This window comes from Pedobacter indicus (assembly GCF_003449035.1).
In the GTDB taxonomy this organism is placed as follows: Bacteria; Bacteroidota; Bacteroidia; order Sphingobacteriales; family Sphingobacteriaceae; genus Albibacterium; species Albibacterium indicum.
The window spans coordinates 2,133,001-2,190,671 of the sequence record NZ_QRGB01000001.1 but is presented as its reverse complement, the minus strand read 5'-3'; the positions used below and the strand labels follow the sequence as shown (position 1 = coordinate 2,190,671).

At 41.6% G+C, this 57,671-nt stretch carries 35 protein-coding genes (2 of these 35 only partly in view); 8 read left to right on the top strand and 27 right to left on the bottom strand.

The window, feature by feature from the left end; genetic code table 11:
* The 15 genes from D3P12_RS09765 to D3P12_RS09695 all read right to left on the bottom strand — a co-directional run.
* Positions 1–72, bottom strand: the 5' portion of a protein-coding gene (locus D3P12_RS09765; RefSeq protein WP_118195033.1) for a PA14 domain-containing protein. The gene continues 1,359 nt to the left of window position 1, outside the view; 72 of the gene's 1,431 nt are visible here — the first part of the coding sequence; the start codon lies at positions 70–72; its stop codon lies off the left edge, out of view.
* 49 nt (positions 73–121) lie between these two features.
* Complete coding sequence (locus D3P12_RS09760; protein ID WP_118195031.1) at positions 122–1,840, bottom strand: alkaline phosphatase family protein; 1,719 nt, start codon at positions 1,838–1,840, stop codon at positions 122–124.
* Between the two features lie 19 nt (positions 1,841–1,859).
* The gene (locus tag D3P12_RS09755; protein ID WP_118195029.1) at positions 1,860–3,485 is read right to left on the bottom strand and encodes a DUF5008 domain-containing protein; all 1,626 of its coding nucleotides are present in this window, start codon (positions 3,483–3,485) and stop codon (positions 1,860–1,862) included.
* 51 nt (positions 3,486–3,536) lie between these two features.
* Complete coding sequence (locus D3P12_RS09750) at positions 3,537–4,268, bottom strand: fasciclin domain-containing protein (protein ID WP_157970310.1); 732 nt, start codon at positions 4,266–4,268, stop codon at positions 3,537–3,539.
* Between the two features lie 22 nt (positions 4,269–4,290).
* A complete protein-coding gene (locus D3P12_RS09745) occupies positions 4,291–5,856 on the bottom strand; it encodes a RagB/SusD family nutrient uptake outer membrane protein (RefSeq protein ID WP_118195024.1) in 1,566 nt (521 codons plus the stop codon).
* Positions 5,857–5,867: 11 nt separating this feature from the next.
* Complete coding sequence (locus tag D3P12_RS09740) at positions 5,868–9,002, bottom strand: SusC/RagA family TonB-linked outer membrane protein (RefSeq protein WP_245977425.1); 3,135 nt, start codon at positions 9,000–9,002, stop codon at positions 5,868–5,870.
* 19 nt (positions 9,003–9,021) lie between these two features.
* Positions 9,022–10,140, bottom strand: a complete 1,119-nt coding sequence (locus tag D3P12_RS09735; protein WP_118197060.1) for a DUF5007 domain-containing protein — start codon at positions 10,138–10,140, stop codon at positions 9,022–9,024.
* Between the two features lie 16 nt (positions 10,141–10,156).
* Positions 10,157–11,257 (bottom strand): discoidin domain-containing protein, encoded by a 1,101-nt coding sequence (locus D3P12_RS09730; protein WP_118195022.1) that lies wholly within the window; start codon positions 11,255–11,257, stop codon positions 10,157–10,159.
* Positions 11,258–11,267: 10 nt separating this feature from the next.
* A complete protein-coding gene (locus D3P12_RS09725) occupies positions 11,268–12,779 on the bottom strand; it encodes a RagB/SusD family nutrient uptake outer membrane protein (RefSeq protein ID WP_118195021.1) in 1,512 nt (503 codons plus the stop codon).
* A gap of 23 nt (positions 12,780–12,802) precedes the next feature.
* Entirely contained in the window at positions 12,803–15,769 is a 2,967-nt protein-coding gene (locus tag D3P12_RS09720; RefSeq protein WP_245977424.1) for a SusC/RagA family TonB-linked outer membrane protein, read from the bottom strand.
* A gap of 481 nt (positions 15,770–16,250) precedes the next feature.
* On the bottom strand, positions 16,251–18,707 hold the full coding sequence (locus tag D3P12_RS09715) for a glutaminase family protein (protein WP_118195018.1): 2,457 nt from the start codon (positions 18,705–18,707) through the stop codon (positions 16,251–16,253).
* A 154-nt stretch (positions 18,708–18,861) separates the two neighbouring features.
* The gene (locus D3P12_RS09710; RefSeq protein ID WP_205941088.1) at positions 18,862–20,490 is read right to left on the bottom strand and encodes a RagB/SusD family nutrient uptake outer membrane protein; all 1,629 of its coding nucleotides are present in this window, start codon (positions 20,488–20,490) and stop codon (positions 18,862–18,864) included.
* Positions 20,491–20,502: 12 nt separating this feature from the next.
* Complete coding sequence (locus D3P12_RS09705; protein ID WP_118195015.1) at positions 20,503–23,514, bottom strand: SusC/RagA family TonB-linked outer membrane protein; 3,012 nt, start codon at positions 23,512–23,514, stop codon at positions 20,503–20,505.
* Positions 23,515–23,675: 161 nt separating this feature from the next.
* Positions 23,676–24,143: an META domain-containing protein gene (locus D3P12_RS09700; RefSeq protein ID WP_118195013.1), complete on the bottom strand. Its 468-nt coding sequence runs from the start codon at positions 24,141–24,143 to the stop codon at positions 23,676–23,678.
* Between the two features lie 394 nt (positions 24,144–24,537).
* The gene (locus D3P12_RS09695) at positions 24,538–25,797 is read right to left on the bottom strand and encodes a YeiH family protein (RefSeq protein WP_118195012.1); all 1,260 of its coding nucleotides are present in this window, start codon (positions 25,795–25,797) and stop codon (positions 24,538–24,540) included.
* A gap of 113 nt (positions 25,798–25,910) precedes the next feature.
* Here D3P12_RS09695 and purL point away from each other — a divergent pair, with 113 nt between their 5' ends.
* A complete protein-coding gene (gene purL, locus D3P12_RS09690; protein ID WP_118195010.1) occupies positions 25,911–29,576 on the top strand; it encodes a phosphoribosylformylglycinamidine synthase in 3,666 nt (1,221 codons plus the stop codon).
* Positions 29,577–29,614: 38 nt separating this feature from the next.
* Here purL and D3P12_RS09685 read toward each other — a convergent pair whose 3' ends face one another.
* Positions 29,615–30,628, bottom strand: a complete 1,014-nt coding sequence (locus D3P12_RS09685; RefSeq protein ID WP_118195008.1) for a LacI family DNA-binding transcriptional regulator — start codon at positions 30,626–30,628, stop codon at positions 29,615–29,617.
* A gap of 133 nt (positions 30,629–30,761) precedes the next feature.
* Here D3P12_RS09685 and D3P12_RS09680 point away from each other — a divergent pair, with 133 nt between their 5' ends.
* The 4 genes from D3P12_RS09680 to D3P12_RS09665 all read left to right on the top strand — a co-directional run bounded on the left by D3P12_RS09680 (position 30,762) and on the right by D3P12_RS09665 (position 35,846).
* Positions 30,762–32,255: a xylulokinase gene (locus tag D3P12_RS09680; protein WP_118195006.1), complete on the top strand. Its 1,494-nt coding sequence runs from the start codon at positions 30,762–30,764 to the stop codon at positions 32,253–32,255.
* Positions 32,256–32,282: 27 nt separating this feature from the next.
* The gene (gene xylA, locus D3P12_RS09675) at positions 32,283–33,614 is read left to right on the top strand and encodes a xylose isomerase (RefSeq protein WP_118195004.1); all 1,332 of its coding nucleotides are present in this window, start codon (positions 32,283–32,285) and stop codon (positions 33,612–33,614) included.
* A gap of 61 nt (positions 33,615–33,675) precedes the next feature.
* Positions 33,676–34,572, top strand: a complete 897-nt coding sequence (locus D3P12_RS09670) for an AraC family transcriptional regulator (RefSeq protein ID WP_118195002.1) — start codon at positions 33,676–33,678, stop codon at positions 34,570–34,572.
* Between the two features lie 38 nt (positions 34,573–34,610).
* A complete protein-coding gene (locus tag D3P12_RS09665; protein WP_118195000.1) occupies positions 34,611–35,846 on the top strand; it encodes an MFS transporter in 1,236 nt (411 codons plus the stop codon).
* 104 nt (positions 35,847–35,950) lie between these two features.
* Here D3P12_RS09665 and D3P12_RS09660 read toward each other — a convergent pair whose 3' ends face one another.
* The 6 genes from D3P12_RS09660 to D3P12_RS09635 form a co-directional block, all read right to left on the bottom strand.
* On the bottom strand, positions 35,951–36,628 hold the full coding sequence (locus tag D3P12_RS09660; RefSeq protein ID WP_205941087.1) for a DUF3823 domain-containing protein: 678 nt from the start codon (positions 36,626–36,628) through the stop codon (positions 35,951–35,953).
* A gap of 10 nt (positions 36,629–36,638) precedes the next feature.
* A complete protein-coding gene (locus tag D3P12_RS09655; protein ID WP_118197058.1) occupies positions 36,639–38,498 on the bottom strand; it encodes a RagB/SusD family nutrient uptake outer membrane protein in 1,860 nt (619 codons plus the stop codon).
* A 10-nt stretch (positions 38,499–38,508) separates the two neighbouring features.
* The gene (locus tag D3P12_RS09650; protein ID WP_205941086.1) at positions 38,509–41,736 is read right to left on the bottom strand and encodes a SusC/RagA family TonB-linked outer membrane protein; all 3,228 of its coding nucleotides are present in this window, start codon (positions 41,734–41,736) and stop codon (positions 38,509–38,511) included.
* A gap of 298 nt (positions 41,737–42,034) precedes the next feature.
* Positions 42,035–44,965 (bottom strand): PVC-type heme-binding CxxCH protein, encoded by a 2,931-nt coding sequence (locus tag D3P12_RS09645; RefSeq protein ID WP_118194998.1) that lies wholly within the window; start codon positions 44,963–44,965, stop codon positions 42,035–42,037.
* A gap of 13 nt (positions 44,966–44,978) precedes the next feature.
* Positions 44,979–46,118: a Gfo/Idh/MocA family protein gene (locus tag D3P12_RS09640; protein WP_205941085.1), complete on the bottom strand. Its 1,140-nt coding sequence runs from the start codon at positions 46,116–46,118 to the stop codon at positions 44,979–44,981.
* A gap of 4 nt (positions 46,119–46,122) precedes the next feature.
* Positions 46,123–46,995: a sugar phosphate isomerase/epimerase family protein gene (locus D3P12_RS09635; RefSeq protein WP_118194996.1), complete on the bottom strand. Its 873-nt coding sequence runs from the start codon at positions 46,993–46,995 to the stop codon at positions 46,123–46,125.
* 196 nt (positions 46,996–47,191) lie between these two features.
* Here D3P12_RS09635 and D3P12_RS09630 point away from each other — a divergent pair, with 196 nt between their 5' ends.
* A complete protein-coding gene (locus tag D3P12_RS09630) occupies positions 47,192–48,091 on the top strand; it encodes a YncE family protein (protein ID WP_205941084.1) in 900 nt (299 codons plus the stop codon).
* A 93-nt stretch (positions 48,092–48,184) separates the two neighbouring features.
* On the opposite strand, the gene D3P12_RS09625 is transcribed toward D3P12_RS09630, so the two are convergent.
* The 3 genes from D3P12_RS09625 to D3P12_RS09615 form a co-directional block, all read right to left on the bottom strand.
* The gene (locus D3P12_RS09625) at positions 48,185–49,447 is read right to left on the bottom strand and encodes a PQQ-dependent sugar dehydrogenase (RefSeq protein ID WP_118194994.1); all 1,263 of its coding nucleotides are present in this window, start codon (positions 49,445–49,447) and stop codon (positions 48,185–48,187) included.
* A gap of 93 nt (positions 49,448–49,540) precedes the next feature.
* Positions 49,541–51,709, bottom strand: a complete 2,169-nt coding sequence (locus D3P12_RS09620; protein WP_118194992.1) for a GH92 family glycosyl hydrolase — start codon at positions 51,707–51,709, stop codon at positions 49,541–49,543.
* Positions 51,710–51,785: 76 nt separating this feature from the next.
* Positions 51,786–52,277: an SRPBCC family protein gene (locus D3P12_RS09615; protein WP_118194990.1), complete on the bottom strand. Its 492-nt coding sequence runs from the start codon at positions 52,275–52,277 to the stop codon at positions 51,786–51,788.
* A gap of 293 nt (positions 52,278–52,570) precedes the next feature.
* Here D3P12_RS09615 and D3P12_RS09610 point away from each other — a divergent pair, with 293 nt between their 5' ends.
* The gene (locus D3P12_RS09610; RefSeq protein ID WP_118194989.1) at positions 52,571–52,948 is read left to right on the top strand and encodes a hypothetical protein; all 378 of its coding nucleotides are present in this window, start codon (positions 52,571–52,573) and stop codon (positions 52,946–52,948) included.
* 180 nt (positions 52,949–53,128) lie between these two features.
* Here D3P12_RS09610 and D3P12_RS09605 read toward each other — a convergent pair whose 3' ends face one another.
* A complete protein-coding gene (locus D3P12_RS09605) occupies positions 53,129–54,442 on the bottom strand; it encodes a hypothetical protein (protein ID WP_118194987.1) in 1,314 nt (437 codons plus the stop codon).
* Positions 54,443–54,673: 231 nt separating this feature from the next.
* Entirely contained in the window at positions 54,674–57,055 is a 2,382-nt protein-coding gene (locus D3P12_RS09600) for a hypothetical protein (RefSeq protein WP_118194984.1), read from the bottom strand.
* A gap of 302 nt (positions 57,056–57,357) precedes the next feature.
* On the opposite strand from D3P12_RS09600, the gene D3P12_RS09595 reads away from it, so the two are divergent.
* A protein-coding gene (locus tag D3P12_RS09595) for a TM2 domain-containing protein (RefSeq protein WP_118194982.1) crosses the window boundary here: on the top strand, positions 57,358–57,671 show its 5' portion. Its footprint extends 25 nt past the window's final position; the window shows 314 of its 339 coding nt (coding positions 1–314); it begins with the start codon at positions 57,358–57,360; its stop codon lies beyond the right edge, outside the window.

Below are 57,671 nucleotides of genomic sequence, written 5' to 3'. Positions count from 1 at the left end.
CTGGCATGAATAAAGATGTGCTAAACAAAAGATGAGTATAGCCCCGGATATATAATAAGTAAGTCTTTTCATACTTGTTTATTTTTCTTATTAATTACTAAAAACCACTTTCAGCAAAACTTTATTGATCTAGCCAAACCCGACCATCTAATTGCCAACTTTCCTGTCGGGGTATTTTATACCAACTTATGATTTGCGCCGGGATATCCATATTTCGTGGCACCAATGAACCTAAATCCTCGATAGAGGGTGCGCAGATATACTCCGCCAAACGATCCCAAGTTGGATCGCCATTGTAGGTCATATGGCTACTAAATGGGCCTTCGTCTTTAATTATGTTCCCTTCTCCCTCTACTACTGGCCAGTAGCCTATTAAGTAGTCATAATACGGGTGACCTGGATCAACATACGTGTCACAAGAGAATCGATTGATGACAGAGTCTGGTAATGCGGCTTTCCAGATGCGGATATCACTTAAATAAGCATCAGGTTCTCGATGACCGTTTCCATTTATATATCCTAGCGTCAAATCGGCTGCATTGTCTAAATTGCCCCAATCGGTAATATCCCTCTCGTTATTAAAGTTACCATTCGTAAAAGTTCGTACATATCGTCTATTGTCCCTCTTGACACCCACAACGGCTAAGCTATTCCAAGTGGCATCTGACAAGGTACCACCCCTCACCTGTTCACCGCCACCAGTACCGCGCGCATTGAACATCCAAAAATTATCTTCCAAGAAAATCACCCATCCATTTGATGGCCAACCTGATGACCACTCAGGTCGCTTACCTAGGATTGACGGATAATAAAATTTATAATTATTGTTTGGACCCAGGTTTTTCTTGACTTTGATTTCAATCGTAAATTCGTCATTACCTAGGTTATAAATCGAATTATCGCCCTCGGTAACCTGCGCATTCACTTGGTTATTAAATTTTAAGAAACTACCCTGGTAGCGGTTACCCAAATATGGCTTTCCAATAAATCTTGTCGAATAACGGCTTGAATGAAAGATAGTAAATGTATTAGCATCTGTGTTGCTAAAAATGGTGTTATCATTTTCAGTATCCGGCAAAACATAGTGCCCTCCCCTGCTAGACGCTACAATGACTAGCCAATTTTCTGTGTCATAATTTGGTCGTGCTCTTAACCCTTCAATAATTTCACCTAAATAATCATCAAAATCTACAATAGCATTTTTATATTCTGGTACACTTATATCATAGCCATATTGTGCACCTGCTTGATCAACAGACGTGAAATGCCCCATAATAAAAGATGCTGACTCATCTCCTAAACTTGTTATTACGGCTTCTTTAACCTGAGTATCCGTCGTGAAGAACTCGCTAACGTCTGCTGAAGATGTCAAGTTATTTTTAAATATCTGTGAACTTGTATAAACATTGATTTCAGTGTTTGCATCGTACGCTTTCAATCGATCAAACACAAGCGGATAACTCTCTAAATTATTGTTAGAAAAATCGTTACCCAAGACCCCATGTTTGTCTTTATTTACGCCGGTCAACATATCGGCCCAATTGGTACCTTTGTCATTAGCGGTTTCGTCACTCAAAGAAACCCATGTATAGATAGATTTTGAGAGCAAAGCGGTTATGTTTTTTGTACGCGCATCGCGAACTGACTGCCCTCTCGCCCCGTCAACGACTAAATAGAGTACTTTCGGATTACCATAAGTCACCGAAACTGAATCATTATATTCCTCATCCGGAATGAGCCTTGAAAATTCCTGCTGACATGAAGAGACGATAAGCCCTCCTACGCAAAAGGCAAGCAAAGCCGTAAATGAGTTCCCCCTGAATCTAGAAAATATTTTCATAATTTATTTATTTACAATGCTATTGTTCATTAATCACCAAACGCAGTATATTATTTACTGGTTCACCATCAAAGCGGTTAAACCCACCGATTAGCAAAAGAGCTTTACGCCTGTCTTCTGTTTCCATTTCGATAACATCTGCTAGCCATCCATTAAATTCACCAGTAGAATTATATCCGGGAGCCAATTTTCCTGTACTATCCAAAATCATAAAACCATTTCTGGCGACCCCCTCATAGGTTTTGAAATTACCTGACGCGACTATGAGTCCGGTACTTAGTTGTTTCGCCTCATTAATTCCTCCACCTTCAACTTGCCCCGCTTTAAAGGTTTCATCTAATGTCCCATCGTCATTCAGTAACGCAAGCCATGCGACTGCTTTCCCGTTGTAGGATTTAAAATTTCCGACTATTAAATATTTATTGGTTAATGGATTATACGTGACATTATTAATTCGGTAATCTGCACCAGTTCCACCTACATTAAATGTCGGATCGATACTCCCGTCGGCCGTCAACCTGGTAATTCGCCCTGCAGTGGTATTGTCAAATGTGGTGAATTCGCCATAAACCAGTAGTTTATCCTTATGAACACCCTCAGTATGAAGTAAAGTATTGATCCGACCATTTCCCCCCGGCAAACCCGTATTGGTAGATGCATCAAACCGATAGGTCTTATCTAAAGTAGCGTCTTGGTTCAGGCGTGCGATTTGTCTAATCTCTGTACTATCTAAAATCACGGAGTCTCTCGTCTCATATTTATTAGGCTTATCATATTGGCGGCTTATATAATATCTAAAGTCACCCGCAATCAAGATTTTACCTTGATGTTCATAAAGTTGCCCAATACCTCCATTTACCCCACCATTAAATCTTGGGAAATATTTAATGGTATCGGTCTGGTCAGGCCTTCTGAATGTATTAATACCCATTGTATCAATACTTCCGTTACTATTCAGCATAGTTAAACTACTAATATTCTCAGTACGTTGATCATAACCATTAAAGAACCCCGCAATCAAGTATTTTCCCTGAAAGGGTAAAATCCGATTAAGATGGCCATTCGCCCCTCTGCCAGCCCTCAAACTGGCGTCGTAGGTACCATCTTTGAAAGTTCGCACAATCCGGTTTATAGGACGAATGATTGCTTTATTATCATAATCAGTGAAACCTCCAACAAAAAAGACTTTCCCATCCTCCGTTTCATATCTATAATGGATCGCACCATTTGAACCATTAACAGCTCGAAATGTTGGATCTACCGATAGCAAGCCATCTACCTTAAAAATGGGTCCAAATATAACTTGGTCACCAACCGATATTGAAGTTACCCCAGAACTGGCATAGTCTGGCACAATTGCCGTAATTTCATCATCTGTAACATTTTTTACGATAGCCTCTTCTCCATTGAACCGAAATATCAATTCATCTTTGTATTCAAGCAATCCCGTAGCCTTAATCGTAACTTCAATTCCTGGCAGTCCTCTCTCTGGAACTGGAACTTGCGTCGTATTAATTTTTATACCCAACGGACTTTTGCCTTCACCATACGGTTCATCAAAGTGTTGAACTTCTTTTGTGCATGCTGGAAAAAGCATGGCAGTCAATGCCAATATTGCAACTATCCTTATAATACTGATTCTCATAATTTAGATTCGCTTATTATTAAAAAACTAAAGAAGGTTGACTTGATACAATCATCGTTTACTTTCCGCAATTTCATTCTCGATTTCCCCTCGATCAAAACCAAGCTCACCACCATTGACATCCAGTACATGCACAATTCCATTATCAGCCTCAATATCGGATGAGGCTACTCTTACCGTCCGCCAACCAGCCGTTGGCCGGGATATATCTGGAATGTATGAGATATGCAGCTGTCTATAACCCATATACTTAACACCTCCGGCATCGTTGTACACCACACCAATATTACTAACAGAATTATTATAGGAATAGTAGGTTTGTCCAGGGTATATGGTTTGTTGTCCGAAATCAATTTGCGGATAATCCATCAATTTGTTCTTTCCCCTGAACATGTGGCGTTGTAGATACTTTCTCCATATTAACGAATCGACGTCACTTAATACTTTAACCGTATCTTTACCCTCGTTATATAATCGTCTATTTAAACCACCCCGATCGAGCGCACCAATCAACTCTTTGATATTTTCATCTCTTGGAGCAAAAAAAGTCAATTCATCAGTTGTCAGATAATCATCCAGGCCGGCTAATTTGACAATCTGAACAACAGAATCAAACTCGACAGGCTTTGACTCCAGATACTGCAAAACTGACCCATCAAACCTACCATTTGCTACACCGCCCTCTACATAATAATCATCTTTTGTGCAAGCAGACAATACCATAAGCATCAATACTAGCTTCCACACGCGATTTCTAAATTTATGTATCATTAATGTTTTCATAATATTCCTAATGAAGCCTCTTTTAATTTCCAATTGTTTCCCAGTACTCATTCAATGTCATCTTTGGGTTGTTGTTTAGAGCTGAACGATCAATCGGCCAAGTCCATGCACGCCTATTGTACTGGTCTCTATTTAATGTTCTTCTTGCCCATTGACTGTTCATGATTCGCCCCGTTCTAATCAAATCAAAATAACGATGGCCTTCTCCGATAAGCTCTCGACAACGTTCCAAATAGATGTAATCTTTCAGATGATCTCCTCCCGGTCCACTATAAGGTGTTGCTTTTGCACGATTTCGAACCATGTTAACCATCTCACTAGCTTCCTGATCTCGTCCTAGCTCTGCTAATGCTTCCGCACGTAAAAGAATTGCATCAGAATATCTAAATATTAGAAATGTATTATCAGGATTGATATTTTCATTACCTGCGTCGGGAATATTGTGTGCAAATTTTGCTAGTAAAAACTCCCCATCTCCTGAATAAACACCGCCTCCATAGACATCGCCAAACCAACCATTGTTATCGATTGTTTCTTTACGCTGGTCTGCATCGTTCTCCGGAAATATCTTGGTCATATACTCAGTCGTATAATATGTTAAGCTTACTTGATGATCATATCTCGGGTTCTTATACGGCCACCGCAGAAAATTGTTGGCAACTGGAGCAATGAGATTAACATTGTCACCGTAATTAATGCTCCTAAAAAATTCAAATAAGCTTTCGTCTGATTTTCCTTTTACTACCAATTCCCATTGCTCCAAGGGTAAAAGACGATATGCCTGACTATTGATTAATGCCTGCCCCAATTCTGCAGTTTCAGTATAATGTTGCGTACGATTACCTCCATCGAATCCCGCATTCCACATGTTCATATGCATCAGCAACGCAACTGCACTTCCCCGACTCCCTCTTGCGCCCTTTAAAGAAGGGTCTGTATAAGTCCACGGCAGATCGTTCATCCGGCTTTTCATATCTTCAATACACTTGTTAATGACCTCAACCATCGGTTCTCGTCCAAGTGGATCAGATTGATATGCATTCGTATAATAAGGTACATCACCATATAGCCTCACCATCCAGAAATAAGTAAAACAGCGAATAAAGGTAGCTTCGGCAATATAGCGTCGTGTTTCAGCATCAGTAAGATTGGGGATACCTTCTTCCAGCTTTTCAATCAGAATATTCGTACCCTGAATAACTTGGAAGTATCCAGTCCAGTTTGTAATATCCCACAGATGGTAATGATCACGCCAAGCGCCGTTGTTAATGGCGTCCAACAGATCATTCCTTCCTAACGCCTCCACCATCCGGCCTTCCTGATTATAGCGGAAGTGTTGTTCTGATGCCATGACTTCTCCCGAGCGATACTCTCCAATCGATCCTATAACATGCGTTTGATTTATTTTCTCAAAAAACTTACTATAAATGCTTACCAAATTAGCTTCGACGTCATTTTTATCTTTATAAAAATTATTTCCGGTGAGCCTGTCCTTAGGTACTACATTCAGAAAGTCACTACATGCCGACAAGCTCACGCCTATCATTGTCATGAGGAAAATAACTGTTATTAATCTCTTCTTTTTCATCGATCGACCTATTAAAATTCAATATTTAAACCAATATTATATTTACGTGGCACGGGGTAGCCACCAGAAGCATCTCTTCCCATACTCGTTACGTTTTCAGGATTTGGCCCGGTATACCTCGAAAAGGTATGAAGGTTCTCTGCCGATAAGTGTACCCGAATACTATTCAGTCCCACCAGGCGCGCCAACCTCTTATCAAACATGTAACTTAACGTAACACTATTCAGCTTTAAGTAACTGCCATCCTCTTGCCATAAAGTTTGATCCGCCCTAAAAGGTTGAATATTATCGAACCGTGTAAAATCATAGGCATAAGGATATTTGGCAACGTCTCCGGGTGCCATCCACATGTCCAAGTCATCCAATGGCACGACAGCACGATCACCAAAAGGGTCACGCATTAACTTCAACCGATCCGCTAAAGCATTATTTAAAATGGTACGTTTTGCAGTATAGGACATGTATACATCCAACCTAAAATTTTTGTATCCTACATTCGTCGCGATACCTCCGACAAATTTAGGCTGGGAATTACCTGTTATTTGATAATCTCTGCTATCTAAAACGTAATCACCATTTAAGTCTTTAAAAATGGGATCTCCGGCTTCAAAAAATCTGCCTCCCGTTAAATAGGGTAAACCTGTCACAGGGTCAACCGGCACATCTGCGTCAGTAGAATAAACCCCTTCGTTAATCCGTAAAAAATTGGAAAGCGTGTTGGTTCCAACCCTAAAGACAGTATGTTGTAAATAATTTTGGTCACCGTCCCACCGGATCATCTGTCCATTATATTCATCGGGCAGTTTGGTCAAAACGTCGTTATTAATGGCTCCATTAAAAGACAATTGCCAAGTGAAATCACCTTGTCGGATAGGATTGAATGTCAACGCCAATTCATGTCCGTAGTTTACAATACTCGCGTCGTTACTCTTCAGCACATTGAACCCTGAAACATTCGACAAGTAGCGATCGATTATCATATTTTCGACACTTTTGTAATAGGTATCATAGTTCAGATTAGCCAATCCATTAAAGAGTCCGATATCAAAACCAAAATTATACTGGGTAGTGGTTGTTGGCTTCAGGGTCGGGTTAGGAATCAAGTTAAAATCAATCCCGATACCTTGTCCACCATTATATCTCCCGTTTATATTATACTGTCCATAAATATCCACCAATGATGAATTGGGATTAATATTCATTCCCCAACTTAAACGAAAAGCTCCATAATCCAACCAATCGAACTTCTCTAGAAATTTTTCATGGTGAAAATTCCACCTCAATCCAACCGCTGGGTTTTTTGAATAAGGATTATCAATACCGCTACCCGAGGTTCCGTCTAGGCGATAGGACAAGTCGACCACGTATTTCTTTTTGTAATCGTAAGAAGCTGCAGCAGCATAAGACGCAGAACGAAAATCTCTAAAGTTTTGATGAATACCCCCGCCACGCGAATAATAGGCGTCAAAACCCAAAGGACCCTGAAATTGATCGTTAGGCGTTCTTTCTTGCCGCGTCATCGAATGTTGCCTGCTTTCGATATACACCTCATTAAAAGTGTTGATGAATAAATTATGATCTTCATTAAAGGTTTTCGCATAGGTGATTGCACTCCGATTGTATAGACGGTCATTCCGCCCATTGAACGAATACACCTTGGCGAATTGACCATTTGCCGCAGCCGGAGTAAAGGTGTCTTCCGTATCTGAATTAAAGTCATAACTTAGGTTTGTTGAAGCTCGCAACCCTGGAATAAACATATAACTTGCCTCCACATTGGTTCGAATGTCCCTTGCACTGTTCTGATTATCTGTTTCCAAAGCCGCAACCACCCCACCTGACGACTGAAAGAAGGAAGGACCGGGTAACAAAGTGGAAGCCATACCATTATTAGCAACACCGGTTTGAAACAGACCTACCCCTTCACCTTTATTCTGCTTACCTATACCTCCGAAGACTGATCCTACAATTTTAAATTTTTCGTTCGGTTGATATTCCATCCGCATCGTCAGATTATACCTATCGAAACCGGTATTCCGGATCACGCCTTTCTCAGAATAGTAATTCAGGTTGGCTTTGTAATTAAACTTCGGATCCCCACCATCAATAGCTAGGTTATGTGTTTGATTATAAGTGGTGCGGTAAAAAACATCCTGCCAATTCGTTGAATTATTAAAAAAGGCATTTAAACTGTCTGAAAGGAACGGAGTACTCGATATTCTACGGATTTCCTCATCTGTTAGTGCATTTTCCAGAATTTGCTTGATTTTCAAGCGTCTCTCTAAATTCCCACCTAGTGTTTCACGCAGCTTAGGAGGTCTTTGCATAAATGTGTTCTGTGTGTAGCGAATTCTTGGCACTTCTGAATTTCCACGTTTGGTAGTAATAATGATTACTCCATAAGCTGCTCTAGATCCATATAACGACGTAGCTTGTGCATCCTTTAAAATCTCAATGCTTTCAATATCCTCCTGAGGGATCATCGAAACCGGACTAACACCTGGTCCCTGTTGTTGGAACCCAAATTCAGAGGCTTGATCTGCGTCCATAGGCACTCCGTCAATCACATATAAAGGTGATGTTGGTTGTAAAAAAGAAGAACTCCCTTGCCCTGTAATCGACAATGAAGATAAGCCCCGTATTGATGTCGATCCTCTAAAACCCGGTGCTCCCGTATTAACCTGAATATTCAGCCCCGGTACTTTACCTTGCAATAATTGCTCGATATTCGCAACAGGGACGTCCTGCACTCTATCTCCACTAATACTATAAGAAGATCCGGTGCTTAATTCTTTAGAACGTGTAACATACCCTCTAACAACCACCGCTTCCATTTCGTTAACATCTTCGGCCATACGAACGGTCAATGTTGTCTGTCCACGTTTAAGGGTCACTCTTTTTTCAATAAAACCAATAAAGCGAAACACCAAGGTTGCATTATCTTCTACAGATACCCTAAACTCTCCATTATTATTTGTACTTGATATACTCTTTAGTGGGTTACCTGACAATATTGTCGCGCCGGGAATACTTAAGTTAGATTCATCTGTAACCACCCCTGACACCGTGACTCTTTCTTGCGCAAGGATCCCTATCGGGTCGATGGCTAGCAATAACATTATGATAACTAGGTATCTTTTCATCATAGAAAACTTTAAATGATAATTATTCATCCTCAAACTTTGGGTTATCGTTCTTAAAATGGAATACAATTTCCCAGTCGCCCGGACGGTAAATCCGAAAATCCACACCAAAAGCGCCCGTTGTCAAATCGCCTCCAAACCCTCTCCGTGAATAGCGAATATTAGCATGAGCATTTCCACCGCTAGCGTATTTTGTATTCAATGCAGACACCAAAGGAATTGGATAAGCCACATCATACTGGACATATTCGTCCGTAATCTCCATATTAAACCCATGAACCATTTCCTCCCACTTAGTTTCATTGAATAATGCTGGGTTCATTGGTACACTATCTGTATCCAATACCTTAAAGCGAAGGTTATGTCCGTTCCCCCCTTCAAAACGACGTATGTAAACAACGGCATCTTTTTTATCATCGTTGCTAACGAGTGACTTTAGTGTGTTTGCACCTATGACATTATCTAACCACGGTCTGATATAATCACGCCTATTCGGATTAAAAGGGTCTCTCGGATCGCGTCGAACTTCACCTGTATAGTGATTTATATCATTATCAGGATAGTATTCTCGCTCCCGCCAAGGTCTCAACTGAAAATCTTTCAAAATGATCTCGCCACCCGTATTACTTATCTTCAAGTCAAAAAAACGAGTGTCTTGTGCCAGGTTACTGCTATCTGAAGGACGCGGCTCAAGCAGTTCATTGGTAGCCGATGGCCACAGGATGAATTCTCCAGATTCTCTAACTTCGAAAATGGGATGATCTTCTATTTTTCGCTTAGCCTCAATCTCTTCGAGGCTCGTTTCAAGTCCATCATATGCGGCTATCCATACATAAGTAGGCCTTACTTGGAAAATGTCTGTTACGGGTCGCCCGTCGCCATAACGAGCGTTGACTATCTCAAATTTTAATGGCAAACTTGAATTATCGATGTTGATCCCACCATGCAAGTTCCATCTACCTATTACTGGCTCTATAATTTTATTACTATAGTCGATTTTTCCGCTCAAGTATTCCTTCTCATCCGGGAGGTTATAAAGTTTTTTGCATCCAGAGAAAAGCAATAAGCACATAGCAATCAAAAAAGTGAGTTTAAAAAGCGAACTCAACTTTTGTTTTATATTTCTATTTAATCTATACATAACATTAAACATTCAGCTATTTTCTAAAATTCACAGTCCAGTCAGCAAACTGCATCCCATCACTTCCATTATTTCTCGTAATGTTCAGTCTGTAGAACTTATAAGCAATCGTATTAGGGAAGAAGAAAACCTTTTGCTGGAAACGTTCTTCAAATGACTGATTACTCTTGCTATCCAAAGCAATCCACGTTTCGCCATCTACAGAGCCCTGTAAATTCCAGTCTGCAGGGTCTCTATCTGGAGCGTCATTTGCAGAAGTAATGGTATAAGCACCAGCGATAACTGCTTCCGACAACTCAAAGGTTAACGTGACATTACTTGGATTCCATCCCACCAAGAATTTAGTCTCCGGGTTCCCGTCAATCGAATTCATAGATCCCTCTACGCCATTGGGGCCGCCCCCACTTTCCCGTGACACCGTATAGGTGCCTCCATAGAGTTTAAATAGGTTAGGCGGTGGCGGATTGAATGTCAGACGCGTGATGAAGTCTTCGAAACCAAAAACGTGATCTGGACTAATCACATGGACAACTCCATTTCCAGTTTGAATATTAATAGACGCAGTTGAGGTACCAATCCAGTCGCGTGTAAACTGACTTCTTTTCGTATCACTCAATTGGATCAACTCTGGCCCACCTTCAATATAACCGGAAGAAGTAGATTTGATAACCTTCGCATGCATCGGATATTTATATTTCACCCCTTGAAGAGCCAAACCATCTTGATGGCGAAGGCTGTCTGCCGGATAACTTCCCTTAATGATATATTGAGTCACCATCGTATCCAACTGATCGTAATCCACCGTCCTGATATACTCTAATGGTTTTTCAGAAAGAGCGTAAAGGTTATTTAAATTGGTGACCGCCAATTGAAAACTCGGATTTGTAAGTGCAAATAATGTTACATTGCTATCTCTTAACGTAGACTCCAAACCCAATCTATCTACCGCTATCAACAATGAATCATAGACACCGGGTTTGCTCTTCAAATAATCATAAATACTCCCTTGGAAATCTTTATTCAGTATCGGCGGGTTATAATACCCCTTGTCCTTTGAACAGGAAGAGATACCGATCAAAATGCTGACGATTAAAAAATATAGATTCGTTCTTTTCATCTTATTACAATTAGTTCCAATATGGATTTTGCTCGATTAGCGAATTTTGTTGAATAATCGACTCCGATATCGGCCAGTAAATACCACCTTCTTCAATTAGTTTTGTAAAATTGGGATCTGTCTTCCTGATTTTATTATATCGAATCAAATCATACCATCGATGCCCCTCACCCATAAGTTCCCTCTGCCTTTCATTAAAAATCTCATCGATTAAATCGCCATTAACAATCTCATCATAGGGTTTCAGGTTTCGTAGTTCGCGGATGACGTTCAAATTTTCTATTGCCCCCTGCGTTTCACCAAGTACTGCTAAAGCTTCAGCACGCAACAGTGTAATATCCTCCAAGCGAGTAAAGACAATGGCACTTGAGAAAATCCGAAAGTTCGGATCGGAGCTCCCTCCCATAATCACCTTTATCTTGCTAAAAATTGGATACTTACCGTTAAAGTTGGTAAAGTACCTTTCGGTACCCGGCCTACCTAAGGTATCTAGGTTGAAGCGTTCATCGAACGATTCATTAAATATGGATAGAATAGAGTCTTTCGATAAATAAATATCGGGAAGAGTCTTGTTGACAACCGGTTGTGCTAAGGTTAACTCTTCTATATGACCGGTAAAAGAGCCATCCAAATGCCCCCAGTCGAAATTGAAGCCCAACAAATGATTGTGTCGCTTTAGATGGAAAAAGCCGTTCGCTGCGGTTAAGTGTTCGGTCGTGATGTATCCATTCGATCCTTTTCCATAGTTATCCAAGACAAACTTAGTATAGGTTGCAACGTCTGTATAATTCCCCTGCCATGCCGCAATATGCGAAAGTACTGCGTACGCGCTCAGTTTTCGCGCAAGAGCCCCCATCCATCTAGTCTCATTCTCATTATAATAGTTACCCGGTTGCTGAATATCACCTGCACTGTACTTATACGGGAGATCCTGTGCTGCATCAAACATCTCCTGTTCAGCCCAAGCTAATATCTTACGTTGGTCTTCACGAGGTTTATCTTCAAAGCTGCCATCATGAGATGTGATAACAAAAGGTACATCACCCCAAATACGCACCAGGCAGAAATAGGCAAATGCCCGCATGAAACGTGCTTGTGCAACATCCACAGTCATGTTGTTCTCCGTATATCGCGGATCCCTGTCTTTCACATCTTGGACACGCTCAAGGAAAAGGTTCGCTGAATTTACAACGGCAAACCATCTTCTCCAATTAGAGAGCGCTTCAATTGACGGATAAGAAGCATTCAGTTCGTTATTAATAATAGCACGCAGGTCTTGTCGCACCGGACTAGTAAACTCACCAGCTCGAACGTCCCCATAAAGCCAATGGGCATTATGATCGGCCATTGCCGATCGGGCATGCCCGTAAATGGCCATTAAACCTGCACGTGTATCCTCCATCTGATTCCACATGTTTTTCTCCGCCACCGTTCTTGTCGAGTCGACATCCAACACTTTTTTACAGCCTACACTAATAGCGATGCAGAATAATAAAATGGCAATTATGTGTTTCTCTTTCATATCTATGAACTCTTTCGATTAAACTAAAGATTAACCTTTACCCCCAAAGTATAGGTTCTGGGAATTGGCATCCCATATCCAGAATCATAACCCGTGTAATCCACTAACTCAGGATCCTGACCAGAATAAGAAGTAAGGGTAAAAAGGTTGTGTGCCGAAGCATAAAGGTATACGCGGTCAAACTTCATCCGCTTCGCAAATATTTCCGTTACATCATAGCTGACAGATACTGTCCTTAATTTTAGGAACGAAGCATCTTCCAGAAATAGATCTTGGTCTGAACGATAGGCGATAACCGGGCTCCAAGGATTGTAAATCGGATACTTTGTATAATCTCCCCGTTTTTCCCAGAACGTAATTTCCTTAACAGATGAAATTTCAGTTGTACCCTCGCGATTGATGAAGTTAAACCGGTTCGCAACGTCTTCATTAATTAGATAACGACCTAAATTATAGTAGAAATTTAATCCTAATGAAATCTTTTTATAAGAAAATTCATTTAGAAAACCACCAGCTATTCTCGGCATAATATTGCCTTGAAGAGTCTTATCTTTATAGTTGATAGCATGATTACCATCAACATCCCTCCATCGTGGATCCCCGCCACGTAGCTGAATACCGTTAAAAGCGAGCGCCTGTCCCTCGATAACAGGAACTTCGGCGTCTGACATATAGATACCTTCATTTTCTAATAACCAAAATTTATCTATAGGTTCCCCTACTCGCAAAAGCCGATCTCCAATGATGATTTGATCAGCACCACCAGGTAGCGCTGTCAGCCGATTCTCATTAAAACCAAAATTTAGAGTAGATGTCCAGCCTAGAGACTTACCGTCAGACTTCAACACATCGGCGCTGAACAACAATTCAGCACCAACATTCCTAACATTCATTCCTACCTCATACGCTTGGCTGTAGCCATATTCAGCGTAAGATGGCATGCCCAACAATTGATTTTTATCATGCTTAGTATACACATCCAAACTACCACGGAACCGATCATTGCGAAAACCAAAATCAACACCCAAATTAAGCTGTTCTGTATATGCCCAAGGAATTCCATATCCCACCCAACCGAAGGTGTAAGGACGAGACAGGATGGCGAAACCGTTGTACCCCGCCATCGTCAAGTTCCCCGTGAATCCAATATCAGCAGTATACTGCGGCCCCTGAGAGAAATTATCATAAGCATTTAATCGGCCAAGACGACCAACACTGGCACGTAAATGAAGACGTGACACCTGTTGATGGTCGGACAATAGATCGCTTTTGATATTCCACCCAAGAGAAAGCACTGGCGAGATAAACCATCTGCTCGTGGGTTGGGCATTCGATGAGCCGTCAGCTCTCAAGAGTAAAGAAAGAGAGTACTTATCTTCAAAAGCATAATCAGCTCGGCCATGAAAGGAAAATATATTCTGTCTGGTTCTGTCCAGGAATTTATAAACCAATTCCCGAGGGAAAGCTAAAGGATTTAAATAGTTTTCATTATTAGGGTCTGATTCAATTAAGTTTATTTTAATAAAATCATTGACCCCTTTATAGGCATATGCATTATTATATTTGAAAAAATCCCACTGAATTGATTGTCCCAGTTCAAGATTGACGTGGTGTTTCTCTTTTAAATTAATGTTATAGGAGGCAACGTTATCAAAAATCAACCGCTGATTAAACCCATAATAATTTGACGCATAACTATTATCCTCTAACAAAGTCCGTGCATAAAACAAATCCCGGTAACCTTCATTATAATCAACTGCAAGCCGCGACTTTAGACTAAAAGAACCTAGCGTGAAGGTCAGTATCCCATGTCCTTGAATCGTATTATTGAAATTATCGTCAAAGCCATCGCCAAATTTAGACAGATAACCTTTATAGACTTCGTTATTCGGAGCCAATGGTGAGCTTAGATCTGGAATATAATTCATTTGAGAAAATCGATCTCTCATACTTCTGTTCCGGTCGCGTTCAAGCCTATTACCATTAACCATCGCAGAAAACAACAACCATTTGAGTGGTTTAATATTAATATTAAACATGACACTATAGCGGTTTAATGCAGTTTCATCAGCTACCCCCTGACTCTTCATATTACCTGCCGAAAAGCGGAAGTTTGCCCGATCTGACCCGCCTGAAATATCTGCACTGATATTATGTACCAATGCATTTCTATAATAGCTATCAGTCCAGTTTGAGGGGCCGTAATATGAGCTATTCAGTGAGTCGCTCAGGTATAAAGGATACACGTCATTGTCTGTGTAGCGACCATTGCTCGTATACCGATCATAAAACTGCTTACGAAAATCATTTTCATATTCTCCGTTGATTGTTGTCACAGATGGTCTTTGAGCAAACCCTACATACGAATTAAAGCTAATCCGCTTTTTGTTACCCGCATTCTTTGATGTTAATATAATAACCCCATTAGCACCCATCGGCCCGTACATCGCAGCGCCCGATAGATCCTTAAGCACTTCAACACGAGCTATATTGTTCATATCAATATGAGATAACAAGTTCGTGGCTGTACCTACCCTGTTAAACGTGTAATTTTGGATATCAAAAGCAAAAGGATGCTCGTCACTAATAAGTGGGATCCCATCTAGAACAACCAATGGCTGAGTCTGATATATATCCCTTTTCGTCAACAGTGGCATTGCTGTTCCACGGATATACATTTGCTGTAACGCGCCCGGTTCGCCTGTTGATTCCTGTATATACACACCTGGTGCATTGGCTTTTAGAAACTGTTGCAAACCTACACCCGGGAACTCTGCAAGTTTAGAAGGATTTTGAGTAATCGATTGCGTTAGAGCTAAAACGAAAACGGAATCTAGTTGTGAATATTTCTTATCCAATACAAGCAAGGTATCATTATTCAATGTATCCTGAAGCGTGGTATCCTGCCTGATCACCGTGGTAGGCACCATTGCAAAACCATTGCTACAAAGCGCCAATAAGAGGGAAGCGGTCACTAATAATATACGCATACTCATTAAGTTATAACTGGGAAACTCTATCTTCGAAAAGGACATACCAATCACATGTCAACCTCAAAATACGAGGTAGAACCAAACATGATTTTATTGCAACCGGTGTTTATTTTACAAAACCGAATGCTTCATGGATGACCGTTGGAAAGTAGAAGTTTCTATTCATAATTTTTTGTTTACAATATCATAAAATATATTTCGATAAAATCGGGTTAATAAATACCGTCTCTTAAAAAGATATATTTTGTTGCCTTAGGTTTACTATTATTTTAGGTTATTAACAATGCTAATATAGTTAATAAAAACGATTTAGCAAATAATTTTAAAAATATTTTATATTTTTTTTAATTGTGTTTTATCGCTTTTTTTACTGCTATACACAAGCTGACAAATTAATAAAAACGTAACGCTTATGTGATGTTTTTACGTACACGATTTATATTTGACACTCTATTCCCGATCGAAATCGGATCATTATTTATTTTAATTTTTTTTCCAAAAGTTTCATAAAATATCCACCCACCACACTACGCGCTTGAAAGTTTTGCTTCTCAGCATTCTTGGTATCGTGCCAATCGGAAATCGGGACCCGGCTTGGAGTCTCAACCGCATAACGATACATAGGTGCTACCAACGTCTCAAAGTCACGATCGTTATCCGTCATTACCGCGGTCCATATCACCCAATCCGATTTGGTATAATCTCTACGGCTATCAAGAGGCAAACCATATTTGTTTTGTTTCGTCAGATAGAAAGCGATTTCCTTATCGGCCACTTCTTTTGGAAACAGATCCAATCCCAACAGCTCATCCCAGACCAGGTTGTATTTCTGGCTCCAGGTTCCCTTCCCATCAAAAGTCAAAGCATAATGATCTCCATCGTCAGCCAATTTCATCCATTTGGGCACCATTTCTTCCGCGCTTTTTCTGAAACGGGCGGCAGTTTCTTGATCGCCCAACATATCTGCCATCATCGCATAGGCACCGATGCCCATGATTGCTTTTATAGAAAGGTTTGCATTTCGGGCTAAGTGTCCGGCAAAATCATCCGTACACAACTGATCAGCGGGGTCGAAGCCCTCTTTTACCAGATATTCGGCCCAAGTCGTCAGCACATCCCAATGTTTCTTTGCATATTCGGCGTTGCCCTCTACTTTAGCGATGGCGGCGGTTGAGATAATCATATTTCCTGCTTCCTCAATTGGCATATCTTCACCATACGTCTGTCCGTTGGCTAAAGGGTAGGTACCTAAGTCGTGAGCTGGGAAAGGCTTCTTCCACTTACCGCTTTCGCTATAATAGAAGATACCATTTAGCATTCCTTTTAATAAGTCGGGATTGTAAATCAGATATAACGGCGAGGATGGATAGGTAATATCTACTGTATTGATCGACCCATTACTGTAATTTTCTTTTGACATGAAAAGGAGCTCCCCTTGCGGTGATTCCAGAAGTTTATGTGCCGCAACCGACTGACGATAAGCCATGATACACAACTCTGCATATTTATTCCCTCCTACTTCCGTCGTTTCCTTACGAAGTTTCTTATCGAAAGCCTGAACTCTGGAAATAATGGAAACATAATCATCCGAAGCCTTTTGAATTTCATCTTCGATAGTATTATTGCCAGATTTGTTCCACCATGGCTGAAGGTTTTCCCCAAAATATTGCACCGAATACAGATCATCATAAGCCAACATCACATACTGCTCTTTGCTACTCTTGCCCACTTTTCCATAATCGAGTACCGTATTCATCATGAGACTTCTACCTGTCATTTTATCAGCAGTGATCTGGGTATCGTTTTCCGACAAACCTCCGAATGGCATAGAACCGGCAGATAGGAACTGCTTACTATTTTGGGATGCTGGCACAGCAATATATACATAGCCCCAATCGATTCGCACACCGTCGCCCGATTTTTTCAGCAATGGTTGTTCTATAGTTCCAGCTTTCATCAGCTGCAGCCCATCCTCTGAGTATTTTTCCGTTACAACTTCTTGTGACGGAGTATGAACAGCGAGTGTACTCGACGCTCCAATCCAGATTTTAACCCGATGATCCTTATTGTCAGATGCATTCACTCTTGCAGTCACATAAGAAACAGGTCGGGCAATTAAGTCGAGATCATCCAATAGCAGCGGACTTGTAAAGGTGAGATCTAAATCCACAGGACCGGCCTTAAAGGAATAGCTTGTTTGCGTTGCTTCAAATTCCAAACCCGTTTGTTCGGCAACCAATATCTCTCGCCCCTTTTGCTTTTTTTCTTTAACAATCCCTGCGTCCAGATACGTTCCGCCGGCCGTATTAATAATGTGCATCGCCAAAACGTTCTTTCCCTTTTTTAGTCGCTTCTTTATTGAATCTTGAATCTCATGATATTTGAACTCTTCAGTCCATCCACTATGCTTGTAGATAATTTCTCCGTTCAAATAAACAATGATATTATCATCATGGTCGATTTTCAAAAAGAGATCATTCAAGTCGTTATTTGCTAAATCAAAGCTGCGCCTAACCCACAAATCGGGTCCATCCCAAGGCGTCTTGACCTGGCCATTTCGATTACCGAAAGGTGCAGATCCCGTCTTCCAATTACGATCGTCAAAATCGACTTCTATCCAGCCGCTTTGTGGCTCACTGAGACTGTAGCGAACCTCATAATTACCGTTATCGCTCGTCGGCAAAAGCTGATTATAAGCTTTCTCCAATTGCCCCATAAAACGGTATAGCGTACCATCCACTTCAACTACAGCAACCAGCGGGTGTTCGCTACCCGTCCAATGCCTGATAGATTCATCAGTTAGCCTATCGGTGAACGACCACATACTAAAATAAGGGTCATGTGTTATCAGCGGATACGCCGGTGCCTTTCTTTCTTGCGAAAAAGAAAAGGAACTGAGTACTGTACATACCAAAAGGATCAATATTCTTTTCATAGCAGATGGTTTTTTAGGCTTGGTAATCGATTACGTTACAATCCAAAGCTAAATTGTTTTAGCGATATTTCAAAATATTAGATCAATTTTTTATTAACAAAAAAAGCCACCCCAATTGGAGTGGCTTTTCGTTATCGTTAACGATAATCCTATACTAATAACCTGGGTTTTGTGTCAAATTCGGGTTAGCCCCTAATTGTATATATGGAATAGGGTAAAGTTCACGATTCGGATCACCTGTCGGCGTGTGATCCCACCAAGTACCATTTGTAAATTCACCAAAGCGAACAAGGTCAGTTCTTCTTTTTCCTTCGAAGATAAACTCACGACCTCTTTCTGCCAACAGCTCATCCATCGTTAAGGTTGCTGTTGTATACCTAGCAGAAGGCCAATCAGCTGCCGAGAAAGCACGCTCTCTGCTCGCATTGATTAAATCAACCGCTTCCTGCGTAGCGTTGCCACCGTTTTTGCGCATAATAGCTTCTGCTTTGTTGAAATAAATCTCAGTTAAGCGATAAATTACATAGTGATTCTCATGGTAATTAGGATCGTTGATCGTTCCACTTTTGTATTTGTGGAAACGAGCACCACTATTTTCTTCCCCTTCAGCCATGCTACCTTCACTTGTCAAATCGCCTTCGCTTTCACGACGAATACTGTTTACTAGGACAAAAGGTTTCCCATTGTATTCTTCGGTTCCAAGTACTGGCGTATTTGTCCCGTACAGATATTGGGGGCCGAAAAGGAACCACTCTTTTTTACGTAGGTCATTTTCCTCATAAGCGTCAAAAGCACTCGGAATCACAACAAAAGCATTCCATCCACCATAATCGACATTTAAGACATTTTTCAAGTTATCGTAACCCATAAAAAAGCCACCCCATCCCAAAGATTGATTTGCTTTTTGACTATAAGCCAACTGGAAAAGAATTTCTGGAGACGTCACATTCACATTACTGAAATTTAAATTCAGATCGTCTGCTAAAGTCGGACCACCATTAATACCACCAGCTTCCCCACTGATAATTTTATCGCAAGCAGCAATACACTCATCCCACATTGCTGTGCCTATCCAGTATTCTGCATTTAAGTAAAGTTCTGCCAACATCGCATAACCAGCAGTCTGCGATATCCTTCCCATCATCTCGTTTGAATTTTTCAGCAATAATGGCACATTAGCTTCTAATTCTGTTTTGATAAAATCAAATACTTCAGCTTTCGTTGATTGTTCCGGATTTAGTGGATCTCCGATCCATGTGACGATTGGTACATTTCCCCACATTTCCATTATTTTCATATAATGAAAAGCGCGGAGAACCTTTAGTTCCGCCAGAATTGCGGCCATTTCCGCATCAGATATCCCCAACGGAGCATAATCCACTTCCTGAAGATCAATCAATGCCGCATTGGTATAGCCTAATCCCGACCATAGTAATTTCCATGCATCGGCTAATCGGTTTTCGGTATCTGTCCAAGTATGGTAATGCTGACGAAAATGGTCTCCTCCATCATAACCATGTTTCCCTTTTTGTGGCCATGCCAATTGATCTGCAGATAATTCCGCATGATAGTAATAACCATTCTGTCCGGTTGGAGCAATCCAAGCTCTCATATGCGTAAACGGTCGTAACGCCGCTTGCATGACTTCTGTTTTATTATTGTAGAAATTATTTGAGTTAATTTCACTGTAAATTGTTTCATCCAGTTTTGTACAACCGTTGATGGTAAATACAAATAATCCGGAAATAAACAATGTTCCTATTTTTGTTATATATTTTCTCATGATCTCCAATTATTAAAATGCAACATTTAAGCCGATAGTCCAGGATTTAGTGCGCGGATAAAAGCCGCGACCGTCGACACCACCTTCAAAACCAGTATCTTGCAGTTCAGGATCGATACCATTATACCCAGTAATAGTCGCAATATTTCTTCCCGATACATAAACGCGGAGGTTTGAAATATAAGGAGTATTTAGATCGAAATTGTAGCCTAACGTAAGGTTATCCAATTTCACAAAATCACCTTTTTCTAAATAATAGTCAGAATATTGCGCTGCATCATCTAATTGATCATGCTCTTCAAATGCTGACTTCAAGACGTTATTAGATAACCAAACCTTGTTTCCAAAGTACATTTCTTTAGTATTTAATATATCAAAACCGAATTTACCTCGGAAGAATATGGTTAAATCGAAATTTTTGTACCGAAACGTGTTTGACAAGGCAGCTTGGTACTTTGGAACACCATTTCCTATAATAGTTAAATCATCGTTATTCATTTCGCTGGCAGTACCAGTCGTTCCATCAGCTTTATAGAATAACCATTTGCCATCGTCCGTAAATCCTGCAAAACGCTTTCCATAGAAGTTTCCTACTGCTCCTCCTTCTTCTAATCGGATCGCCGGACCTAAGTTACCTGGTGAAGGCAACCCATAAAATGTTAAATAATTGGACTTAAACACCTCATTAGAAAGCTCCGTCAGTTTATTAAATTGTGAGTTGGCAGTCAAATCCACCGTCCATTGAAAATCTTCTTTTTGAATTGGAATACCAGAAAGCAATAATTCGACCCCTTTGTTCTCAATCGATCCTACATTCACGAAAATCTTGTCTCGTACATATGGAGGCTGCTGAGCATCATATTCATAAAGTAAGTCTCTAGTTTCTCTCCTATAAACATCTAATGATCCGCTAATTCTATTTTGCAACAAACCAAAGTCCAAACCAAAGTTCCATTCAGCTTTACGCTCCCATTTCAAGTTCGGATTAGGGTTTCTTGATGGTCCATAGGTTTCATAATATACGCCATCCTGCGGATAAACACCTCCGGTACTCAAAGTTACCAAAGACTGGTAATCCGGTATACCCTGATTACCTGTAACACCATAACCAACCCTTAGTTTTAAGTTGTTAATCTCTTCGATATCCTGCATAAAATCTTCCTGAGAGATTGTCCAACCTACCGACGCAGCAGGGAAATTACCCCATTTATTATTAGCACCAAAACGGGATGAACCTTCACGACGTAAGATTACCTGAGCAAAATATTTATTGTCATAAGCATAATTTACACGACCGAAGAAAGCAACCAGAGTGTTATCGAACTTATTACTGCCCATTCCGGGTCTAGCCAATTGGGTGTCATTCAATCCATTTCCTGCACCGAGATTCCAATCTAGGAAAGCATCTGTTGTAAACCCGGTATTGCTTACATTAAAGGTTTCTTCCGTAGAATATTGGTAACTATAACCTAAAACACCTGACAAAGAGTGAACATCATTGAAAATAGTATTGTAATCAATCGTTGATTCGAAAGTTCTTGAGTAGTTCAAAAAATTTGATTTATAGGCATAACCCATACCACGATAAGAAGTTTCTTCGCGTTGATCCCAATCTAGCATTGAACGAAATTGGCGGTCATTCCAAGTATTGCGTACATAAGAACCAAAAGCTGATGCAGATAAACCGTCAATAATATCGACCGTTAACTTTGCATCGGCGGATAAAGTAGATTGATCGCGTTCATTTAGACGATGTGCTAAACGCGACAAAGGGTTGTAATTGTTATATTCCTGTGTTTGATAGAACGTACCGTCTTCATTATATAAAGGTGCGGTGGGATTTCTCTGCGCAGCTTGTTCAAAATCACCAGTTCCACCACCTAATAAGTCTGCTTTATTAAAATTGGCAGCTAGATTCACTTGCATGGTTAACCGGTCTTGCAAACCTGTTTGATTAACATTCAAACGACCACCCCACTGTTCTCTGCCATTTCGTCTAGCAATTCCGTTCGCATCATTAAAGAACATAGAAGCGCGGTAGTTAGTCTTCTCGGTACCACCTGATGCTGCAAGAGTATGATATTGACTCAAATTGCTTTTGTCAATCAGTTCATTAAATAGATCTGTAGAGGCTCCAAAGTCCTGAGTGGCATCAATTTCACCCTCAGAAATTTTCTGTCTCCATTCTGCTGCGTTTAATACATCAGGTCTTTTATCAACAAATTCACGTTGGAAATAAGTAGAATACTCAAATCGAGGATCACCTGCTTTACCTTTCTTGGTCGTGATCAATATAACACCCGCATTACCGCGTGTACCATAGATCGCAGCTGCAGAACCATCTTTCAATACGTCAAACGACTCGATATCCTCTTGTTGCAATAAATCTAAATTACCACCTGGTATTCCGTCAATTACAATCAAGGGACTTGTTGTACCTTTCAATGAAGTCACTCCACGCAACTGAATAGCTGCACTAGAATTGGGATTATTACCATTCGGACGAGTAATATTCAGACCGGCTACTTTACCTTGAATCAGATCCATCGGTGAACGCGAACCTCCTGAGTTGAAATCCTCGGCTCTCACCGTGGCTACCGAAGATGTTACCTCACTTCTTTTTTGTGTACCGTAACCAATAACCACCACCTCATCAATCACCTGACTGTCGTTCGACATCGTTACATTGATTGTGGCTTGACTGCCGACTGTTACCTCTTGCTCCGTAAAGCCAATAAAAGAGAAAACGAGTACGTCTCCAGCACTCGCTTGAATGGAATAAACCCCTTCTGCGTTTGTAACGGTACCGCGGTCAGTACCTTTCACGCGCACGGTTACACCCGGCAAGGTTTCTCCGTTATCGGAGCTGGTGACTGCACCTGTAACAGTCTGTTGCACCGCTTCAGCATAAACCGGTTCATTTGCCCGGGAAGCTGTTGTAGTAGAAAGAAGTACAAACGTGGAGAACAGCATGCTCGCTGCCCATGGTTTCCTCCTTCTAAAAATTAGTAATTGATTTGACATAATTCTTTACTTTTTAGGTTAATTAAACATGTTTTATATATGGTAAAAGGTTATAAAGGCGCTAAAAATAGATAAAACGTTTTAGCTTTCAATAAAAAAAGCAAATATAACGATCATGTTACACACATTAAAGTTACGTAAAATCATGTAATAACGATACGCTAGTTAAAATAAACAGCTTCAAATTTTGCCAGCGGTGCCATCCGCGCCTTATTAAGCGTCAACGTATCACCATGCAGCGAATAATTATCAACTTTACTCAGAACATCCATAAAAGCTTGTTCAACAGACATATCTGGGCAAGCCATTCTTGTAGAGAATAAATTCGAAAACGAGATGCGGCCTTTTTCCTCGTCGAGCGTATAACTTCCACCAAAACCATTGCAACTACCATTTCCGGTGACCCGGTTATCCTCTTTTTTAAGAATAAAATGAGGCTCTTTATTGAAGTCGCCTGAAACAGGCTGACCGTTGAGCTCGGTCAATTTCCAGTATTTCTCAGTTATCGTTTTATCGAAATTGCCTGAATGATCAGAGTTTTGATTCACCTGTTTTTTCTGAAAAATGGAACAAGCGGTGATGAGCGAAGCGCCAAAAATCAACGCGATAAATAAAAAGATTTTTTTCATGGTAATGTGTTTGATTTATAAAAAGAACGAAAAGAATAATTGTTTGCTACTTTTTTTTGCTCTTAAAACTTCCGCTTAGCTTGGCACAGGTTTCCTTAAAGTTAAATTCCAACTGCAACCTTGATGTTATTTACTTCTTATTTTTTCCAAGTATTCAATAAAATACGCTAGAATACTCCGTTTTTTACTCCAAATTTGGACTACTGTTATACGGACATTAGTCGGACTTTGTTCGGACATTATTCGGACATCAGTCGGATGGACACGACTAACATACGGTTAATCTACGACTAACTTCCGTTTATGATCCGGCTTATATAACAATTAATTAAAACGAAAGTCTGGAAAAGACCAGAAAGTCTCTTCTAGCAAAAAACTTAGTTGAGAAAAAAATTTAGTTGAACAGGATGTAGGCGATAATGAGGGTGACAATAACATTAAAGCCTTGTGCAATCATAAATGCATACAATGGCTTTTTACTGTTCTGCTTAAAGAGGTCATTAAAGTTGGTTTCTAAGCCAATGCTGGTGAATGCCAAGGCAAACCAAAGTCCTTGTACACTTTTTATGCTTCCCTTGACAGCGTTCACCGTCTCCGGCGAAATAAAAAAGGAGAATAACAACGATGCCGCCACGAAACCGATAACGAACTTAGGGAAGCGCTCCCAAATAACCCCTAAAGTTGGCTTTTCAGGGCGACTGCCGTCGGAGTTTGTGGTTTGGGTCAGGGTCCAATAAATACTGATGGCAAAAGCAGCTAAACCCAACATTACATTCTGAGAAAACTTAACAATGGTGCTAATTTTTAATGCTTCCTCTCCTACTAATGAGCCCGAGGCAACCACTGCTCCGGTCGTGTCAATACTACCGCCGAGCCACGCGCCAGTGACCTCTTGCGATAATCCCATGTAATGTGCTAAGTAAGGCATAAAGATCATCATCGGGATGGCAGTAATCAGTACCATGGAAATAACATAAGACAACTTTTTTGAGTCCCCTTGAATAGCACCGGAAGTCGCAATTGCTGCTGAAACACCGCAAATGGACACTGCACTGGATATCATCATGGTAAGCTCGCTGTCGATTTTCATTTTCTTACAAAGCCAAAATGCGAAATACCATACAGAAAGAACCACAGCGATGGCTTGTATCAGTCCTAATGCTCCAGCTTCTAAAATATTGGAAAAAATCACCTGAGTACCTAAAAGAACGAGACCTACCTTAACAAAAAGCTCTGTAGATAAGGTGTCTTTAAACCATTGGGGCAGAACAAAGAAGTTGCTAATAAATAAACCGATAGCCAAACTAAAGATAACGGCTTCGAGGTTCAGCGACACGACCACACTGTTTCCGGTAATCAGAAGTGCAAATAGGGTAAGCAAATAAACGATTGTGAAACCCTTGACAAATCCGAACATGCGTTTTCCAGTTAACCAAGCACCAAGAATCGCGATCACTAGCATAAACAGGTATTGGACACCTATATTTTGTAAATTGACAGTACTTAAAATAGTTGTTCCAATATCGCTAAGCGAAGTCCATTTAAATGTTGGCACCGGAACAACGAATCCAGACAAAATGATAGCGATACTGAGTAGTCCCAAGATTACAACTGCCCAGTCTTCATGGACAATAGCTTTAATTTTATTAGACATTTCTAGGTTTTAAAATTTCGAAGGGCTAAAAGTAGGAAAATGATCCGATAAAAAAAGCTGAAATAGGGAAATTAGCTTAATAATACTTAAATTTGAACTTTCTAAATAAGATCATGATTTATTTCTTTTTAAGTCCTACTAACTCCATTTTTGCCCTTCAAACAGAGCAAAATTTATCTCCCGAAGACATATCAAAACTGAACTGGCTTTTTGGCGGTTCGAAAGTGATCGAAGATGACAAACTCGAAGGAACTTTTGTTGGACCTCGTTCTACCATGGTTACGCCGTGGAGCACAAATGCTGTAGAAATCACTCAAAACATGGTGATTGAAGGTGTACAACGAATTGAAGAGTTTCGGGAAGTGGATTCTGATTTTACAGACTTCGATCCCATGTTGTCTCAAAAGTATTTGCAATTAAATCAGGATATTTTTACCATTGATCTGAAGCCTGAGGCTATTTTAGATATTGATGACATTGCGGCTTTTAATGAACAGGAAGGTCTTGCGCTGAGTGAAGAAGAAGTTGAGTACTTAAATGATCTCTCGACCCGGATTGGACGAAAGCTGACAGACTCAGAGGTGTTCGGGTTTTCTCAGGTAAACTCTGAACACTGCCGACATAAAATATTCAACGGAAAATTTGTAATCGACGGAGAAGAAAAACCCTTAAGCTTATTTAAGCTGATCCGCAAAACTTCTGAAACGAACCCTAATGATATCGTTTCAGCTTATAAGGATAACGTAGCCTTTTTAAAAGGCCCTTATGTACAACAGTTTGCTCCTAAGCGTGCTGATGTAGCAGACTACTATAAGTTAAGCGAATATGAATCTGTTTTCTCGTTGAAGGCTGAGACACATAACTTCCCAACTACGGTTGAACCATTCAACGGTGCGGCCACTGGGTCTGGAGGTGAGATCAGGGACCGGCTCTCCGGAGGTAAAGGATCGTTGCCTTTAGCGGGAACGGCTGTTTATATGACATCTTTCGCTAGACTGGAAAAGAACAGACCTTGGGAAAAAGCGGTTCAAGAGCGTGAGTGGCTGTACCAAACACCGATGGATATCCTGATCAAGGCTTCAAACGGGGCTTCTGATTTTGGTAATAAGTTTGGCCAACCATTAATTGCCGGTTCGGTACTAACCTTTGAACATGAAGAGGATGCCAGAATCTTAGGTTTTGACAAAGTAATTATGCTCGCGGGCGGTGTGGGTTACGCAAAAGCCGATCAAGCAAAAAAAGGCCAACCAAAAGAGGGTGATAAAATTGTCGTACTGGGTGGAGATAACTATCGTATTGGGATGGGCGGTGCAGCTGTTTCTTCGGCGAACACAGGAGTTTTTGGCTCTGGTATCGAATTGAACGCCATCCAACGCTCAAACCCCGAAATGCAAAAAAGAGCGGCCAACGCAGTTCGCGGCATGGTGGAAAGCGATCAAAATGATATTGTATCGATCCACGACCATGGTGCAGGCGGGCATCTCAATTGTTTATCAGAACTAGTGGAAGAGACCGGTGGCCATATTGATTTGGACAAGTTGCCGGTAGGTGACCCAACGCTATCTGCGAAGGAGATTATTGGCAATGAATCTCAGGAACGATTGGGCTTGGTAATCAGTGAAGAGCATATTGATAAACTACAAAAAATAGCGGATCGGGAGCGCTCACCGATGTATACGGTTGGGAATGTTAGCGATGATCATCGTTTTGTTTTTCAGTCGAAAACAACCAATGTGAAGCCAATGGACTTTATGTTGAGTGATATGTTTGGCAGTTCACCAAAAGTAGTCATGACAGATCGGACTGTCGACCGCAGCTATGCTCCACTCGAATATGAACAAGATAAATTGCCGACTTATTTAGAAGAAGTCTTGCAGCTAGAGGCAGTAGCTTCAAAAGACTGGTTAACGAATAAGGTGGACCGCTGTGTTGGCGGACGGGTGGCAAAGCAACAAAATGCCGGCCCACTGCATCTGCCGCTGAATAACTGTGGGGTGATGGCGTTCGACTTTCAGGGAAAAGAGGGAATCGCAACTTCGATCGGGCACTCCCCTCTCTCCGCATTGATCGACCCAGCTGCTGGTAGTCGAAACTCTATCGGAGAGTCTCTTTCTAATATCATCTGGGCTCCTCTTAAGGATGGTATCAAAAGTGTGTCACTCTCTGCCAACTGGATGTGGCCATGTAAAAACGAAGGTGAAGACGCGCGCTTATACCAGGCCGTTGAGGCTTGCTCTAATTTTGCAATTGAATTGGGGATTAACATACCGACCGGTAAGGATTCTCTTTCCATGAAGCAAAAATATCAGGACAAAGAAGTGATCTCTCCGGGAACGGTGATTATCTCAGCCGCCGGGAATTGTGTGGATGTGAGAAACGTAATTGAACCGGTTTTAAACAAAAATGGAGGGTCTCTTTATTATATTAACCTATCGAGCGACTCCTATAAATTGGGAGGGTCATCTTTCGCTCAGATCTTAAATAAAATCGGTAACGAAACGGCAGACATCAAAGATGCTGCTCAGTTCAAAAAAGCGTTTGATGTTATCCAGGATCTTATCAAAGCGAAAAAAATACAGGCGGGTCATGATGTTGGCAGCGGCGGCTTAATTACGACTTTATTGGAAATGTGCTTTGCCGACCGTGACTTGGGTGCTGATATTGACTTGAGCAGCATCGGAGAAGAGGATAGCATTAAGCTCTTGTTCTCGGAAAACATCTCGATTGTATTCCAGGCAGATGAATCTGTAGAGGGGGTATTAAAAGACAACGGTATTGAATTTCATAAAATCGGCAGCGTTACAAAAAAAGCAAACGTAACGATCAAGAACAATGGGAATGAGTGGAGTTTTGATATTGACCACCTTCGGGATGTTTGGTTTAAAACTTCCTACTTGCTTGATATTCAGCAAAGTGGAGAGAAAAAAGCTAAAGAACGCTTTGACAACTACAAAAACCATGTGCTGAACTTCAGGTTCCCGTCGCATTTCCGCGGCCGTGCACCACAGATCGATCCGAACAAACCACGACCGAAAGCGGCTATTATCCGTGAAAAAGGTAGTAACTCTGAACGGGAAATGGCCAATGCCATGTATATGGCGGGCTTTGATGTCAAAGATGTGCATATGACTGACTTGATTTCTGGCAGGGAAACGCTGGAGGACATCCAATTTATCGGCGCGGTAGGCGGATTTTCCAACTCGGATGTTCTGGGTTCAGCAAAAGGCTGGGCTGGTGCATTTCTTTACAACGAGAAAGCAAAAAAAGCATTGAATGATTTCTTTAACAGACCAGATACGCTGTCGATTGGTATCTGTAACGGCTGTCAGTTGTTTATCGAGCTGGGTCTGATTAATCCAAAACACGAGAAAAAGCCACGAATGTTGCATAATGACAGTGGCAAACATGAAAGTGGATTTACGACCCTGACTATTCAGGAGAATAACTCTATTATGCTATCTACCTTGGCGGGAAGTACACTCGGTGTTTGGATTTCAAACGGTGAAGGGAAATATGATCTGCCTTATGATGAAGGTCAGTATAACATCGTAGGGAAATATAGCTATCACACCTACCCTGCTAACCCCAATGGATCTGCCTACGACACAGCGATTATGTGTGATTCAACCGGTAGGCACTTAGTGACCATGCCGCACATTGAGCGCTCGCTCCTGCAATGGCAATGGCCAACATATCCGCAAGGAAGGAACGATGAAGTTTCGCCTTGGATGGAAGCTTTTGTGAACGCGAGAGAATGGATCGAAAATTATCAGGATTAGCCGAGAGCCCTCCGAGATTAGTTGAGAGCTCTGCAAGATTATTTGGAGCTCTCCCTGACTAATAGGCTTGGTTCAAATACGAGCTTTTCGGGTTTATGTTGATAGTAGTCCCCTTTTTTGAGCAATTTCAAAAACAGGCGGGCTACTTCCTCGCCCATGCCGATAGAGTTTTGGTCTACGGTCGATATAGAAGGTGTTACCAGGCTGGTAAAATCTTCGTTTGCAAAACCGACAACCGCTACGTCTTCCGGGATACGGATCGAATATTCCTTTAGCTGTTGTACGACGCCCATCGCTGTAAAATCTTCCAAAGTAAAAACAGCATCAAAGTCGATTTTCCTGGAAATGAGTTCGCGAACGCACTGCCGTCCAAAGTCCAACGAAAAATCGCCCTTGATAATCAGGTCGTCATCAACCGGCAACCCATAATGTTTAAGAGCATCCAGGTAACCTCGTAGCCGTTCGTTAAAGATGTTTACGTTACGGTATTGATTAATATGTACAATTCGTTTACAACCTTTTTTTATAAGATGTTCCGTGGCGATAAATCCTCCCTGATAATCGTTGATCGTTACCGAGGGAACCTCTAAGTCAGGTAGAACCCGATCAAAAAAAGCCAACGGCATGTTATGCTTTATAACCGCTCCGAAAGCATCGCTCGTATCGGTTTCCAATGAGATGGATGCAATAATCCCCTCAACCTGTGAGTTTAAAAAGGTGTCAATTCCCTGTTTTTCTTTGTTATATTGCTCTTGCGACTGATAAAGAAGAATGGAATAGCCGTTTTCATTCATAACCGCTTCAATACCGTGAACAACGGAACTGAAGAAGCTAACATCCAGACGAGGAACCAGTACACCTACTGTCTTACTTTTGCCCGACCTTAAGGACGATGCTATCTTATTTGGCTGATAACCCATTCGGTCTGCAGCTTCCCTTACAGCCTTTTTGGTCGGCTCGCTAATAGCCTTATGGTCATTGAGTGCTCTCGATACAGTCGAAAATGAAATATTAAGCTCCCGGGCGATGTCTAAAATGGTTGTTTTTTTCACTAATCTAAGGTGTCATGTAAAATATATTGGTAAGAGTATGCAACAAAAGTACTGATTGATTTTTAATTTCCTAATCAATAATTTAAATTTATGCCAACGTTTGCGTAACTTAGTAAGAAATTAAACCTAAAATATGCTTTTACTCGGAATCGATGTGGGAACATCGTCAATCAAAGTATCGGTCGTAGATGCACAGAGCCAACAGGCAATTGCCAGTGCCCAGTATCCTGAAGACACGGAAAACAAAGTGATATCTGTACGCGCGGGCTATGCTGAACAGGATCCGGACATGTGGTGGGAACATACGCAATTGGCTATTGCCAAAGTGCTGCAACATCGTGCTGTCCGACCTGAAGAGATTACGGCTATTGGAATTGCCTATCAGATGCACGGTTTGGTGGTGATCGACGAAGAAAGAAATCCCTTGCGGAACTCGATCATCTGGTGTGATAGCCGTGCGGTTGATCTAGGTGAAGAGGCCTTCCAACACATTGGGAATAAAAAATCATTAGACCGACTACTCAATTCTCCCGGAAACTTCACCGCAGCCAAATGGGCATGGGTAAAGCAGAATGAGCCAGCGGTTTATAAAAAGGCATATAAAATCATGCTACCAGGTGATTTTATAGCGCTGAAATTAACTGGTGATGCGACAACAAGTATCTCAGCGCTGTCTGAAGGTGTCTTTTGGGATTTCCGTTCCAACTCGCTGTCAACCGATATTATGGAGTATTTCGGGTTTGACGAAGGCGTATTCCCTGAATTAAGACCACTTTTTGGAGAGCATGGCTTCCTACAATCATCCGTGGCTCGGAAACTCAACCTAAAACCGGGGATACCGGTCACATATAAATCAGGTGATCAACCCAATAATGCGTTATCACTAAATGTTTTGCGCCCTGGCGAGGTAGCAGCTACGGCGGGGACTTCAGGTGTGATCTTCGCGGTAAGCGACCAGCTAATAAGCGACAAAGAATCACGTATAAACACCTTTGCCCACGTTAATTATACGAAAGAGGATATTCGTACCGGGGTGCTGTTGTGCATCAATGGCACCGGGATTTTAAACAGTTGGGTAAAACAAAATATGGGTCAGGGGCTTGGTTACGACGAAATCAACAAGATCGCCCAATCGGTTCCCCCGGGTAGCGAAGGACTGAGCATCCTGCCATTCGGTAACGGCGCTGAACGTATTTTCAATAACCGGATTATCGGCTCCCATTTTTTGAATCTCGACTTTAATCATCATCATCGTGCACATGTATTTCGTGCCGCGCAAGAGGGAATCGCATTTGCTTTTCGGTATGGTCTTGATATTCTCCGGGAAAACGGAATGAACCCATCGGTTATTCGAGCGGGTATCGCGAATATGTTTCAGAGTGAGCTATTTACGCAGATTTTCGCAAATGTGACGAACACGCCAGTGGAGCTTTACAATAACGATGGCAGTATCGGTGCTGCTCTTGGCGCTGGAATCGGAAATCATACGTTTGCTTCACCCGACGAAGCTTTCGAAAAGATGAAAGTACATAGCACCATTGTTCCGCAAACGGATCACCCTTATGAAGAATTTTACAGTACATGGCGTGAACTGCTGTTGGAAAAGTTCATGCAAATAAAAAAATAGCTAATAACAAATTTAAATCATCAAACTATGTCAAATGTATTAATCGGTAACCAGGAATTTTTTAAAGGAATCGGCAAAATCGCCTACGAAGGTCCCAAATCGGACAACCCCCTAGCCTATCGTTGGTATGACGAAAACCGCATCATCCAAGGGAAAACCATGAAAGAGCATTTACGCTTCGCTGTGGCCTACTGGCATTCATTCAACGCGAACGGGAGTGATCCGTTTGGGGGGCCAACTCTTTTCTTTCCCTGGGATAAGAGTGATGACGTGATTCAACGGGCGAAAGATAAAATGGATGCTGCGTTCGAGTTTTTCACTAAAATTGGCCTGCCTTACTATTGCTTCCACGACGTGGATGTCGTGGATTACGGAAATGATGTCGTAGAAAACGAAAAGCGACTGGCAACCTTGGTAGAATACGCTAAGGCAAAACAAAAGGCCTCGGGAATCAAGTTGCTGTGGGGAACGGCTAATCTTTTCAGTCACGAACGCTATATGAACGGAGCTGCTACTAATCCGGACTTCCATGTTTTAACACATGCAGCTGCACAGATTAAAGCAGCCTTGGATGCTACGATCGCGCTCGGTGGAGAAAATTATGTTTTCTGGGGTGGCCGAGAGGGCTATATGTCGCTTCTGAACACCAACATGAAGCGAGAAAAAGAAAATTTAGCAAAACTACTGCATTTGTCGAAAGATTATGCCCGAAGCCAAGGGTTTAAAGGGACATTCTTTATCGAGCCTAAACCTTGCGAGCCTACGAAGCATCAATATGATTATGACGCTTCAACCGTGCATGGTTTTCTACAGGAGTTTGATCTGCTAGGTGACTTTAAGTTGAATCTGGAAGTTAATCATGCGACACTTGCTGGCCATACGTTTCAGCATGAACTGCAAGTAGCGGCAGATGCTGGACTTTTGGGGTCGATCGATGCAAATCGCGGAGATTACCAAAATGGTTGGGATACAGATCAGTTCCCGAACAATATCAATGAAGTAGCTGAATGTATGTTAATCATTCTGGAAGCTGGTGGCTTTGCAGGAGGTGGAATTAACTTTGATGCCAAGATCAGACGTAATTCAACTGACCCGGCAGATTTGTTCTATGCGCATATCGGCGGCGCGGATACCTTTGCGCGGGCACTCACCGTTGCAGATGATATCTTACAGCATTCAGATTATAAGAAGATAAGGGCGGATCGCTATAGCAGCTACGACCATGGAAAAGGCAAAGAATTTCGTGACGGAAACCTCGACCTGACTGCACTAAGGGACTTGGCGGTATCGTTAGGTGAGCCCAAAGCAATCAGTGGCAAACAAGAGTTTTTGGAAAATCTGATTAATCGGTATATTTAAATTAATAAGTATATTCAATAAAATCAATGTAGGGACCCGACTCCAAAAAGGTTATTTTATTATGACTAGGAACTTTGTTAGGAAATCATCTATACCTGAGTCAAAAGTTTTTTTAATTAAAAAACTTGATGCACCTTATTTTGACCCAACCTTTCATTTTCATCCGGAATACCAGCTTTTTTTGGTATTGAAAGGAAAGGGTATGCGGGTTATCGGTGACACGATAAAGCCTTTTAAAGAGGGAGATCTGATCTTCACGGGTCCGAATCTCCCTCATGTTTGGCGAAATGAGAACCGTTATTTTGAGGACGATAGTACAAGCCAAACATCGGGAATCGTCATCTACTTCCAAGAAGATTTTTTAGATAATTCGATCAGAAGAAAAGAAGAGCTGAATATCATCAGTTGTTTATTTGAAAAAGCGAAGCGCGGGTTAGAAGTATTGGGAGATACGAGAGACAAAGTTAGCAAGATGATGCAGAACCTGTTGTATATGGACGGGTTTCAAAGTATTCTACAGTTATTGGAAATTTTTCATACCATTGCGGTATCATCTAGTGTCCGACTTTTAACCCGGCTGGACTATGTGCCGGTAGCTAAAAAGTCTTCTACCGACCGGATGAACATCGTCTACGAATACGTAATGAAAAATTATAACCACAAAATCGAACTCAACGAAGTAGCTGAGCGGGTTAATATGACGCCCACCTCCTTTAGCCGTTATTTTAAAACGCACGTCAACAAGTCTTTTTCCGATTTCGTGAAGGAAATCCGAATCAATCATGCTTGCAAAATGCTTCAGGAAGAAGAACTGAACATCAGTCAGGTTGCATACGAATGCGGATACAATACATTGTCTAATTTTAATAAGCAGTTTCGGGAAGTTACCAGTCAGACCCCACTATTCTATAAAAAAACATTTCATGATTTGAATATCGACGCTTATGGCAATTTTTAAATCTTTATAAAAATCAAACTTTAACCAAACCTATCACTATGGAAAAACAAATCAACAAGAAAGCACTGTTTCTCGGCAGTTGCTTTGCGATCATCACGACTGCATTTTCGTTCTCGATCCGCGCAGGTATCCTTCCGACGTTGGGCGACAAATTTGGTCTTACCGCCGAACAACTGGGCTTTATCAATTCGATGTGGTTTCTTGGATTCCCGATTTCGATGGTCATCGGCGGACTCGTTTATCACTCATTCGGCCCGGCTAATATCATGCGCGTAGCTTTTGTCTCTCACACGCTCGGTATCATTCTGACTATTTATGCCGGAGGTTATTCGTCCTTACTTTTATCCACGCTTTTTATCGGATTTGGAAATGGCTGTACGGAGGCAGCCTGTAACCCGATGATTGCGGATGCTTATGAAGGTAAAAAGATGAACAAGATGATGAATCGCTTTCACATGTGGTTCCCGGGAGGAATTTTCTTAGGAAGTCTCATTTCGAAGTTCATGACCGACTTTGGTTTCACATGGCAATCTCAGATGTGGCTTATCATGATCCCAACCATTATTTATGCAATCCTGTTTTACGGCAAGACCTTTCCGAAACCTCATCAGGAGGAGTCGACTTCTATTGCTCAGAATCTGCGAGCCATGCTATCGCCCACTTTTCTCTTTCTATTCTTCTGTATGGCGTTGACAGCTATTTCAGAGTTCGGTCCGCAACAGTGGGTGGGACTGATTATGAGCAATAGTGGTGCGAGCCCGATGTTGATCCTTGCATTGGTAACCGGGCTTATGGCAGTCGGTCGTTTCTTTGCAGGTCCGGTAATCAATAAATTGGGACAAACAGGTGTCTTGCTTACCTCAGCGGTTTTTGCTTCTATCGGAATCTATATGTTCAGCGTAGCAACCGGTCCGATCGTCTATCTAGCAGCGGTTATTTTTGCAATTGGGGTATGCTATTTTTGGCCGACCATGGTTGGCGCCGCTGCTCAACGTGTACCTCTGAGCGGGGCTTTGGGCTTGTCGATCATCGGTGGTGTGGGTATGTTGTCAACATCGATATTCCAGCCGATTATTGGTCGGTGGATCGATCAGGCGCGTGCGGATAAAGCAGCTGAAGGGTTTTCGGGAAATGAGCTGGAACTATTGGCGGGACAACAAACTCTTTCACAGATGGTTGTCTTTCCGCTCATTCTCATTGTTTTATTTACGGTTTTCATTATTTGGCAGCGAAAAAAGAAAATTGTATTCAGAGAGGAAGTTGCAACACCCTAGAACCAACAAATTATACAAACACGAAAAAGCGGATCCTATTCAGATCCGCTTTTTTATTTCACGAATCACAATTAACTGTTATTAAGACAACTAAAACAAGTAACCTAATTAAATTCTACTCGCACTGGCTGAGAGTAAATGAATTCGGCTACCCCAATTGTTTTAACACCAATCCGAACAAAAGCATAACCTTTACCCCGCAGTGTCTGAGGGATATCTGTAGCTAAAGAAATGGACTGATCTATATCCACGTCAGCAGCAAGCTTCTCGACACTGCTTACATTTAAAATATCATCAACAAAAACAGTCTCACCGATATACAGTTTGACGCGGTCTAAATCGCGACTGGTATTAATATGGATGATCGTTAAGTCCGCATTTATCGCATCTCCATTTTGCCGGAAACTTTCACCCTCGATTATAAAATAGGGATCAACTGGAAAATCGACCGTCGTATTGCCGCTTACTTTTACATCGAGTGAATCGAGGCTCTCAGCCCATGGTCCGTTTCCGCGAACCAAGGTGAGCTTATAATCACCGTCAAACAGTTCAGCAGAAAAACTACCATCCTGAGCAACGTATACAGGAATCTTATTGAACAAATCATAGCCATGTTGCCATAGTTCCAGCTGAACACCATCGGTACGCAGGCCTAAGGCTTTACCCTGGTAGACTATCTTGCCGGTCAATTTAGATTTTGGCGCTTCAAAATTATCTTTCTCGCAGCTGGAAAACAACAAGATAGCTACCAGTACCTTCATAAAAACTTTCAATACTTTCATAATGATCATATTAATGTCCCGGATTGGGAGTAATTTTTGGATTATTGTTTCTAACGTCTTGGGCTATGGAAGAATAATAGTTTTCTACCCTGAAAAAACGAGGTGCCCGGAACCTCGGTGCCTGCATTTTGACAAACACATACTTCCCGTCGCGTGCCGGATCGCTCGGACGGATAACACGGTAGGGATAAAGAGCATAAATCATAGCTTGTTCATTCGACGCGCTTCCATTCCATACGCTATGTGCAATACGCCATCTCTTCAGATCCCATAAACGATGATCTTCAAAAGCCAGCTCGACCCGCCGCTCATTTCTGATCCGTTCCAGTGTGAGATTACTGAGGCTATTGGATCCGAAGCCTGCTCTCTCCCTTAAAACATTGACATAATCGACGGCATTCGCTTGCCCAAGTTCAAAAGCTGCTTCAGCTGCATTTAAATAAATTTCACCCAAGCGGAACCAGATCCACCAAACATCACTTAATATACCACGTGTGCTTGTTCCTGCACCGATATCAACATACTTCCTCAAATAAAACCCTGTATTGCTTACCTCTTGTATAGACCGGTGAGGCCCAGCTGCTGATGTCAGTAATTGTCCGTCAGTATAATTTGATCCAAGAGCGGATCCTTCTATTGTCTGATAGGTCCCTGTACTTGCATTCCAGACCATCACGCCTGCTTGAACTTCTATCTCAAGTCCTTTGAAAGTTGATCCGGGGTAAATAACTGTACCATAAAGACGTCCGTCTTTATCAGCGAAGAGATCTGCCGGATCATCATAATAAATAAAATCACTATTATCAGCGTTGCGTATCTTTAGCTTCCCGTTACTTCCGTCCAGATATTCATAACTTTCTACAAGTCCCAGTCCAGGGGTAATTCCCGATGAAGCCAAGTTATCTTCACGAACGCTTCGAACAATGTTTTCGTAGGAGAAGCCGTGTCTTTTATTTTTCTCGGATAAAAAGTCTTTCGCGAAGATCACTTCGGGGTTATCCGTTTTGGATAGAAATAGTTCCTGGAAATTTGCACCAGGTTCGGGATTGTTCTGATACAAGCTGTATACTCCGCTATTGATAATCTCTAACGAGGCCTCTAGCGATTTACGGTAGTAATCGTCTGCTTGTGACGCAGGAATACCTACTTCACCGTTTGCTGTCTGAATGGGATTACCCAGTTGGTTGTTATACTTAGCTAAGGAGCCGGCGTATAACATCGCGCGACTTTTTAAAGCCAGTGCGGTATATTTATTCGCACGGGTATGGCTACCAGAATTACCTAACTGATCTTTTATCGCGTCTACCTCTGAAGCGATAAAATCATAAATTTCTGACTCTTTAGCGCGCGGTAGCTGCAAAGCTGAAGGATCGCCACTATAATCATAGATCAATTGCGAGGTTACTAGCGGAACACCACCCATACGCTTGACCATTTCAAAGTAAATAAAAGCACGTTGAAAACGTAGCTCAGCAGAGAATTCGACTTTTTCTGTATCAGACAGGTCCTCGCCGTACGCTTCAATACTTTCTAAAGCCAAATTGATATCCCTGATTAAACCATAATCCCAATACCGCCAGCTTTCGAAGCCATAATTTATGATGTTGTTGCGCCAATCTTCACCCGAATAGCCTGACCACATCGCGTCAGCATAATTAGCAGCGTTCCTGAAATTACCTTCAAGACCCGTCTCCGTAGGAAAACGGTCATAATAATTAGCTAATAGACCGGTGATCATAACCGGATCGTTCCAAACCTGTTCTTCCAGGATAATATCCTTGGGAGTCCGCTCCAGCCAATCTTTCTTACATGATGAGAACAAAAGTGTCATCATAGCTAAAAGCGTGCTGATACCAATTATATTTTTCATTTTACTATTCTTATAATGAAACATTTATACCAAAATTATAAAGCTTTTGTTGAGGATATATCAATCCATTTTCACTGCTGATTTCTGGATCTATTCCGAAATCTTTCACGTTATCAATCGAAAACAAATTGGTTCCGTTAGCAAAAACTCTAACATTCTTTAGTCCGACCTTTTCAATTATACGCGTTGGCAGGCTGTATGCCAACTCAAGGTTTCGCAGCCTGAAATAGCGTACATTCGTGAGCCAAAAGGAGCTCTTCCTAAAGTTATTGTGATTGTTTACATCCTTTCGAAAAGCAGGATAAGTGCCTGCAACCCATTCGCTATTTGGATTGTATGGATCGACCCGGTGCCAATGGTCGCTGGCGAAATATTCAATTAGGTTTCCATTATTCTGGAAAGGGTATTTTAACTCCCAGTTCCTGAAGAAGCTCTGCATTCCCCCGCCTGAAAAATCGAACGACAGAGTGAATCTTTTAATGCTAAAACTACCGTTAATTCCATAATTAAAATACGGCAGCGCACCCTGAGCGTAGCCGATCGGCCTTTCGTCCATCCCATTGATAATCCCATCCCCATTCACATCTTTGTAAATCAAGTCGCCCGGAAGTTGCGACCGATTACCTTGTCCGTCGTTGTTTACCAAATGATGGTCTATTTCATCTTGAGACTGGAACTGTCCGATTACTTCATATCCCCAATTAACGTTCGCCCAACGGTCTTCAACCGAATAGCGGTATTCCTCCCATGCGTTACCAAAACGAGGCTTATAGGTTTCCAGGCTACGCAGACGCCCGATGGTTGCATTTACCCCAATCGAATAATCGAGTTCCCCTACCCGGTTCGTATACCCAATTGCCCCATCCATACCACGGGTAGCATCTGAATTTAAATTATCGACCGGTAAAGTATAACCCACCTCCGCTGGCAATAGCACATCGTATTTAGGTGCGGGTAAGCCGCTTCTCCGACGCTCAAACACGTCGAATTGTCCGGTTAATTTCTGTTCAAAAAGGGTGAAATCTATACCGAAATTTAAGGTTTTATTGGTAACCCACGACAAGTTGGTTATCGGCAAACCTCTTGGTCTTAAACCGATAATATAATTGCCATCCAATACAGCACTACCCTGATTAAAATTATAACCACCAATATAACTGAACATGGCTGGGGGATCGCCCAGACCCAGCTCGCTTCCTGTCTCACCATAGGAGGCTCTTAATTTCAAATCATCGAGTATGCCTTCGGTCATATTTCTCATGAAAGGCTCATCGGAAAGTCGCCATCCAAGCGATACACCAGGGAAAAAGCCCCAACGCTGATCTCCATGGTATAAAAACGAACCATCGTACCGGCCCAATAGCTCTACCAGATATCGCTGCTTATAGTTGTAGTTAATCCTACCAACGTAACCCGCCCTGGCCTCTATGGCCCACTCATCAGCCAGATAGTCTTGTGTAGAAAAATTCATGAGAGGCACATAATTGTTCGGAGGTACTGAATGGATCGCCAGATACGAATTCTCATTTTCTGACCGTTCGTAAGCAGCAACTCCGGATATAAAATGATCACCTAATTGCTTTTCGTAGTTGAGTTGAACCTGTGCGAAGTTTGACACGATATTCCTTTTATGTTTCTCTCGCCACGGGTTTTGATTACCATAAAGGGCTCCGCTACTCGGATCCCGATCCTCATAGGTATCAGTCGCTTCATTATAACGATACGCTTTATAAGTATATTCGAAGCCGTCAAAGTCTTGATTGGTATAGTTATATGAGTAGAGTCCTTTAACTGTTAAACCAAAATTAAAATCATATTGAGCATTGATGTTCACATTCATGGCCCTGGTGATCTCATCTACATAGCCAGTGATATCATCCGTATAGGTAGCCGGGTTCACATTGACATTGTGTGTTTGATGTACATAATTGGGGTTGTCATTCGCATAAGGGCTCTCGGTTGGCCACATACTAAAGATACTGAGCAGCGGATTAAAATAATCATCCAGTCCAGGGACACCAACGTTATGCCGATCTTCAATCCGTCCCGAAACCTGGGCACCCAGCGTCAAACCATTTGCGATATTCGTTGATAAATTGGCCTGTAAGTTTGTTCGGTTAAAATTAAAGTCCTTCAGGATGGCATCCTGATTGACATGGCTTACCGCGAAGTAATAATTGGAGCGCTCGGTGCCACCAGATGTATTCAGACTAATATAGGCTTGGGGAACATTTTTACGAGTTACGATATCATAATAATCATACGTTTTATAACCCTTTTCGGTTCCGGCTTCCCAACGGGCTAACTCTTCAGGTGAATATAATAAGGACGGATCGCCACCCAAGTTTTGCACTGATTCTAAAAGACCACGCACGTACTGACCCGCATTCGCAACTCTCGGAAAACGGGTGAAATTTTGTAGACCGTAGTAACTTGTCAAATTGATAGAAGCCTGCTCATTTTTTCTTCCTTTCTTTGTGGTAATCAGAACCACTCCATTGGACGCCCGCAAACCATATACTGCGGCTGACGCATCTTTAAGAACGGTTATGCTTTCGATATCTTCGATACCAAGATTATTAAACATATTCTGTCCTGAAACCCCACTATTCAATCCGAAAGCAGTAGTTTGATCGTTCATACTATACGGAACACCGTCAATAACATACAGTGGTGCACCTAGATTTCGAATTTGTAAATTCGTTCCATTCCCGGGTCTAGAATCAGTAGCACGAGATGTGATACCGGGAATCTTCCCTACCAAGGCACTCGTTGCTGAAACGGCGGGTGTGCGCACAATATCTTCCGATTGAATCGAACTTACTGCACCTGTTATCGACGCCTTGGTTTGCGTACCATAACCGACAACGACTACTTCAGACAGCGCCTCTTGATCGGCGGTCATTTGTACCGTTACCGGCTCCCCGGAAGTAACGGTTTGCTCGTGCTTCTGAAAGCCCATGTAAGAGAATTCGAGAACACCTTCACGACTGGGGATAAGCAGGGAGAAGTTCCCGTCGTTGTCTGTGCTCGTACCAATCTGAGAATTTTTAAGAAGGACACTTACCCCCGTTAGAGGCTCGCCGTTAACATCAGTTACCTTTCCCGCGACAATTTCTTGTGTGTTCGTCTGCGCCGAAGTGGACAGAGGACTTGACAGACAACAGAGCAAGGCTAGAAATAGGCCAATCTTTTTTAAGTGCCGATGCGTCTTCATTTTTTCCATAAAAACATCCATAGCAATACATTTTAATGAATAGTAATCTGATCCATTTTGAGGGATCCATAATTTAATGTCAAGCCGCGAAAGGAACATAGTTTCACGACTTTACAATTGGTTTATTTAATATCAATATTAGCTAGATATCTAGGTTTATACCACCTTTATATTATCCATTTATAGCTGTATTATAGCACTTTACATAAATGATCCGGAAAATTCAGGATATAATAATACAGAAAAGGGTATCCCTAGCGGATACCCTTTTCTGTATTCAAAATGACGATATTAAAAAAGATATTTTTCTATATACGTCCTATTTTGTAACGGTCATTATTCCATTCATGATCCTCCAGTGTCCGGGGAAAGTACAGATAAAAGGATAATCGCCGGGTTGACTCGGAACTGTAAAAGTCAATTCCACCGAATCGTTCGGATCAACAAGCGGCGTGGAGAACAAAACCTCTGGAATATCAGGTATGTATTGGAGTTCAGCCCCATCGGTTTGCGTTGCAATCTGATCGGCTGCTTTGCCAACCTGTTCAAGCGTGCCCGGCTTGATGATCAAAAGATTATGTTGCATAAAGTCAGGATTATCCAAGATTATCTTCACCCGGGTACCGGCTTTTACTGAAAACTTGGTTTTATCGTATTTCATTTCACCGACAATGACATTGATCTTAATCGTTTCATCAACAGCCTTTTCCTCATTCTTTTCTTCATTATCTTGAGACTCGGTCAGATTCTTTTGAACCAAGGAAACGAATTCTTTGTTCAGAGTTTCCGCAATGGTTAATGCATCGGAAATCCATTTGTCATTTTTATTTCCCTCTACTTGTGAAGCTTCTAAAATTGCTTGTGCAATTTTCTCTGATGGTTCTGCATCAGCCAATTTCAAAATCGTTGCGAGGCGTACTCGTAAATCCGGGTCAGACAATGCTTCTGAATCGATCAGCTTATCGATCACCCCAGCATCATTTGCTGGTAAAACTTGAACAGCCGCTCTTCTTACTCCTCCGGAAGGATGGGTCAAGGCTTTGAACACAACATCTTTACTTTTCTGATCTGGTTGTTTCAACAGACCCAAACCGTGGAGGGTCCACAAAGCGTGTATTGCACCAGCGTCGGTGTTAATTTCGTCTACTTGTTCTGTTTCAATGATTTTATACAAATCGTCAGCAATTGACCGGTCTCCTGCCTCAACGAGCAGACGTTGCGCCGTTGTCCGCCAAAACATATTGTCACTTTGGAGCGCCTGCAAGAGATCTGGCGTATTTTTATTACTCAAGTCAAAGCTTTTTGAAGGTTCAGATCCTTCATATACCAAGCGATATATTCGCCCTCTCGTATTGTCACGCAAAGGATCTATATAGGCGTTTCCTTCTCCGTTTTCAGCCCCTTCGGGAGTCGGATTATGTTGAATAATGAAATTGTACCAATCCAAAAACCATACAGAACCGTCTGGTCCAACCTTTGTTTCAACCGGACCAAACCATTCATCAGCGCTGCTCACTAGGTTCCAAGCGTCGAAACCTTCAACAAAACCAGATCCTTTTTGCTCAACCACATGTTTATGAATCAACCGTCCTGTAGGCTCATTGATGAAAGCTACCCGATTCCAATATTCTTTCGGATAAGAACGAGCGGTGTAAAGACTATGCCCGGCAGCGGCAGTAAACCCGCCGTGTACATCTACCTGGCGCAAATTCTTTGTAACCACATGCATCCCATAATGACTATCGATTTTCTGGGAGCCTTTCCCTTTGATTTCAGTTTGTTCATAATACCGATTGGGGATCGCAAAGAAAACACTATGTTCGTTGTTTGCGGTCGAAGCAAAAACATCAAATTCCTCAGAAAAACCAAGGCCCCAAGTATTGTTGGATGTATTCGTCAAAAATTCAAATTCAGACGCGTCCGGCTCAAAACGGTAGATTCCGGAACCGAAGCGAAAATCCTTCCCTCCGATCGTTCCCTCAAACCCAGAATAACCAACTGTACCCCATATTTTGTTGTCAAAACCATAATGTAAATTGGAAGGTCCGGCATGGGTATCAAAAGTACCCCAACCTTCGATCAGCACTTTCCGCACATCAGCTTGATCATCGCCGTCTTCGTCTTTCAAAAATAAAAAGTTAGGTGCTTGCGAAACGATAATTCCTCCATTAGAAAACACAAATCCCGTCGGTATATTTAAACCAGCTGCAAACTCTGTAATTTTGTCGGCTTTCCCATCACCGTCTGTATCTTCTAAAATTAGAATACGGTCGTCTCCTTCGCCTTTATCATTTCGAACCGTATTCGGGTAATCAACGGTCTCAATAATCCACAAACGACCTTTTTCATCCCAGTTCATGGCGATCGGTTTCTTGATATCCGGTTCACTGGCAAATAATTCTAATCGAAAACCTGGCGGAACTTGAATAAGGGTTTGTGACTCTTCAGGAGATAATGGTAACTGATATTTTGGGGCCGGATCCCTCTTTTCATAATTAGGCAGATGAGCATCCTGATAGCTCGGCTGAGCGATGGTTAATTTATTTAAGCTTTCAGCAGCCGCATCTCCAACTGCCCACAAAATCCCGCTTTTTATCAGTTGCAAAAAGCCTGGATTGCGGAATGTACGCTCATCATGTCCAAATGCTGTATAAAACACACGACCCTTACCGTGTTCTTTTACCCATGTATAAGGCTCTCGGTGACCGTCTTCCACACGCTCCATCAACACTTCAATGTCGTCAGCAATTTTATCGTGTACATAGGTTTCATCCCATTCTGTTGTAAACGGTTCTACCCGGTTAAGAGCAGGGTGTTCGGGTTTAACGATCTCTGCAGAAAAAGAACCACCTTCATGGCTTTTAAACTGCCCCCCGATCAGCTCGATCACTTCCGGTGAATTTTGAAAACAAAAAGAAGCCGAATGTATCGGGATAAACCCCTTCCCTGAGGCAACGTAATCAAGCAGTGCGGTTTCCTGTTCCGCAGAAATCGTATCGTGATTAGCATAGAGGATCAACCCATCGTACTGTTTTAGATTTTCCGAAGTCAGATCCTCCGGATTGACTGAATAGGTTATATTAAACCCATCCTTAAAATATTCCTGAGATAAAATTTCGGCCAGCTGCTCCGAATCATGATGTTTACTATCATGACCTAAGAAAAACAACTCCAACCTTTTGGGTGATTCCTCCTTACAAGAGAATAGGAATAAGGAAAGCAATATAATACCTAAATATTTGATTTTCATATCCTTGTTAATATTATTCTTTTTTTGACAAAGTAAAGTCCGGCATTTTCAAAACCTGACCGTTCTGCAAAGCCGACTCGTGAGCCAGAATGCCCACACAGGTCATATTGGCTGATTGCACTGCGTTGGGAAAAGGCTCTCTTCCTTCGACCAGCGCACTGACAAACTCATGAACCAGGTGCGGATGCGACCCTCCATGACCGGCACCCTGCGTAAAGGAGAGATGTTGATTTGAGTCTTCGTCGTACACACCTCCAGTCGTAAACGCCTGAATTTCTGGTGGCAATAAATGTGCAAAGTCTGGACATTCAACTCGTTCCGGTATTTCCGGTTCGGGCTTTTTAGCCGTATGAACTACTAATGGTTCTCCCTCAATCAAAGGCCACTCAACGGCTTTTTTAGAACCATATACTTCGAAGCTTTCACGGTATTGCCGGGCGGTATCAAAAAGAGAACGATAAACGTGAGCGGTTAAATCGGAGCTTCTGAAACGAACATGAGCACTCTCGACAGCGAATGGCGAGTTATAATAATGATGTAAACTCTCGTCTATCGTACCCGAGCCAAAGCAAGAAACGTATTCCGCTTCGTCACGAGTTAAAGCCAGCACCGGCCCCACACAGTGGGTCGCATAATGCATAGGTGGTAAACCTGGCCAGTAGCTAGGCCAGCCTTCCATATCTTGCTGATGGCTAGCTTTTAAGAATTGAACTTTACCAAGTTCCCCTTTTTCATACAAATCCTTCATGAACAAGAACTCACGAGCGTAAACAACCGTCTCCATCATCATATAAGTCAAGCCCGTCTCTTCGACAGCCTCAACAATTTGCCTGCATTCTTCAACAGTTGTAGCCATCGGAACGGTACACGCAACATGTTTTCCCGCTCGCAAAGCTTTAATGGATTGTTCTGCGTGATTTGGAATGGGCGTATTGATATGTACGGCATCAATCTCGGGATCTTTTAACAATTCATCATAATTGTCAAAGCGCTTTTCGATCGAAAAATGATCTCCTATTTCATTCAGCTTCTCAGGGTTGCGCTGACATATCGCATACATATTTGCGTTCGGGTGCTTTTGGTAAATCGGAATAAACTCAGCACCAAAACCCAAACCCACAATCGCTACATTAATTACCTTTTTTTGCATCATTCTTTTATTTATAATCTCCGTTAATCCATTTTTTCAAAAAATCATGACCTTCTTTCGCGAAATCATCCTGACTTGCTGCAAATCGTTTCCAAATACATACAGCCGCAGCTAATTCTTGGTTTTCTGGGGTAAAGCTTTCAATTGAAACGACACCACGATACCCTATTTTCTTTAATCCGCGATAGTAGGCGCCCCAGTTTGCTCCGCCCGAACCTGGTGTACCGCGGTGATTTTCTGAGACTTGCATATGTGTTAATTTACTGCCTACTTTCGTGATTGCACTCTCAGGATCGGGTTCTTCAATGTTCATATGGAACATATCCAAACATACATTCGCAGCCGCATGATTGATATCGTTTATTAATTTCAGAACATCATCTACGTCGTTGATCAAATCAGACTCGAAACGATTTAGTGGTTCTACGGCCAACTGTAAGCCTCTCCTTTGAGCCATATCACTAGCCTTCTGTAAACCCATAACAGCTCTTTCCCATTCACGTTTCTTTTGTTCAGCAGAAACCAATCTTGCCTTTCCTACTGCTGAATACATCGGCCCGGCGAAGAATCCTGCCTCCAATATTGACGCTATTTCAAGACAATCCTCAATATATTCCAACCCGACTTTCCGAAATCCTTCATCGTCGTTTGTCAGGTCTCTTGTTTCTCCAAAAGCTCCACATACTGTCGCTCGCAGCCCATAGTTTGATAAATATTCTTTAATTTTCTTAGCATCAATTAGCTTAGGATCTTCGATTGCCAGTTCGACTGCATCATATCCCAGTTTCTTAATGGTCGAGAATAATTCGGGCGCATTTTCAGTAGCAAAAGGCGACATCCATAACCAGGTACTGGCAGCGAGTTTTACATCTAAGGACATAGTAAATTTTAATTTAGCTTATAATATGAATAAAGATATAGCTTCTGGCAGGAGCTAAAAAACTATAAAATATCCAAAAATGACTGTTTTGTATCTTTTCAATCAATATATTGACAAAAAAATACACAAATAAGCTTATTATAAAATAGATAAAAGAAAATTTATCTATTTTGGTATAGAATCAAAACGTATTATTATGAAAAATCTGATCAACAAAACTTTAAGTACGATGGCGATCACGGCGGGTACCGTAATTTTACTGGCTTCCTGTAACAGCACTGGCAATTCGACCACCAACGAAACCGCAATCGATAGTGCTTCGGCAGCAGACCTGGAACTAAGTCTGACACTCGAATGGAAAACCGACTCTAGCTTTACTGGGTCTGAGTCTGCACTCTATCACGCGCCCAATAATACTATTTATCTTTCTTGCGGAAACACTGATCCTTCCGCTAAAGATGGAGACGGATTTATCGCCTCACTCCACCCCGATGGGACTGTCAAAGAAAAAGATTGGGTAACCGGACTGGATGCGCCACGCGGAATGGCTATTTTAAACGACAAGCTTTACGTGACTGATATTGACGTGGTGAGGATCATTAACATTGAAACTGCCGAGATAGAAGAAACGATCCCTGTTGAAGGATCTGTATTCTTAAATGACCTCGCAACAAATGGGACATCAATTTTCTTCTCTGATTCAAGAGCCGGAGTCATTTATGCAATGAGTGAAGCAGGCGAAGTAACGTCGGTTGTAACCGGTGCCGAAGGAGTTAATGGTCTCGAATGTTATAATGGGGATTTATACAGCTTAGATGCTGAAGGATTAAAAAGGTTCGATTCTGAATATACGAGCATGCTGATCAACTCTGAGATCACCGGCGGTGATGGTCTTGTCATCCTGGGCGATAGTACTTTCATTGCTAGTCGCTGGCAAGGAGAGGTTTATTATATCAATGGAAAAGAAAGCACTCTCCTTCTTGACACACAAGCAGAAGAGTCGAAAACGGCCGATATTGGCTACATCGCGGACTTGAATCTATTACTTGTACCAACTTTTACAAAAAATGAACTAGCAGCTTATCGCTTTGAATAGTTTCAAATTTAAAAAACACAAAACCCCGCTACCGGACTCCGGTGTCGGGGTTTTGTGTTAAGAAACTAATATTATACTAACGCGATGATGGATTTATTTCCCAACTCGGTATAGTCTACCTTGATCAGTTACAGCATACAGCGCTCCGTCCTCCCCTTGCGTAATATCCCTGAACCGCTGAACCTCATCAACCAATAACCTTTCCTCTCCTACTACTTTATTATCTTTTATCACAAGACGGGCAATGTGAGTTCCGCTTAGAGCTGCAATAAACAGGTTATTCTCCCATTCTGGAATTTCGTTGCCTGCATAAAATGTAATGCCACTCGGAGAGATCACAGGATCCCAATAGTATACCGGCTGTTCCATCCCTTCTTTCTGCTGAATAGGCTCTCCGATAACCTCCCCGCTATATTCAAGACCATAGGTGATTGTAGGCCATCCGTAATTCAAACCCGGCTTAACCAGATTCACCTCATCGCCTCCACGCGGACCAAATTCTGTTTCCCATAAGTCACCGGTCACCGGGTGAAATGCTAAACCTTGAACGTTCCGGTGGCCATAAGAGTATATTTCTGGTCTTGCCTCACTATTTCCTTCAAATGGATTCCCGGCAGCCGGCTGTCCATCAGTAGTAATGCGAATGATTTTACCCAACGAAGTTTGCAAGTCTTGCGACAAAGGTCTGGTATCCAAATCAGAACGTTCTCCTGTACTGAAAACGATATTACCTGATTTATCGAACAAGATACGTCCGCCATAATGCAATTCACTCTTATGCCCCGGTGTAGCGCGATAAATTACTTTAACGTTTTCAATGGTCTTTTCATCATCGGCCAATTTTCCCTTAGCAACGGCCGTCAAATTCTTGCCATCCGTTTCTTCAGAAAATGTCCAGTAGACCATTCGGTTATTGGAGAAGTCAGGGTCAATTGTTAAACCCAAAAGACCACCTTGACGAGCGTCGTTTACTTCCGGAAGCCCGGTAATCTTCTCACTTAGTGTTCCATCCTGACTTGCAATACGCATCGTACCACCCTTTTCCGTTATTAGAAGTCGCCCGTCAGGAAGGCTCGTCACTCCCCAAGGACTATCTAAACCGTCACTTAACATACGAACCGAATACTCTGTACTGGTCTTGACTCCTGCAATACGGGTTTGCCCTTCGAAAGCGGGTTTGTAATCTGTATTTGCAGCTTCTGTTTCAACGGGATCGTATTTTGTAGTGTCACCTACCACGGCAGTTGTGTCTTGGCTATTACCGCCATTGTCTGCAGACGAACTGCATGCTCCAAGCGAGAACACCAAACCGGTTGCTACGCTGAATAGTTTTAAATTAGTAGTTAAAGAAGTCATGGAGTGATTATTTGTTGTTAATTTTAGATTGTGAAATATTTTCGTATAACAGATAAGTTCTTTTTTTGTTTTCTGAGTATCTGCGCTTCTGACCTAGTTTGTTTTCAAGTTAATAACTCCGCCTTCATCAAACAGATCATGCGGGATAAAATACCCATTGTGTTCTTTATCATTCACTTGAATGCCTTTCAGCTGCCTACCGGCAGCCGGATTACGTATAACAACTGGCTTTTTACCTTTAATATGCCATTTTACCTCATCAAAGACGGGTACCGTAACCAAATAATTCGCATCAGCTGTCGAGAATGGATAGAGCCCACCTGCACTGAATACATACCACGATGACATTTCTCCAGCGTCATCCATTCCGCCCAACGCGAGTCCAAATTCTCCCACGCCATAGAAACGTTCAAAAATTCGATCAAGGATAGCTTGTGATTTCTCTGGCTTATCGACAAAATAGTAAGCAAAAGGCGCTTCATGATCTGGCTGATTGCCGTGCGAATACTGTCCGATAAAACTAGAAATGTTTCTTGCAATATGTTTTGGATTCCAAGGTAAAGTAAAAAGAGAGTCTAATTTTTCCTCAAAAACCTGCTCGCCACCATAGAGGTCGATGAGCCCAGGCATATCATGGTTTACATAAAAAGATACCTGCCAAGCGTTCGCCTCGCGATACATGTACTCATAATAAGGATACTGCGGGTTAAATGGATTGATCCAGTCGCCATTATCCAATCGTCCACGCATGAAGTTTGTGGACGGATCGAAAACGTTTCGATAGTTTTGCGATCGTTTCTGCAAATCGGCTTCACGCTCTTTGTCGCCTAAACTTGCTGCCAATAAAGACAAGGCATAATCATCATGCGCATATTCCAGTGTTTTAGAAACACCTGCTTTGGCTTTGGTTTCTACGTGTGGATTTTCGATGTCAGGATCACTTATATATCCTTTCTCTATGTATTCAGCGATATGCGGACGGGCTCCCTTCTCTTTATATGCGTTATCCAACAAAAGCTGATAAGCTTTATTCACATCAAAATCGCCTATCCCTCTGAAATAAGTACCGGCAATAAACGGAGCAGCATGGTCGCCGTGAAAGAATGTAGGGATGAAACCAGTTATCTCTCCTCGATCCATTAATGACTTGATAACATCGTTCGTCACCTTGGGTCTGATCATTCCGAGTAGTACCAGTTTATTCCGGTACGTGTCCCATAGTGCTGGAACGGTGTAGTAATTGAAATCTTCTTGACGCACTTTTCGATCCGCATCCGTAAACTGTCCATTTACATCGCTTCGTAGCGCCGGCCATAGAAACGAACGATAGAGGGACGAATAAAAAATCTCCCGTTGCTTCTCTGTTCCTCCTTTCACCTGTACCTGAGAAAGAATCTCATTCCATTCAGCTTTACCTGCTTGATGAACTTCATTGAAGCTGCGCTCACCAACTTCAGTCTTTAAGTTTTCAATAGCATTCTCAATACTCACATAGGATAAGGCAATTTTTAGCACGACAGGCTCAGGCTTTTTATCACTCAACTTAATAAAGGCATAACCTGTTTTTTCACCCGGTCTTATTACCTGCAATTCGTCAATATGGTGATTAACTTCAGCATAGAAATATATCGGGCCTTGGTCAAGCTCCTGCACACCTTGGATAGCATTCCCTTTTTTTGTGATTTCCCAATGTTTAACGCCGTGGTTGGCCCTCGCTAAATCAAAAAGGATGTTCCGGTCAGATTTTTCAGCAAACGTATATTCGTGCACGCCCGCTCTAAGTGTAGACGTTAGGCGAACGTTTATTCTATAATCACTTAAAAAAACCTTATAAAAAGCAGGAGAAGCCCCTTCGCTATCCTTTGAATAGCGGGATTTGAACGGACGTTTTACTTCACCTGAAATTGGTAAGACAGGGATATTCATTTGATCCCAATGACCTTTATTGGTATGGGCAAAGCCCAGGATCTCTTCATCTTCATACTCGTAACCAGCTCCACTACCATATTCAGTTACAGGACTCAATTGAACCATAGCATTCGGCAGCGAAGAGCCCGGAAAAACCAGTCCAGCCCATACGCGCCAACCTTCAGGTGGCGTATATCCAATAACATCTGGATCCAATAGTGGTGCGGTTCCCAAAAAGGGATTTACATAATGGGTTAAATCATTTTTGCCCTCTTTTTGAGTTTGTTTTTTAACACTACACCCTAAAAATAAGGAGCTGATCACGAAGACGAACAGGAGATTCTTGAAAGACATATATATCGTATAGTTGTTCTACGAATATACATCAAACATTGAAAATATAGCAACTAAAATCGTTATCGCCTGGCTGTTAAGCCAATTGTTCCTCCAGCTGATTTAAACACACCGTAAAACCTTCTTGAAAACCCATTTCGAGATTAGCATTCAAATCATCTTCACTGTCAAATACGAGATCGACCCGATAAAGAGTTGAGTCGCCTTTATCCACAAAATCAGCATGCCAGGTTGACTGAGGAAACTGTTCATTGATATTCCCCTGATCATCACTAAAAGCATCGCTGGCAACATACCCCTTTAATGGATCAATAGAAATAAATTTGGAAACCGACCAATGTTTCTCTCCTTCCGGCCCAACCATCGCGAAAAGCCAACGTCCTCCTTCTGCGAAGTTAAAATCTTTACTTTCTACTTTCCAGGGTTTGGGCGCAAACCATTGGCTAATCTGATCCTCTTTGGCAAATGCATCCCACACTTTTTCGAGTGGAGCTGCAAATTCCTTTTCAACATGTATTTTTCTGTTCGCCTTCTCAACAGAAAAAATGAGTCCTTGGTTACTTTTCATTTTTTCAATTTTTAGTTTCTATAATATTTTAATAACAAATTTCATCAATATGTTTTCTTTTTAACCTGTGTTATTCCGACAATTCAGGAGGCAAATCACGACAATTCCTGATATAATAGATTATATACCCGACTCACAAATCGTAATATCCGGCGGGGTGCTCGAGCAAAACCCATAAACTAAACGACGAAATTTAGCTAAAAATGTTACAAGGGCTATGGACTAAAACCCCATAGCCCTTTTCTTTTGGCATAATGCTTGTCATTTAATTGTTAAATTAAGGAAAAAAGAATATGAAAAAGATTAAATTACTAGGCGCAATGATTATCGCCACCTTGATGTTCACCGCAGTTTCTTGTAGTAAAGATGACGATCCGGCTGATAATGATTTCTTTGTAGGGACGTATACTGGTGATATTTCCTTTAACGATGGAAGTGAAACGATTATCGACGAAGATGGCCGCGTAACGGTAGTCAAAGTGGGCGATAGCTACTCTTTTGACTTTGGAAGTGGCATCCCGAACATAACGGGTGTTAAGTTCCAAGAGAAGGGTGACAATTCTTATATTAGTATTGGTGATGGTGTAGCGGGAATAACCGTAGACGCCAACTCATTAACGATGTTGGTTACCAACAACGAAGGTACCTGGACAGCGAACTGTACCCGCTAATATAAATTTAAAATAAACAAAGGCCTCTGATAAAAAATCAGAGGCCTTTGTTTATTTACAGATAATCCGGTTAATATCCTGATTTACCTCCAAGCGGGTCGGAAGCAGCTTGCTTCCACTATTGTGCAAGCTTTTTTGGCTTAATATGTGGACTTATTACGTCTAGGTCCGATCGTGTAACTACGAAAATGTAAAACGGGTACGAACGAATGGTTCAACGGGATTCATGAACGTCAGATCGTCCTTTACCCGCCCGTTCAATTGCTCAAAACATGTTTTCGCATCTACATATTGTAGATCTAAAGCTGCAAAATTTTCTTTTGAAACCCTTAACGAAATCAAACAACGCTGATCGGGGTTTTCAGATTTATCATCAACCACCCAGCCATTATATACCAATTCTTTAACAATTCCAGTATCATCGGTTTTAAATACTTCATAAAGTGTTCTCAACGCCATTTTATAAATTGCATCATTGTAAAGCCGCGAAAACTGTCTCTCTGACAAATAGGAGTCTTTCAGAATACCTCGCGGTGGGATGAAGCGAACTTCAGAAACATTGGGAAATTGGCGAGGCGCAGGGAGAAGGTAATCTACAACAAATAGCTTTTCGTCTTCGTTGAAAGTCAGCTCGAAAATTTTCGATACAATATCAGGGTACGCAGAATAGTGAAGAATAAAATCGTAGTATTCATTTACAGCTTTCTCCTTCCCTTCTGAGAAATCTCTTTTCCACTGATCAATTGCGTTATTGTGTGCGTCCTTTTTGTCTGTAAATTCACGATATAATCGATGCCATTCGTTCACTTTTTGCTCGCATTGCTCAATTAAAGTTTTTTTTAATGTTTCAGCTTCTGCAAGCTTGGATAAGTAGTCATTTCGTAATTCCCGGTTTTCAGTTTCTATTCGAGTTACTTCAGCCTCCCATCGGTCTTTTGCTTTTTTGAACGCCGCTTCTGCTTCATCTTTCTTTTGTTTACCACGCGCGGCAAATAGCTTATCAAAAAAACCTAGTTGAGGAATAAAACGTTCCTCGTCAGGCTCCGTTGGTAATTCTTTAAACAAGGGTTCTACTGGAAATGGCATATCATCTATCTCCGCTAATAAAGCTGATTCCGGATTAGAAATTGGAAAGGTTGCGTGATCCTTCAAACGATCCCAGTCGAGTTGAATCTCAGTATTGAGCGATTCTAACAGTATATCTTTCAGCAGTTTTAGATTAGACTTCGACAAAGCGGTTAGCTGGTCAGCAAACTCATGATTATAGATACTATTAGGCTCGTTATCTTTTTTATATTGTTCTAATTTCCATATTGTATCCCAGGTTGCTAATTGTTCGTTAATTCTTCTCTGTAGATTCTCTCGATCGAAATCCTTCAATAGTAGAAGTCGCCCCAAACCCTTATGCTGTATTTTGGCGTAATAGCTTTTAATATATGGTGATTGGCCAGTCCATTCTTCTATATGGTACAATTCATTTCCCTCAAAGCTCATCCGTGTAAATTTGATCAAACCGTAATGTAACCATCTAATTTAAACGAAAAAGCTTTAAAATAAGTATACACTAATATTGGAAATACCATGTTTTACATTAACGCATTTTGATCAGGTTACTATATCGTTGTGAACCCGATCAAACAAGCATTTATACGGGTTGGCAACGGGAGCACTACGGGTTCACAACGGGAACAAGCAATACAAGTCATGACCCAAGCGTTCAATAATTTATCCGATTTCATAGTGGTTACTCAGCATAGCAATAAACGAACTCTGAATCTCTTCTTTTTTGTTCTTATAATGTTCAATAATTTCCTTACCGAGCATCGTATGCAGATGATTGAATCGTACACTACGATTTATTTCGATAAAACCTATCAAATTGAGTTGATCAAATGCTGGCATATTATCGATCATCGGTGCGTGAACAAAACAATTCATGAAACTGGTTCCCAAACTGCTATCTAATATAAAATAAGGTCGACTACCAGGTTCCTTCTCCGAAACTGGTGCTAATGTACAATCCCGAAATACGAGCTTTCCCCGTAATTTATTTTTATCAGAACAAAGCAATTGAACAATACGACTTTGTTGAACATCAACGATCGCCGCAATATCCTGCAGTGAAGCTTTGAGTCCATGACAACGCTTGATAGAAATTGAGGGGTACAGAGAGTCTTTCCGATAGTTATCGCTCTTATTTAATTTCACAAACAAATGATGATCCGTTTCGGCTAACTCATTAATAATGTCTTCAAGATCGACATCTTCGAAACTAATCAAAGCGTTCGTATCCAATTGATAATCCGTCAACCTTCCCACTTTATCAACTTGATAGTGACTTGGATCGTGAAGTTTTAGCAATCGGACACCTTTCTGCCTTCCAACAACAGTAATATCCTTCATCATGATCCGTCGTGGGAAAAACTGACGATCGCCCCCTTTTGAAATAGCGAAATCAGGTGTTTGAATTAACCAACAAACCTGATCATTTTCCGGATAGTCTTTATAATCGATAATGAGATTCTCGACCTTGATCGATCTGGCCATACCCGTAGGGTAGCCATATTCGAAGTCGGCCGGTTGAAAAAAGAGAACGGCATTGAACGCACCCGGCGCGGGAAAATACCTGCAATTACGTATCGTGACATTGCCATCCCATTTCGCTCCATAATCCCGTCTAAAACTTACGAAAAACCGGTTTGAACAGCTTGTGTTTTCGATTAAAAGTTCCCCGCCGCCCGTTACGGTAATTCCTCGATAACCAATTTTTGAGTCTTTGATGTGGATGTTCCAACCATGGAAATGAACATCTACCCGATTCAGTTGACACCGGTCGATGACAAAGTCTTTTATCAGGTTATTTCCAAAAACACCCCAATGGACAGGACCGCCTTCGGCAATGACATTTCTAAACATGGCCTTCATTACGCGTGTCACGCCAATGCCGTAGGTCCCCGCGGTTACATCGCGATCAGTTCCGTCACGATCTTGCTCCCAGGGGATAACCCGAACATTCTCTAATAAAATATCATATACCCTACTAAACGCGTAAAAACCGGCTCTTGGGCTCATTGACGTGTCTTTTGCCCCTCGCTCTAATCCGACCCATTGATTTCTTATCAATGTGCGACTTCGACTAATATTAAAGCCATTTCGCTTATACCCCGTATTTTTATCTCCCGGTATATCACCGGAAATATAAAACGTGCCGCCTTCAATTTCGAGATAATGATCTTCCACCGGATAGGCTACCAAGCTTTTATAATCTTTAAATGACCAGGTAATATCACCCACAATACGCCCATGTTCTTCAACGTAAAAGAAATCTTCTCGCGCCCAAGATGTTCCATTGTATCGGGCGCCGGCTCGAAATCCAACGCGATCGCCGTCATCCTTTACAAGGATAAAGCAATTTCGAAACGGCTCTAGTTCTGGGAAAACCTGCAATCCGGGCTTTAATGCTTTTATAAAACGATCTTTTATCTCAGACGACCATTCGATATTCTTGGGTTTATACCGACTTTGCACCCAAAAATATGACTTATTCGTTGTGTTTTCTTTCTCATTTATGTGAAAGATTGTTTGTCCGAAATAAACATTTGTTTGAATCGGGATCTCAAGACCTTTCATTAACCAGTATTCGCCATGCATATTGACAACTGGGACACGCTTCCAGTTAGCGTAGACATGCGCTTTCATAATTTGCTGGCAATCGTCATTTACCGAGTCGCCTACGGCACCGAACATCTTGTAATTAACACTCTCGACATCTAATAAGCAGGCCACAAGCCCGTTCTGCAGAGCGATAGTCCAAGGGTTTTCTTTTTCGATATCCGCAGCTTTGAAAACCTGATATAGAGCACCCCCTCCGTCACCTATCTTATAATAGCCCAATACGTATACAATCGAGTTTTCTCGTAGCGTTTTATCATTTTGGAGGTCAGATATGGTTCCATGACTAAGTATATTTATACGTCCTCCTTTCTGAGTCGCCTGAATTGGAGTTGCGGCTAATGTCCCCAGACCGGTTAACCCCAATGTTCCAAGCAGTTTTCTACGTGTCCACATTTGTTGATCATGGTCATGGCTATCCGTTTCTTGATTCATGCTTTCTGTGTGTTTGTGATGTTTGTTTTATTCTGTTTTCATTATAATAAATGTTCTAGTCGGGCTTTCTACATTTATTAATTTAGCGTCTATCGCATTCGGTGACGTACCCGAACAAGATTAATGTACAAGTCTATAATTAGGTTCAAGATAACATTTTTTTCAACAAACAGATTCGATAAAAAACATTTTAACGCCTCAGTACAAGTTAAGTTCCAACTTTTTTTTGTATGCTTGTTTATTATTTATTTACAATAGAATATAAACCAAATTTTAACTACATTTTTAACTGACCTATACTTATGGATTCTCAGAAAGTAGACATGTTTATCATGACCAACAGTAAATTTTTCGAAAGCCATCAAATCCCTTTGATCCGGGACACGCTTATAAATACGGATGATTCTAAATGGATCGCAATCCAGTCTTTATCATTAAAGGATCCGACGATTAGCCTGATTGTTTCTCTACTAGGTGGATCGCTGGGAATCGACCGCTTCCTAATCGGCGATACGGGTCTGGGGATAGGAAAATTGCTGACTTGCGGTGGATTGGGAATTTGGGCGATTATCGATTGGTTTCTAATTATGGGCGCAACTCGAGAGAAAAATCTCGA

What these genes read in the sequence shown, in the direction of transcription:
- D3P12_RS09760 (WP_118195031.1), bottom strand. Translation starts at nt 1,840, where the DNA reads ATGAAAATATTTTCTAGATTCAGGGGGAACTCATTTACGGCTTTGCTT.
- D3P12_RS09755 (WP_118195029.1), bottom strand. Translation starts at nt 3,485, where the DNA reads ATGAGAATCAGTATTATAAGGATAGTTGCAATATTGGCATTGACTGCC.
- D3P12_RS09750 (WP_157970310.1), bottom strand. Translation starts at nt 4,268, where the DNA reads ATGAAAACATTAATGATACATAAATTTAGAAATCGCGTGTGGAAGCTA.
- D3P12_RS09745 (WP_118195024.1), bottom strand. Translation starts at nt 5,856, where the DNA reads ATGAAAAAGAAGAGATTAATAACAGTTATTTTCCTCATGACAATGATA.
- D3P12_RS09740 (WP_245977425.1), bottom strand. Translation starts at nt 9,002, where the DNA reads ATGATGAAAAGATACCTAGTTATCATAATGTTATTGCTAGCCATCGAC.
- D3P12_RS09735 (WP_118197060.1), bottom strand. Translation starts at nt 10,140, where the DNA reads ATGTATAGATTAAATAGAAATATAAAACAAAAGTTGAGTTCGCTTTTT.
- D3P12_RS09730 (WP_118195022.1), bottom strand. Translation starts at nt 11,257, where the DNA reads ATGAAAAGAACGAATCTATATTTTTTAATCGTCAGCATTTTGATCGGT.
- D3P12_RS09725 (WP_118195021.1), bottom strand. Translation starts at nt 12,779, where the DNA reads ATGAAAGAGAAACACATAATTGCCATTTTATTATTCTGCATCGCTATT.
- D3P12_RS09720 (WP_245977424.1), bottom strand. Translation starts at nt 15,769, where the DNA reads ATGCGTATATTATTAGTGACCGCTTCCCTCTTATTGGCGCTTTGTAGC.
- D3P12_RS09715 (WP_118195018.1), bottom strand. Translation starts at nt 18,707, where the DNA reads ATGAAAAGAATATTGATCCTTTTGGTATGTACAGTACTCAGTTCCTTT.
- D3P12_RS09710 (WP_205941088.1), bottom strand. Translation starts at nt 20,490, where the DNA reads ATGAGAAAATATATAACAAAAATAGGAACATTGTTTATTTCCGGATTA.
- D3P12_RS09705 (WP_118195015.1), bottom strand. Translation starts at nt 23,514, where the DNA reads ATGTCAAATCAATTACTAATTTTTAGAAGGAGGAAACCATGGGCAGCG.
- D3P12_RS09700 (WP_118195013.1), bottom strand. Translation starts at nt 24,143, where the DNA reads ATGAAAAAAATCTTTTTATTTATCGCGTTGATTTTTGGCGCTTCGCTC.
- D3P12_RS09695 (WP_118195012.1), bottom strand. Translation starts at nt 25,797, where the DNA reads ATGTCTAATAAAATTAAAGCTATTGTCCATGAAGACTGGGCAGTTGTA.
- purL (WP_118195010.1), top strand. Translation starts at nt 25,911, where the DNA reads ATGATTTATTTCTTTTTAAGTCCTACTAACTCCATTTTTGCCCTTCAA.
- D3P12_RS09680 (WP_118195006.1), top strand. Translation starts at nt 30,762, where the DNA reads ATGCTTTTACTCGGAATCGATGTGGGAACATCGTCAATCAAAGTATCG.
- xylA (WP_118195004.1), top strand. Translation starts at nt 32,283, where the DNA reads ATGTCAAATGTATTAATCGGTAACCAGGAATTTTTTAAAGGAATCGGC.
- D3P12_RS09670 (WP_118195002.1), top strand. Translation starts at nt 33,676, where the DNA reads ATGACTAGGAACTTTGTTAGGAAATCATCTATACCTGAGTCAAAAGTT.
- D3P12_RS09665 (WP_118195000.1), top strand. Translation starts at nt 34,611, where the DNA reads ATGGAAAAACAAATCAACAAGAAAGCACTGTTTCTCGGCAGTTGCTTT.
- D3P12_RS09660 (WP_205941087.1), bottom strand. Translation starts at nt 36,628, where the DNA reads ATGAAAGTATTGAAAGTTTTTATGAAGGTACTGGTAGCTATCTTGTTG.
- D3P12_RS09655 (WP_118197058.1), bottom strand. Translation starts at nt 38,498, where the DNA reads ATGAAAAATATAATTGGTATCAGCACGCTTTTAGCTATGATGACACTT.
- D3P12_RS09650 (WP_205941086.1), bottom strand. Translation starts at nt 41,736, where the DNA reads ATGGATGTTTTTATGGAAAAAATGAAGACGCATCGGCACTTAAAAAAG.
- D3P12_RS09645 (WP_118194998.1), bottom strand. Translation starts at nt 44,965, where the DNA reads ATGAAAATCAAATATTTAGGTATTATATTGCTTTCCTTATTCCTATTC.
- D3P12_RS09640 (WP_205941085.1), bottom strand. Translation starts at nt 46,118, where the DNA reads ATGATGCAAAAAAAGGTAATTAATGTAGCGATTGTGGGTTTGGGTTTT.
- D3P12_RS09635 (WP_118194996.1), bottom strand. Translation starts at nt 46,995, where the DNA reads ATGTCCTTAGATGTAAAACTCGCTGCCAGTACCTGGTTATGGATGTCG.
- D3P12_RS09630 (WP_205941084.1), top strand. Translation starts at nt 47,192, where the DNA reads ATGAAAAATCTGATCAACAAAACTTTAAGTACGATGGCGATCACGGCG.
- D3P12_RS09625 (WP_118194994.1), bottom strand. Translation starts at nt 49,447, where the DNA reads ATGACTTCTTTAACTACTAATTTAAAACTATTCAGCGTAGCAACCGGT.
- D3P12_RS09620 (WP_118194992.1), bottom strand. Translation starts at nt 51,709, where the DNA reads ATGTCTTTCAAGAATCTCCTGTTCGTCTTCGTGATCAGCTCCTTATTT.
- D3P12_RS09615 (WP_118194990.1), bottom strand. Translation starts at nt 52,277, where the DNA reads ATGAAAAGTAACCAAGGACTCATTTTTTCTGTTGAGAAGGCGAACAGA.
- D3P12_RS09610 (WP_118194989.1), top strand. Translation starts at nt 52,571, where the DNA reads ATGAAAAAGATTAAATTACTAGGCGCAATGATTATCGCCACCTTGATG.
- D3P12_RS09605 (WP_118194987.1), bottom strand. Translation starts at nt 54,442, where the DNA reads ATGAGCTTTGAGGGAAATGAATTGTACCATATAGAAGAATGGACTGGC.
- D3P12_RS09600 (WP_118194984.1), bottom strand. Translation starts at nt 57,055, where the DNA reads ATGAATCAAGAAACGGATAGCCATGACCATGATCAACAAATGTGGACA.